Source organism: Streptomyces sp. NPDC046925 (assembly GCF_040644915.1).
Taxonomy (GTDB): Bacteria; Actinomycetota; Actinomycetes; order Streptomycetales; family Streptomycetaceae; genus Streptomyces.
The window spans coordinates 1-56849 of sequence record NZ_JBEYWZ010000023.1; the positions used below are offsets into that span (position 1 = coordinate 1).

The 56849-nt window shown below is 70.5% G+C and carries 50 protein-coding genes and 1 tRNA gene (1 of these 51 running past the window's edge); 24 read left to right on the forward strand and 27 right to left on the reverse strand.

Features of this window, described 5'->3' with window-relative positions; translation table 11 throughout:
* Positions 1-110: 110 nt before the first annotated feature.
* Genes ABZ906_RS44720 through ABZ906_RS44730 form a run of 3 tightly spaced genes read right to left on the reverse strand, consistent with a single transcriptional unit; the run spans position 111 to position 3057 of the window.
* Positions 111-1295 (reverse strand): dipeptidase, encoded by a 1185-nt coding sequence (locus ABZ906_RS44720; protein ID WP_361392983.1) that lies wholly within the window; start codon positions 1293-1295, stop codon positions 111-113.
* 5 nt (positions 1296-1300) lie between these two features.
* Entirely contained in the window at positions 1301-1834 is a 534-nt protein-coding gene (purE, locus tag ABZ906_RS44725; protein WP_361199272.1) for a 5-(carboxyamino)imidazole ribonucleotide mutase, read from the reverse strand.
* Complete coding sequence (locus tag ABZ906_RS44730; protein ID WP_361199383.1) at positions 1831-3057, reverse strand: 5-(carboxyamino)imidazole ribonucleotide synthase; 1227 nt, start codon at positions 3055-3057, stop codon at positions 1831-1833. Before ABZ906_RS44730 ends, purE begins: the two co-directional genes overlap by 4 nt.
* Before the next feature lie 129 nt (positions 3058-3186).
* Here ABZ906_RS44730 and ABZ906_RS44735 point away from each other — a divergent pair, with 129 nt between their 5' ends.
* The gene (locus ABZ906_RS44735; protein WP_361392985.1) at positions 3187-3717 is read left to right on the forward strand and encodes a GtrA family protein; all 531 of its coding nucleotides are present in this window, start codon (positions 3187-3189) and stop codon (positions 3715-3717) included.
* 13 nt (positions 3718-3730) lie between these two features.
* On the opposite strand, the gene ABZ906_RS44740 is transcribed toward ABZ906_RS44735, so the two are convergent.
* Positions 3731-5005 (reverse strand): ATP-binding protein, encoded by a 1275-nt coding sequence (locus ABZ906_RS44740; protein ID WP_361199265.1) that lies wholly within the window; start codon positions 5003-5005, stop codon positions 3731-3733.
* Positions 5006-5217: 212 nt separating this feature from the next.
* On the reverse strand, positions 5218-5895 hold the full coding sequence (locus tag ABZ906_RS44745) for a response regulator transcription factor (RefSeq protein WP_190083462.1): 678 nt from the start codon (positions 5893-5895) through the stop codon (positions 5218-5220).
* 476 nt (positions 5896-6371) lie between these two features.
* Here ABZ906_RS44745 and ABZ906_RS44750 point away from each other — a divergent pair, with 476 nt between their 5' ends.
* Complete coding sequence (locus ABZ906_RS44750; RefSeq protein WP_361392987.1) at positions 6372-7868, forward strand: oligopeptide:H+ symporter; 1497 nt, start codon at positions 6372-6374, stop codon at positions 7866-7868.
* A gap of 178 nt (positions 7869-8046) precedes the next feature.
* Positions 8047-8946 (forward strand): alpha/beta hydrolase, encoded by a 900-nt coding sequence (locus tag ABZ906_RS44755; RefSeq protein WP_361392989.1) that lies wholly within the window; start codon positions 8047-8049, stop codon positions 8944-8946.
* A 123-nt stretch (positions 8947-9069) separates the two neighbouring features.
* On the opposite strand, the gene ABZ906_RS44760 is transcribed toward ABZ906_RS44755, so the two are convergent.
* From ABZ906_RS44760 to ABZ906_RS44785, 6 genes are all read right to left on the reverse strand, one after another.
* On the reverse strand, positions 9070-10452 hold the full coding sequence (locus ABZ906_RS44760) for a hypothetical protein (RefSeq protein WP_361393040.1): 1383 nt from the start codon (positions 10450-10452) through the stop codon (positions 9070-9072).
* Positions 10452-11642: a hypothetical protein gene (locus ABZ906_RS44765; RefSeq protein ID WP_361392991.1), complete on the reverse strand. Its 1191-nt coding sequence runs from the start codon at positions 11640-11642 to the stop codon at positions 10452-10454. The genes ABZ906_RS44760 and ABZ906_RS44765 overlap by 1 nt, the downstream gene beginning before the upstream one ends.
* Positions 11639-12607 (reverse strand): hypothetical protein, encoded by a 969-nt coding sequence (locus ABZ906_RS44770; RefSeq protein WP_361392993.1) that lies wholly within the window; start codon positions 12605-12607, stop codon positions 11639-11641. The genes ABZ906_RS44765 and ABZ906_RS44770 overlap by 4 nt, the downstream gene beginning before the upstream one ends.
* A gap of 214 nt (positions 12608-12821) precedes the next feature.
* Complete coding sequence (locus ABZ906_RS44775) at positions 12822-13547, reverse strand: LPXTG cell wall anchor domain-containing protein (protein WP_361199250.1); 726 nt, start codon at positions 13545-13547, stop codon at positions 12822-12824.
* A 214-nt stretch (positions 13548-13761) separates the two neighbouring features.
* Entirely contained in the window at positions 13762-14334 is a 573-nt protein-coding gene (locus tag ABZ906_RS44780; protein WP_361199247.1) for an ATP-binding protein, read from the reverse strand.
* Between the two features lie 289 nt (positions 14335-14623).
* A complete protein-coding gene (locus ABZ906_RS44785) occupies positions 14624-14992 on the reverse strand; it encodes an STAS domain-containing protein (RefSeq protein ID WP_361199244.1) in 369 nt (122 codons plus the stop codon).
* 238 nt (positions 14993-15230) lie between these two features.
* On the opposite strand from ABZ906_RS44785, the gene ABZ906_RS44790 reads away from it, so the two are divergent.
* Positions 15231-16202: an RNA polymerase sigma factor SigF gene (locus ABZ906_RS44790; protein WP_361199241.1), complete on the forward strand. Its 972-nt coding sequence runs from the start codon at positions 15231-15233 to the stop codon at positions 16200-16202.
* A 123-nt stretch (positions 16203-16325) separates the two neighbouring features.
* Here the strand turns inward: ABZ906_RS44790 and ABZ906_RS44795 are convergent, their stop codons facing one another.
* The 5 genes from ABZ906_RS44795 to hutU all read right to left on the reverse strand — a co-directional run bounded on the left by ABZ906_RS44795 (position 16326) and on the right by hutU (position 22817).
* Complete coding sequence (locus ABZ906_RS44795) at positions 16326-17045, reverse strand: aspartate/glutamate racemase family protein (protein WP_361392995.1); 720 nt, start codon at positions 17043-17045, stop codon at positions 16326-16328.
* 138 nt (positions 17046-17183) lie between these two features.
* Positions 17184-18359, reverse strand: coding sequence for an imidazolonepropionase (gene hutI / locus ABZ906_RS44800; protein WP_361392997.1), 1176 nt, complete (start codon positions 18357-18359; stop codon positions 17184-17186).
* A gap of 215 nt (positions 18360-18574) precedes the next feature.
* A complete protein-coding gene (locus tag ABZ906_RS44805) occupies positions 18575-19948 on the reverse strand; it encodes a formimidoylglutamate deiminase (protein WP_361392999.1) in 1374 nt (457 codons plus the stop codon).
* Positions 19939-21135 (reverse strand): allantoate amidohydrolase, encoded by a 1197-nt coding sequence (locus ABZ906_RS44810; RefSeq protein WP_361393042.1) that lies wholly within the window; start codon positions 21133-21135, stop codon positions 19939-19941. The genes ABZ906_RS44805 and ABZ906_RS44810 overlap by 10 nt, the downstream gene beginning before the upstream one ends.
* Positions 21136-21152: 17 nt before the next feature.
* A complete protein-coding gene (hutU, locus tag ABZ906_RS44815) occupies positions 21153-22817 on the reverse strand; it encodes a urocanate hydratase (protein ID WP_361393001.1) in 1665 nt (554 codons plus the stop codon).
* Between the two features lie 146 nt (positions 22818-22963).
* Between hutU and ABZ906_RS44820 the strand changes: the two genes are divergently transcribed.
* The 6 genes from ABZ906_RS44820 to ABZ906_RS44845 all read left to right on the forward strand — a co-directional run bounded on the left by ABZ906_RS44820 (position 22964) and on the right by ABZ906_RS44845 (position 28220).
* Complete coding sequence (locus ABZ906_RS44820) at positions 22964-24397, forward strand: diaminopimelate decarboxylase (RefSeq protein ID WP_361393003.1); 1434 nt, start codon at positions 22964-22966, stop codon at positions 24395-24397.
* A gap of 111 nt (positions 24398-24508) precedes the next feature.
* Positions 24509-25876, forward strand: a complete 1368-nt coding sequence (locus tag ABZ906_RS44825; RefSeq protein ID WP_361393005.1) for an APC family permease — start codon at positions 24509-24511, stop codon at positions 25874-25876.
* 223 nt (positions 25877-26099) lie between these two features.
* A complete protein-coding gene (locus tag ABZ906_RS44830) occupies positions 26100-26516 on the forward strand; it encodes a hypothetical protein (protein WP_361393007.1) in 417 nt (138 codons plus the stop codon).
* A gap of 5 nt (positions 26517-26521) precedes the next feature.
* A complete protein-coding gene (locus ABZ906_RS44835; protein WP_361393009.1) occupies positions 26522-27295 on the forward strand; it encodes a transcriptional regulator in 774 nt (257 codons plus the stop codon).
* An 82-nt stretch (positions 27296-27377) separates the two neighbouring features.
* Complete coding sequence (locus tag ABZ906_RS44840; RefSeq protein WP_361199211.1) at positions 27378-27770, forward strand: roadblock/LC7 domain-containing protein; 393 nt, start codon at positions 27378-27380, stop codon at positions 27768-27770.
* A 75-nt stretch (positions 27771-27845) separates the two neighbouring features.
* On the forward strand, positions 27846-28220 hold the full coding sequence (locus ABZ906_RS44845; RefSeq protein WP_361199208.1) for a hypothetical protein: 375 nt from the start codon (positions 27846-27848) through the stop codon (positions 28218-28220).
* A gap of 95 nt (positions 28221-28315) precedes the next feature.
* Here ABZ906_RS44845 and ABZ906_RS44850 read toward each other — a convergent pair whose 3' ends face one another.
* On the reverse strand, positions 28316-29149 hold the full coding sequence (locus ABZ906_RS44850) for a MurR/RpiR family transcriptional regulator (protein WP_361199205.1): 834 nt from the start codon (positions 29147-29149) through the stop codon (positions 28316-28318).
* Entirely contained in the window at positions 29146-30705 is a 1560-nt protein-coding gene (locus tag ABZ906_RS44855; protein WP_361393011.1) for an aromatic amino acid ammonia-lyase, read from the reverse strand. The genes ABZ906_RS44850 and ABZ906_RS44855 overlap by 4 nt, the downstream gene beginning before the upstream one ends.
* 151 nt (positions 30706-30856) lie before the next feature.
* On the opposite strand from ABZ906_RS44855, the gene ABZ906_RS44860 reads away from it, so the two are divergent.
* The 7 genes from ABZ906_RS44860 (at position 30857) to ABZ906_RS44890 (ending at position 37079) form a co-directional block, all read left to right on the forward strand.
* The gene (locus ABZ906_RS44860; RefSeq protein WP_361393013.1) at positions 30857-31963 is read left to right on the forward strand and encodes an ATP-binding cassette domain-containing protein; all 1107 of its coding nucleotides are present in this window, start codon (positions 30857-30859) and stop codon (positions 31961-31963) included.
* Positions 31960-32607, forward strand: a complete 648-nt coding sequence (locus ABZ906_RS44865; RefSeq protein WP_361199197.1) for an ABC transporter permease — start codon at positions 31960-31962, stop codon at positions 32605-32607. The genes ABZ906_RS44860 and ABZ906_RS44865 overlap by 4 nt, the downstream gene beginning before the upstream one ends.
* Position 32608: 1 nt before the next feature.
* Positions 32609-33280 carry an ABC transporter permease gene (locus tag ABZ906_RS44870; RefSeq protein ID WP_361199194.1) on the forward strand — a complete coding sequence of 224 codons (672 nt, stop codon included), beginning with the start codon at positions 32609-32611 and terminating at the stop codon, positions 33278-33280.
* 21 nt (positions 33281-33301) lie between these two features.
* Entirely contained in the window at positions 33302-34237 is a 936-nt protein-coding gene (locus ABZ906_RS44875) for an ABC transporter substrate-binding protein (RefSeq protein ID WP_361393044.1), read from the forward strand.
* Positions 34238-34278: 41 nt separating this feature from the next.
* Positions 34279-35703: a cytosine permease gene (locus tag ABZ906_RS44880; RefSeq protein ID WP_361393015.1), complete on the forward strand. Its 1425-nt coding sequence runs from the start codon at positions 34279-34281 to the stop codon at positions 35701-35703.
* 56 nt (positions 35704-35759) lie between these two features.
* Positions 35760-36182: a hypothetical protein gene (locus tag ABZ906_RS44885; protein ID WP_361199188.1), complete on the forward strand. Its 423-nt coding sequence runs from the start codon at positions 35760-35762 to the stop codon at positions 36180-36182.
* A gap of 111 nt (positions 36183-36293) precedes the next feature.
* Positions 36294-37079 (forward strand): phosphodiesterase, encoded by a 786-nt coding sequence (locus ABZ906_RS44890; protein ID WP_361199185.1) that lies wholly within the window; start codon positions 36294-36296, stop codon positions 37077-37079.
* A 340-nt stretch (positions 37080-37419) separates the two neighbouring features.
* Here ABZ906_RS44890 and ABZ906_RS44895 read toward each other — a convergent pair whose 3' ends face one another.
* Positions 37420-38811, reverse strand: coding sequence for a cystathionine beta-synthase (locus ABZ906_RS44895; protein ID WP_361199182.1), 1392 nt, complete (start codon positions 38809-38811; stop codon positions 37420-37422).
* A 155-nt stretch (positions 38812-38966) separates the two neighbouring features.
* On the opposite strand from ABZ906_RS44895, the gene ABZ906_RS44900 reads away from it, so the two are divergent.
* The 3 genes from ABZ906_RS44900 (at position 38967) to ABZ906_RS44910 (ending at position 42440) form a co-directional block, all read left to right on the forward strand.
* A complete protein-coding gene (locus tag ABZ906_RS44900) occupies positions 38967-39986 on the forward strand; it encodes an SGNH/GDSL hydrolase family protein (protein ID WP_361199179.1) in 1020 nt (339 codons plus the stop codon).
* A 159-nt stretch (positions 39987-40145) separates the two neighbouring features.
* On the forward strand, positions 40146-41366 hold the full coding sequence (locus ABZ906_RS44905) for an acetyl-CoA C-acetyltransferase (protein ID WP_361199176.1): 1221 nt from the start codon (positions 40146-40148) through the stop codon (positions 41364-41366).
* 255 nt (positions 41367-41621) lie between these two features.
* A complete protein-coding gene (locus tag ABZ906_RS44910) occupies positions 41622-42440 on the forward strand; it encodes a hypothetical protein (protein ID WP_361199173.1) in 819 nt (272 codons plus the stop codon).
* Between the two features lie 54 nt (positions 42441-42494).
* Here the strand turns inward: ABZ906_RS44910 and ABZ906_RS44915 are convergent, their stop codons facing one another.
* The gene (locus ABZ906_RS44915; RefSeq protein ID WP_249589487.1) at positions 42495-42806 is read right to left on the reverse strand and encodes a hypothetical protein; all 312 of its coding nucleotides are present in this window, start codon (positions 42804-42806) and stop codon (positions 42495-42497) included.
* A gap of 102 nt (positions 42807-42908) precedes the next feature.
* On the opposite strand from ABZ906_RS44915, the gene ABZ906_RS44920 reads away from it, so the two are divergent.
* Positions 42909-43139 (forward strand): DUF4287 domain-containing protein, encoded by a 231-nt coding sequence (locus ABZ906_RS44920; RefSeq protein WP_160505450.1) that lies wholly within the window; start codon positions 42909-42911, stop codon positions 43137-43139.
* Positions 43140-43257: 118 nt separating this feature from the next.
* On the opposite strand, the gene ABZ906_RS44925 is transcribed toward ABZ906_RS44920, so the two are convergent.
* The 3 genes from ABZ906_RS44925 to ABZ906_RS44935 all read right to left on the reverse strand — a co-directional run bounded on the left by ABZ906_RS44925 (position 43258) and on the right by ABZ906_RS44935 (position 46901).
* Positions 43258-44175: a Bax inhibitor-1/YccA family protein gene (locus tag ABZ906_RS44925; protein WP_361199167.1), complete on the reverse strand. Its 918-nt coding sequence runs from the start codon at positions 44173-44175 to the stop codon at positions 43258-43260.
* A gap of 66 nt (positions 44176-44241) precedes the next feature.
* On the reverse strand, positions 44242-45654 hold the full coding sequence (locus ABZ906_RS44930) for an aromatic acid/H+ symport family MFS transporter (protein ID WP_361393017.1): 1413 nt from the start codon (positions 45652-45654) through the stop codon (positions 44242-44244).
* A gap of 68 nt (positions 45655-45722) precedes the next feature.
* The gene (locus tag ABZ906_RS44935; protein ID WP_361393019.1) at positions 45723-46901 is read right to left on the reverse strand and encodes a 4-hydroxybenzoate 3-monooxygenase; all 1179 of its coding nucleotides are present in this window, start codon (positions 46899-46901) and stop codon (positions 45723-45725) included.
* 131 nt (positions 46902-47032) lie between these two features.
* Between ABZ906_RS44935 and ABZ906_RS44940 the strand changes: the two genes are divergently transcribed.
* The gene (locus tag ABZ906_RS44940; protein WP_361393021.1) at positions 47033-48682 is read left to right on the forward strand and encodes an IclR family transcriptional regulator C-terminal domain-containing protein; all 1650 of its coding nucleotides are present in this window, start codon (positions 47033-47035) and stop codon (positions 48680-48682) included.
* Positions 48683-48711: 29 nt separating this feature from the next.
* On the opposite strand, the gene ABZ906_RS44945 is transcribed toward ABZ906_RS44940, so the two are convergent.
* Positions 48712-48794 (reverse strand) — tRNA-Leu (locus ABZ906_RS44945).
* Between the two features lie 387 nt (positions 48795-49181).
* Between ABZ906_RS44945 and ABZ906_RS44950 the strand changes: the two genes are divergently transcribed.
* Together ABZ906_RS44950 and ABZ906_RS44955 are read left to right on the forward strand one after the other, a co-directional pair.
* Positions 49182-49952 carry an ABC transporter ATP-binding protein gene (locus ABZ906_RS44950; protein WP_361199155.1) on the forward strand — a complete coding sequence of 257 codons (771 nt, stop codon included), beginning with the start codon at positions 49182-49184 and terminating at the stop codon, positions 49950-49952.
* Positions 49953-50074: 122 nt separating this feature from the next.
* Entirely contained in the window at positions 50075-52609 is a 2535-nt protein-coding gene (locus tag ABZ906_RS44955) for an FtsX-like permease family protein (protein ID WP_361393023.1), read from the forward strand.
* Between the two features lie 71 nt (positions 52610-52680).
* Here ABZ906_RS44955 and ABZ906_RS44960 read toward each other — a convergent pair whose 3' ends face one another.
* From ABZ906_RS44960 to ABZ906_RS44970, 3 genes are all read right to left on the reverse strand, one after another.
* Entirely contained in the window at positions 52681-53988 is a 1308-nt protein-coding gene (locus ABZ906_RS44960; protein WP_361199149.1) for a cyclopropane-fatty-acyl-phospholipid synthase family protein, read from the reverse strand.
* A gap of 202 nt (positions 53989-54190) precedes the next feature.
* On the reverse strand, positions 54191-55594 hold the full coding sequence (locus tag ABZ906_RS44965) for an NAD(P)/FAD-dependent oxidoreductase (RefSeq protein ID WP_361199146.1): 1404 nt from the start codon (positions 55592-55594) through the stop codon (positions 54191-54193).
* A gap of 398 nt (positions 55595-55992) precedes the next feature.
* Positions 55993-56849 carry the 3' portion of a Ppx/GppA phosphatase family protein gene (locus ABZ906_RS44970; RefSeq protein WP_361393025.1) on the reverse strand. It continues 70 nt past the right edge of the window, so only the last 857 of its 927 coding nucleotides appear in the window; its start codon lies beyond the right edge, outside the window; the stop codon is at positions 55993-55995.

Below are 56849 nucleotides of genomic sequence, written 5' to 3' on the forward strand. Positions count from 1 at the left end.
ATCCCGAGGTGGATGCGCTGGTCGTCGCCGACGCGGACGTCGGGGGCGCAGCCGGTCGGCTGCGCCCCGCCCTGCTTCCCGCTTCCGCTTCCCGTACGGCTTGCTCGCCCTCAGCCGTCCAACTGCTGGAGCGTCGCGTTCGACGGGCCGCGACGGGACTGCTCGTCGCGTGCCACGTCCTCGGCCGCGCCGAGCACGCGGACCGCGTTGTGCCACGTCAGCTTGGCCAGGTCCGCCTTCGACCAGCCGCGGGTCAGGAGCTCCGCGATCAGGTTCGGGTAGCCGGAGACGTCGTCGAGGCCGTCCGGCGTGAACGCCGTGCCGTCGTAGTCGCCGCCGATGCCGATGTGGTCGACGCCCGCGACCTCGCGCATGTGGTCGAGGTGGTCGGCGACCGTCGCGGCGGTGGCGACGGGGCGCGGCGTCGACTCCTCGAAGGCCGCGTGCACCTTCATCGCGTCCGGCGTCGTGTCCAGGTGGTGGAAGCCGTGCGCGCGCATGTTCTCGTCGGCCGCCGCCGTCCAGTCGACCGCCGCCTGGAGGACGAACTTCGGCACGAAGGTGGCCATCGCGACGCCGCCGTTCGCGGGCAGCCGCTCCAGGACGTCGTCCGGGATGTTGCGCGGGTGGTCGCAGACCGCGAGCGACGAGGAGTGCGAGAAGATCACCGGGGCCACGGAGGTGTCCAGGGCCGCCCGCATCGTCGTCGCCGCCACGTGCGAGAGGTCCACGAGCATGCCGCTGCGGTTCATCTCCCGTACGACCTCACGGCCGAAAGCGGAGAGGCCGCCGACGCCCGGTTCGTCCGTCGCCGAGTCCGCCCAGGCGATGTTGTCGTTGTGCGTCAGCGTCATGTAGCGGACGCCGAGCGCGTGCAACGCCCGCAGGGTCGCGAGGGAGTTGTTGATGGAGTGGCCGCCCTCGGCGCCCATCAGGGACGCGATACGGCCCTCGCCCCGCGCCGTCTCCATGTCCGCGGCCGTCAGCGCGCGCCGCAGGTCCGCGGGGTAGCGGGTGAGCAACTGGTCGACGCAGTCGATCTGTTCGAGGGTCGCGCTGACCGCCGCGTCGCCCGTCAGGTCGGTGCGGACGTACACCGACCAGAACTGCGCGCCGACTCCGCCCGCCCGCAGGCGCGCGATGTCCGTGTGGAGGCTGCCCGTCTGGTCGGTCGCGATGTCGAGGCGGTCGATGTCGTAACCGGCCTTCTCGCGCAGCGCCCAGGGCAGGTCGTTGTGCCCGTCGACCACGGGGAATTCGGCGAGCAGAGCGCGGGCCTCGTCCAGCGACGTCATCGCGCTCACTTCCCCGAGCCGAAGCCGAAGCCGGACCCCGCGCCCTCGACCTTGGTGCGCAGGCGCTTGCCCTTCTCCGTGGCCTGTTCGTTCAGCTCCTGCTGGAACTCCCGCATGCGGCCGAGGATTTCGGGGTCGTGCGCGGCGAGGATGCGCGCCGCGAGGAGGCCCGCGTTGCGCGCGCCGCCCACCGAGACCGTCGCCACCGGGACACCCGCGGGCATCTGCACGATGGACAGGAGCGAGTCCATGCCGTCGAGGTACTTCAGCGGTACGGGCACGCCGATGACCGGCAGCGGCGTCACCGACGCGAGCATGCCCGGCAGGTGCGCGGCGCCGCCCGCCCCGGCGATGATCGCCTTGAGACCGCGGTCGGCCGCTTCCTCGCCGTACGCGACCATCTCGCGCGGCATGCGGTGCGCCGAGACGACGTCGACCTCGTAGGGGATCTCGAACTCGTCGAGGGCCTTGGCGGCGGCCTCCATGACCGGCCAGTCCGAGTCCGAGCCCATCACAATGCCAACTACAGGTGCGGTCATTCGGTGATCGTTCCTCTGAGATAGCCGGCCGCGTGACGCGCGCGCTCCAGCACGTCGTCCAGGTCGTCGCCGTAGGTGTTGACGTGGCCGACCTTGCGTCCCGGCTTCACGTCCTTGCCGTACATGTGGATCTTCAACTGCGGGTCGCGCGCCATGCAGTGCAGGTACGCCTGGTACATGTCCGGGTAGTCGCCGCCCAGGACATTGGCCATGACCGTCCACTTCGCCCGCGGGCGCGGGTCGCCGAGGGGGAGGTCGAGCACCGCGCGCACGTGGTTCGCGAACTGGGACGTGATCGCCCCGTCCTGCGTCCAGTGGCCCGAGTTGTGCGGGCGCATCGCCAGTTCGTTGACCAGGATGCGGCCGTCGTGCGTCTCGAAGAGCTCGACCGCGAGGTGGCCGACGACGCCGAGCTCCTTGGCGATACGGAGCGCCAGCTCCTGCGCGGCGCCCGCGAGGTCCTCGGAGAGGCCGGGGGCGGGCGCGATCACCGTGTCGCAGACGCCGTCGACCTGCTGCGACTCGACGACGGGGTAGGCCACGGCCTGGCCGTGCGGCGAGCGCACGACGTTCGCCGCGAGCTCCCGTACGAAGTCGACCTTCTCCTCGGCCAGGACCGGGACACCGGCCCGGAAGGGATCTTCGGCGTCCTCGACGGAACGGACGAACCACACCCCCTTTCCGTCATAGCCGCCACGCACCGTCTTGAGGATCACGGGGAAGCCGTCGCCTTCGGCCGCGAAGGCCGCCACGTCCGCCGGATCGCGCACGATCCGGTGGCGCGGGCACGGCACGCCGATCTCCGTGAGCTTCTCGCGCATGACGCCCTTGTCCTGGGCGTGCACCAGCGCGTCGGGCCCGGGGCGCACGGGGATGCCGTCCGCCTCCAGGGCCCGTAGATGCTCGGTGGGTACGTGTTCGTGATCAAAAGTGATCACGTCGCAGCCCCTCGCGAACTCGCGCAGCGTGTCGAGGTCGCGATAGTCGCCGATGACGACATCGCCGACGACCTGCGCCGCGGAGTCCTGAGGGGTGTCACTGAGGAGCTTGAATTTCAGGCCGAGGGGGATACCCGCCTCGTGGGTCATGCGGGCGAGCTGACCGCCGCCGACCATGCCGACTACCGGGAACGTCACACCCCCAGGGTATCGGCCTGTATCAGCCACGTCGGAACGGCCGGATTCGTGCACCGGACGGGCTCTCCCGTCACAGAGCCGCCACAGTGTGGAAGCGTCCACGCGCAACGGGCCGGGGTCGCTGGTTAGCATGGCTGGGTTGACGCGACCGAATCACCATTTACGTCGACGAGAAGAAGACCTAACGAATCGACGACGGGGGTTGGGGCGACCACCATGACGGAACGTGGCGCACTACGGGTGCGACTGGAGCAGCTCGCGCGCGAAGTGGCCAAGTTCGGGGCCGTGGGAGCCCTGGGCACGCTGGTGAATTTCGGCGTCTCCAACCTGCTGTGGCACATGACGAGCCTCCAGGCCGTGCGCGCGAACGTGATCGCCACGGTCGTCGCCATCGCCTTCAATTACGTGGGCTTCCGCTACTTCACGTACAGGGACCGCGACAAGAGCTCCCGCACCAAGGAGCTCTCGCTGTTCCTGATGTTCAGCGCGGTCGGTCTGGTGATCGAGAACGGCGTCCTGTACGCCGCGATCTACGGCTTCGACTGGGACAGCCCGCTCCAGCGCAACATCTTCAAGTTCGTGGGCATCGGCATCGCCACCTGCTTCCGCTTCTGGTCCTACCGCACCTGGGTCTTCAAGACGCTGCCCGCCCGTGACGCCGTCGCCCGTGCGGAATCGTTCCTGGACGACGGGGGCGCGGCCGTACCGGCCGAGGAGAAGCGGCCCGCGGCGCGCGGCACGCGCTGAGCCTTCCGGCGGCCTAGCGCAGCGTCCGCTCGGGCTCCTGCGCCCGCTTCGGCGGCGTACGCGACAGGAACAGGCCGAACACCGGCGGCTTCGTCTGGAGCATCTCCAGGCGGCCGCCGTCGGCCTCGGCCAGATCCCGGGCGACCGCCAGGCCGATTCCCGTCGAGTTGCGGCCGCTGATGGTGCGCTCGAAGATCCGCGCGCCGAGATCGGCGGGGACGCCGGGGCCGTCGTCCGTGACCTCCACGACCGTCTGGTTGCCCGTGACGCGGGTGCGCAGGGCCACGGTGCCGCCGCCGTGCATCAGGGAGTTCTCGATGAGCGCCGCGAGGACCTGCGCGACGGCGCCGGGCGTGCCCACGGCCCGCAGATGCCGCTTGCCCGAGCTGACGATGGCGCGGCCCGCGCTGCGGTAGGCCGGGCGCCACTCCTCCAGCTGCTGCTTGATGACCTCGTCCAGGTCGAAGGAGACGGCGGAGCCGGTGCGCGGGTCGCGCGAGTTCGTGAGCAGCCGCTGTACGACGTCGGTGAGGCGCTCGACCTGCGCGAGCGCGATCGTGGCCTCCTCCTTCACCGTGTCCAGGTCATCGGTGACGGTGATCTCCTCCAGGCGCATGGAGAGGGCCGTCAGGGGCGTACGAAGCTGGTGCGAGGCATCCGCGGCCAGGCGGCGCTCGGCGGTCAGCATCCGGGCGATCCGCTCGGCGCTGCCGTCGAGGACGTCCGCGACCCGGTCGAGCTCCGGCACCCCGTACCGCTTGTGGCGTGGCCTGGGGTCGCCCGAGCCGAGGCGTTCGGCGGTCTCCGCGAGGTCGGTGAGCGGCGAGGCGAGACGGTTGGCCTGGCGTACGGCGAGGAGTACGGCGGCGACGATCGCGAGCAGGGCCACCGCGGCGATGATCAGCAGGGTGCGGCCGACCTCCTGGGTGACGGCCGTGCGCGGCTCCTCGACGGTGACCTTCTCTCCCTCCTCGCCGTTGGCCGTGTCGTGGATGACGTCGCCGGTGGGGCGTTCGCCGATCTCGATGGGTGCGCGGCCGGGGATCTCGATGAGGGCGTAGCGGTCGGTGTCGACCGCGGCGACGTCCCGCAGGATCTCGGCGTTGATCCGCTCGTCGCTGATGAGCCTGCTGTCCACGATGCTGGCCAGGCGGAGCGCCTCGCTCGTCACCCGGTCCTGGGCGCTGCTGCTGATGGTCCTCGTCTCCACGATGACGAGGCTCACCCCGAACACCGCGATCACGACGAGGACTACGGCGAGGGTGCTGCTGATCAGTCGGCGACGCATTCCCCCAGTGTCCCGTAAGTGACCGCCCCTTCAGGGGCGCGGGGAACTGCGCGAGCAACCACAGCGTGTCCGCACCCGCCGGCAGGCCGCCGGAAGGGCAGACGCGTCTGCGGGGTCCGGGCCTCAGGCCTCTGCGGGCCGTCGACGGCTGGTCGCGCAGTTCCCCGCGCCCCTGACGGGGCACCTGCCCGGCGCCCAGGGGCGAGGAGAGGTCAGCTCTTCTCGAAGCGGAAGCCGACGCCCCGGACCGTGGCGATGTAGCGGGGGTTCGCCGCGTCGTCGCCCAGCTTCTTGCGGAGCCAGGAGATGTGCATGTCCAGGGTCTTGGTGGACGACCACCACGTCGTGTCCCAGACCTCCCGCATCAGCTGGTCACGGGTGACCACCCGGCCCGCGTCCCGGACCAGGACCCGCAGCAGGTCGAACTCCTTGGCCGTGAGCTGGAGCTCCTCCTCGCCCATCCAGGCACGGTGCGACTCGACGTCGATCCGCACGCCGTGGGTGGCCGGCGCCTGCTGCGGCTCGGCGGCACCGCGCCGCAGCAGGGCCCGGACCCGGGCGAGCAGCTCGGCGAGGCGGAAGGGCTTGGTGACATAGTCGTCGGCGCCCGCGTCCAGGCCGACGACGGTGTCCACCTCGTCGGCGCGGGCGGTCAGGATGAGGATCGGCGCCGTGTGCCCCTCGGCACGCAGGCGACGGGCGACCTCCAGGCCGTCCATTCCGGGCAGCCCAAGGTCGAGTACGACAAGGTCGACGCTGCCCTGCAGCCCGGCGTCGAGGGCGGTCGGGCCGTCCTCACGCACTTCGACCTCATACCCCTCCCTGCGCAGGGCACGGGCCAGCGGCTCCGAGATGGACGCGTCGTCCTCGGCGAGCAGTACACGGGTCATGGAGTGATGGTAGTCCGCGCCGGACGACCATCGTGGGGTGATCGCCGGGTGGCGGTCGACGCCTGCGGCACTGGGGTGCGATCCTGTGGATCACCTTCAAATGTGGGCGACGGTTCCACCGTAACCTGTGATCCATCTCTCAAGTCCTTCCATATGCCACCTTCACATGGCGTATGGTGACCCAACGCCTGATGCACTATCCAAGGACCTATGGCCCGCTGTGCGGCCTTAGGTCTCTTTTATGTGCGGGCCGGCTTTCTGCCGGCCTTTGAAGGAATGACCTGTGGTCGGGCCCTGCGCGTGCGGATGCGCCAGGGCGTGGATCCCGGAGTCGCCGTCCAGCGCCCTCCTCGAAACGGAGCGCGAACTCCCCCCGGGCGTGGGGGTGTGCGGACGATACGACCCCGGTGCCGACCGCCCCCCACCGGGCGCGCACACGCTCTTGCCGCGCGTCCCGAACTCATGAGGATCGACCCATGGCGTCCAGCCTGACGAAGGACTCCGCCGGTACCCCTGGCTCTGAGAAGACCTTCTTCGGCCACCCCCGCGGACTGGCCACACTGTTCATGACCGAGATGTGGGAGCGCTACAGCTTCTACGGCATGAAAGCACTGCTCCCGCTGTACTTGATCGCCCCCGGCGGCATGAACATGAGTGCCACGACGGCGACGGCGATCTACTCCGTCTACATGTCGATGGTCTACCTGCTCGCCATGCCCGGCGGCTGGGTCGCGGACCGCTTCTGGGGACCGCGCAAGACGGTCGCCATCGGCGCCGGCGTGGTCATCCTCGGCCACATCACGCTCGCGCTCCCGAGCTCGGCCTCGTTCTTCGCGGGCCTCGCGCTCGTGGCGCTCGGCTCCGGCCTCCTGAAGGCCAACATCTCCACGATGGTCGGCCACCTCTACGACGGCCCGGAGGACCCGCGCCGTGACGGTGGCTTCACGCTGTTCTACATCGGCATCAACGTGGGCGCCTTCCTCGCCCCGCTGACGATCGGCACCGTGGGCGAGAACGTCAACTGGCACTTCGGCTTCGCGCTCGCCGCGATCGGCATGGCGCTCGGCCTCGCCCAGTTCATGCTCGGCTCGCGCCACCTGAGCGGCGAGAGCAGCGTCGTCTCGAAGCCCGCGACGCAGCAGGAGCGCAAGGCCGCCCTGCGCACCGGTCTGATCTGGCTGATCGTGGCCGCCGCGCTCTACACGTTCCTCGCCGTGACCGGGAACTTCGCCGACTGGGCGCTGATGCCGCTCACCATCGCCGGCCTGATCATCCCGATCACCGTCCTGGTCCGCATGAAGCGCGACAAGGAGCTCACGAAGCTGGAGCAGTCCAAGCTGTCGGGCTACGTCTGGTTCTTCATGGCCGCCGCCGTCTTCTGGATGATCTACGACCAGAACGGCTCGACCCTGTCGATCTTCGGCGAGCACTCGACGACGAACAACCTGCTCGGGTTCGACTTCCCGACCTCCTGGTACCAGTCGCTGAACCCGATCTTCATCATGGCGCTCGCCCCCGTGGTCGCCTCCGCGTGGCTGTGGCTGAACAAGCGGGGCAAGGAGCCGAGCACGGCGGTCAAGTTCGCCTCCGGCCTCACGCTGATCGGCATCTCCTTCGCCGTCTTCCTGATCCCGCTGATCGACACCGCCAACAACGGCGGCAAGGTCAGCCCGATGTGGCTCGTCTCGATCTACTTCATCCAGACCGTCGGCGAGCTCTGCCTCTCCCCGGTCGGCCTCTCGGTCACCACGAAGATGGCCCCGGCGAAGTACACCGCCCAGATGATGGGTGTCTGGTTCCTCGCGGTCACCGCGGGCGACTCCGTCACCGGCCTGCTGACCTCGCCGCAGCTCGGCATCGACCTGAACAACTCGGGTGCGGTCGCCGTCGAGGCGGTCATCGCGGTCATCGCGGGCTTCGGCATCTGGCTGAACCGCAAGAAGGTCAAGGAACTCATGGGTTCCGTGAACTGACGTCGACGATGCGCCCCGCGGGGTGACCGACGACGGCGAGGGCCGCCGCACCATCGGGTGCGGCGGCCCTCGCGTGCGTTCGCCCACTCGCGCGAACAAGGGATCGTTCGCTAACCCGTGGCGGTGACGCGATACGTTTCTGCGGCGGTGCCGGTGCCGGGCGGTGAAGCATCTGGCCATGCGTCGTACGTTGCCGGTCATCGCCCTCTGCGTGGCGTTGCTCTCGTCCAGTGCCGCCGTGGAGGCCGCACCCGAGGCGCCTCTGGCCGAGGCCGCCGCACCCGGGTCTCCGCCTGCCCGGGCTGCCGCCGCCCCCGGGCCGCCCGCGGTCGCGACTTTCTCGTACGGGAGGCACGCCCGCCAGAACATCACCGTGTACGGCGACCGGTCCGGGCATCCCGCCCTGATGATCCTGCACGGCGGCTCCTGGCTGCGGGACACGGACTGGAGCGGGTGGGCGCGGTGGTTCGCGGCGCGCGGCTTCACCGTCTACGACACCGACTACCGGCTTGCGTCCGACGCCGCCTGGCCCGCGCAGCGCGACGACGTGCTCGCCGCCCTGCGGTGGGTGAAGCGGCGGGGCGGCGGCACACCCGTGGTGCTCGGGTCCTCCGCGGGCGGGCATCTCGCCGTCAGTGCCGGGACCTACGGCGCCGGGCGCAAGCGGGTGCGGGCCGTGGTGGCGCTCTCCCCCGTGGCCTCGCCCTACCGGGCCTGGACGGACGGCGGGATGACCGCCGCGTCCTCCGCCCAGCGGGGGCTGCGGGAGGCCGCCGAGCGCCTTGCGGGGTGCTCGCCGGCCACGGACGGGCGGCGGTGCCTGGCCCGCTGGGAGGATCTCGCCGCCAAGTCGCACGCCTCGGGCAGGGACGACGCCCCGATGCTGCTCACGCACTCGGCGGCGGACTTCGTGCCGGTGGCCCACTCGACCGACCTCGCGCACGCCGAGTCGGGGGCGGGCCTGAGGGACGTGACGGTACGCATCGAGCCGGGCTCGGCGCACGGGGGTGTGCTCCTGAAGAATCCGGCTCTCGCCAAGGCCGTGCTGACCTGGCTCCGCAAGAGAAGCGCCCCGTAAGGGGCGCGGGGAACTGCGCGACCGGCCACGACGGGCCCGCAGTCGCGTCCGCGGGCAGCCGTTCTACGGCGGGTGCGGGTCTTGTCCAGTTGCTCGCGCAGCCCCCGCGCCCCTTCGGGCGCCTTAGCGGAGGCCCCTCCTTCGTGCGGGGAGGAACGTGAAGACCGCGCCGCCCAGCAGAATCACGGTCCCGGCGACAAGCCCGAGCGCACGCAACGCCCCGTTGTCGTCCGCGCCGGTCTCGGCGAGGTCGCCACCACCCGCCCCGCCGGCCGACGCGGGGCCACCCGCGGAGCCGCTGCTACCGGCGTCGGAACCGCCCGCGCCGCCGGGAACCGCCGCCGTGTCGATCTCCAGGGACACCTCGGACTTGGACGGGGTGCAGGTCGTCGTCGTACCGAGGGCCTTGACCGTGAGGACGCCCGGCGAGAGCGTCGACTTGCCGTCGGCGCCCGGCTTGTACGTGCCGGTCAGGTCGGGGATGGTCATCGGGTCGCCGGACTTGATGGGCTCCTTGTTGGTGGGGCCCTCGACGTGCACCGTGCCCTTGTCCGCGCCGCCCAGCTTGACCTCCATGGACGGCTTCACCGAGTCCGCGGGGATGTCGGCGGGGCTGTCCATGACGGACTTCTTGAACTCGACGGTCAGGCCGTAGTTCCCGCCGTCCTTCTTGGCGTTGATCTGGACGGGCGACGTGGCGTCCTTGTCGCCGATGGGCGTCTTGCACTTGTAGGGGGTCTGGACTTCCTTGCCGGTGAGGTCGGTCTTGCCGCCGTCGTCCCCGCCCGTGGAGCCGCCGCCGGTGCTGCCCGCGGTGTCGCCACCACTGCTGCCGGCCGTGTCACCGCCACCGGTGCTGCCTGACGTACTGCCGGAGGTAGTGCCGGAAGTGCTGCCGGAAGTGCTGCCGGAAGTGCTGCCCGAGGTACTGCCCGATGACGTGCCGCCCGAACTGCCGCTGCCCTCCGTCACCTTGATGGTCGCGCCCGCCTTGACCTCCTCCTTCGGCGTGCACTTGGTGTCGGTCGACATCGGCTTGCTGACGTTGATGTTGTACGCGCCGGGGGTGAGCGTGACATCGCCCGCCTTGGTCAGCTTCAGCTTGCCCTTCATGTCGGAGAGGACCATGGGGCTGTTCTTCTTGATCGGCGGATTGACCCGCTCGCCCGCCATCGCCAGGTCACCGGTCTGCCCGCCGCCCAGCTTGATCGTGCCGGTCGGCTTCACCGTGTCCTTGTCCAGGTCGAGGACGTCCGGGTTCTTGGACGCGGCCTCGGTGGTCTTCCATACGACCTCGACCTCGTCGCCCACCTTCGCGGTGGCGGGCGCGGTGATCTCCGCCTTCGTGGTGCCCTGCACCGGTGGCAGACCCGAGATCGACGGCGGTATGCACTCGGTCTTGTACGCCGTCTCTGCCGCCTGCGCGGGACTCGCGCCCAGCAGGATGCCCGCCCCGCCGAGCAACAGCGAGACCGAGGCCGCGCCCGCTCTCCGTCGTGTGCTGATCACGTGTTTCCTTTCGTCGTCGGGCTGTTGTCTGACGGTGCGGAGAGCTGTCCGGCGGGGTCGGTCCCGGCGCCGGGGTCTGTGTCAGGGGTGAACCACGGGAGGGTGGCCCCGTTCGTGGCCGCGTTCGCCGCCGCGCCCTTGCCGGACCTGCCGGACTCGCGGGGCGGTTTCGTACGCGGCGTACGGGCCGCCTCGTCCGCCGCGACCGCCCCCTGGGGCAGCCGCAACTTCGGCAGTCGGTCGGTGAGTTCGGCGATCCTGCCGGTACGGTGGCGGCCCGCAGGGCGGGAGCTGCGGCGCCGGCGGGGACGGAGCCGGTCCACGACCGCCATGCCGATGCGGAAGACGGCGGCGGGCACGACGACGCAGAGCAGGATCCAGAAGACGGTGACGCCCCAGGGGCGGCCGACGCCCCAGGGCTGCTCGGCGAGGACCTTGCCGCCGAACTTCAGCGACACGAGGTAGTTGCCGTGCGCTCCGGCGGAGAGCTCGACCGGCAGTTTGATCTGGGCCTTCTTGCCGGGGGCGATGGTGCCGCGCCACTGCTGCTCCTCCCACTGCGGGGCGAACACGCCGTGGGAGGTGCCCACTTGGAAGACCGGGTTCTTGACGGGGGCCGAGCCGACGTTGCCGACGGTGAAGGTGAAGTTGCGGGACGGCGGGGCGCCGAACCAGGTCAGTACGCCGCTGGAGCCTTCGAGCTCCGTGTCGGTGAGCACGGAGAGCTTTCCGCCGCCCTGCTGCGCGGGCAGCGGCGCCACGGGGTGGCCCGCGACCTTGAAAGCGGCGTCCGCCTGCGCCTTCTCGCCCGTGACGGTGGCCACGTGCACCACGCAGGGGCAGGGCTTGGGGGGTTCGGCCACCGGGAGCTTCTTGCTGAAGGTGCCCTTGCCGTCCGTGGTGACGGCGCGGCCGCTGTCGTTGGCGCAGGAGTTCGTGCCGCCGGGTACGCCCTTGGCGGGGGTGGCCTGGCCGCAGATCAGGATCATCAGGAGGGCTTTCGACCGCCAGCCCTCGCCCTTGACCGTGATGTCGCCGCCCTTGCCCGCCTGGGCCTTGGAGAGGGTGACCTCCGGCTTCTCCGCGGCGACGGCCTGGCCCGCGGCCGCCGGGAGCAGCAGGAACGCGAGTGCCGCCAGCGCGGCGACCACGGACGTGCACCTCTTGCCGCTTGGGTAGCCGTTCACAGTTGCTCGCCCCTTCCCGTGCCCGCTCCGGCCAACTCCAGCTCCGTACCGCCCTGTTCGGGCTCGCCCGGCGGCGGTTCCCCGGATTCCCCGCGTCTGCGCGCGAACCACACGCCCGCCGCCACCAGGCCGAGCACCCCGGCGCCCGCCCCCGCGACCGCTCCCCACGGCACGAAGCGGGCCGACGCCGTGGCCTCGGCCCTGGCCCCGCCCGACGCCGTGACCGTGAGGGTGACCTCTACGGAGTCGAGCGCGGGGGCGTCGGCCCACGGTTCCGTCAGGGTGACCCTGCGGCCGGGCAGGAGCTCCACCGCAAGCGCGCGGGGGCCCCGGTCGAGCAGCGGGCCGAAGACGCCCTCCGCGTGGAACTCGATCCGGGGGCTCAGGACGGTGTTGCCGCGGTTGACGACGTCGTACGTGATGCGCCCGCGCTCGGCCTTGACGTGCTCGACCGTCAGCGCGGACAGCGTCGGGCCGCTCACCCGCAGATGCACGCGGACAGCGGCGTCACGGCCGCCCTCCCGCGCGACGATCGCACCGGGGTGGTCGCCCGGCACCGCGCCCTCGGGGACGCTCACGCTGAACGGCACCTCGGCGCGGGTGCGCGGCGGCACCTTCACCTCGCGTTCGGCGAACGTGATCCAGGAGCCGGTGTCGTTCGGCTTGTCCCGCTCCAGGGAGAACGCCCCGCCCCGCGTGTTGTCCGCGTCGGCGCCGCTCAGCTCCACCGTGCGCGGCTTCGGGCCCGGGTTGGTGACCGTCACGGTGTCCTCCAGGACGGAGCCCGCGGTGCCCTCCACGTAGAAGTAGGGCCGGCCGTCCTTCGCGGGCCGTGTCCCTCCTCCCGCGGAGGGCGCGACGGACCACGCCCCGGAGTCGTCGGCGTACGCGGGAGCCGCCTGAGCCGCGCCCATCACCAGTAAGGCCACGGTCAGAGCGCGGACAACGGACAGCAGCGACGGCATGGGCGGCTCCTGGATCTTCGTACGCGTCGTACGTGATGTGCGCGCTCTCCTAGGGGGCTTCTGACGGATCTCCGCGGCGTCGCGACGCCCGGCACGCACTCTCGCCGTACCGGCCGAAAGCCCGAGTACGCCCAGTACGAGGGCTTCCGGCCGGCACGCCGAGAGCACGCACCGGACGCCGCTCCTTCCTCCACGGAGATCCGTCAGAAGCCCCCTAGCGCGATCGGGCCGCCTGGTTCCTGCGGGTCAGCCAGAGCGCGCCCGCCGCGCCCGCGAGCAGCACCGTGCCGCCGAGGGTGCCAAGCGCGATCGCGGAGTCCGCGGGGCCGGTCTGCGGGAGCTCTTCGCCGCCGGAGGGGGCGCTCCCGGAGCCGCCGGAGCCGCTGTCGTCGCTCCCGCCGCCCGAGCCGCCGCCGGTGCCTCCGCCGCCCGAGCCCTTCACGTCGAGCGAGAGCGAGGGCTTGGGGCTGTTGGACGGCGTGCACGTCGTCGTCGTGCCGAGCGCCTTGATGGTCAGGACACCCGCGGTGAAGGTGACCTTGCCACTCTTCTTCGGCGTGTACGTGCCCGACAGGTCACTGATCTTGATCGGGGTGTTGGCGGGGATCGCCTTGTCGTTGGGCGCACCGGAGACCGGCACGGTGCCGCTCTCCGCGCCGCCCAGCTTGATGAGCGCGCTCGGTTTCATCGCGCCCTTGCCCAGTTCCACGGGGCTGGAGGAGACGCCCTTCTGGAAGGACATGGTGAGCTTGTAGCCGCTGCCGCTCTTGACGCTCTTTATGTCGATCGGCGAGACGGCGCCCTTGTTCCCGATGGGCGTCTTGCACTGGTAGTTGACGTCCTGGACCTCGGCCTGCGCGGCGGGGGCGGCCATCAGCACCGCCGAGCCGGCCAAGGCCGTGGCGAGCGCGAGCACAGCCGTTCGTTTCTGGTACGACACCTCGAGTTCCCCTCATGCCGGTCGTGGCGTGCCGCGGTGCGGATTTACTGACGGCACATCAGATTGGGCGCTCAAGGTACGCCCGAGGCCTTGTCGAGGGAAGACAAAGAACGCGCCGGATCTCATGGATCCGGCGCGCGTACGAACCGTGGGTAACCCCAAGGGAGGCAAGGGGGAACTGGCAGGGCTGCCCCGAGGGGAGGAACTGAGCGGCCTATACGGGAGCGCTCAGCTCCGCCCACACCGTCTTGCCGGTGGCGCCCGGCGTACGGACGACCCCCCAGTCCAGGCAGAGCCGCTGGACGATGAACATTCCGTGCCCGCCGGGCCGGCCGACGCGGTGCGGGGTCCTGGGCGCGGGCTGTCCCGCGCCGCGGTCGGACACCTCTATCCGCAGCACCTTGTTGTCCGAGGAGAGCCAGAGCTCGTCGGGGCCCTCGGCGTGCAGGCAGGCGTTGGTCACGAGCTCGGACACGACCAGGAGGACGTCCTCCGCCGCCGCACGCTGATCGGCGCTCGCCGCGGGCAGCCAGCCCCAGGCCTGCAGCGCCTGGCGCGCGAAGTCCCGGGCGAGCGGCACGATGCCGCTCGCGCCGCTCAGGCTCAGCCTGCGGACCTGGCGCCCCTGAAGACCCGTGGCCGCCACGGCGACCTGATCCGCCACGGCGACCTGGTCCGCCGCAGCGACCTGGTCCGCAGCGACGACCTGGTCCGCGGGAGCGTCCGCGACAACGGTCTCGGACTCCGGACCGCGATCGCCCGGCGAGCAAGGCCGGGTGGTGCTCATCAGCGCTTCACCTCACCGACAAGAGGACTCTGGACAAGAAACTGGACAAGTAGCGGGGCTCCAAGAGAGATCATCGGCTGCTCGGCCGTTCCTGCTGTTGATTTGGGAACGATTGGTTGACGACGGATCGCCGCCGGATCTTTCGAGGGATCCAGGGTGTCTCCTGCCCGGCCGAACCGTGAGAACACCCACTTATTCGACGGAACCCGTGTGACGCTGGTAACGCGGTGATCACGTAGAGACAACTGGCGCGTAACTCTTGGGTACGCTCCGTCAGCGGGCCGCCCGATCAGTCGGCGAGCGCCGCTGCGAGCGTCTCGTGGACAGTGAAGACCGCATCGGCTCCAGTGATCTCGAAGACTCGGGCCACCACCGGTTGCATCGCGGCCAGATGCACTCCGCCCCCCGCGGCCTCGGCCTTGAGCCGGGCCCCCAGGAGGACATTGAGTCCGGTGGAGTCCATGAATTCCAGACGCGCACAGTCGACCACGAGGCGCGAGAAGCCGTCGTCGAGGCAGGTCTCGAGTGGTTCACGCAACAAATCGGCGGTGTGGTGATCCAACTCACCCGCCGGAGTCACGACGACGCTCGGGCCCTCGGCCCGGACTTCGACCAGAAGCCGGCCACCCTGCGCGCTACCGACTGTCCCGCGGTCCATTCCGTCACTCACTTCCGACCGTCGTGGCTGTTGATGACGCCCCCGAATATTACGCCTTCCGTACGGCCTCGGGTACCCGAACAAGCCCCTGAATTCGGACATTTCACCGCACACCGCACTTGCGACCGGACTACGGAACCGGGTAGGGGTAGAAGAGACAGTAATCAACACGGACGGCTTCGGAGGCGCCGCACACCGCAGTGCACGTATTGGCATCGGCAGCCATATGCCGAGAACGATGGAGGACACCATGTCACCCCGGCTCGACGAATCGCGCACTGACCGAGCGACGTCGACACTCCCGCCGAACCGTATAGAGACCGAGATCCCGGGTCCCCGCACGGAAGCCACGCCGGAAGAATTCCCGGCCCTGACGGCCGTATCGGAGACGGAAGCCCCCGAGGGGCTCACCGATCTGCCCGAGATCCCGCCGTACGACGAAGTGGGGCCGCTGGATGCGAGGGCTCTGTCCAAGACCCTCTTCGAACGCCTTGAGACGCTCGAGGAAGGCACGCACGAGTACGCCTATGTGCGCAACACTCTCGTCGAACTCAATCTCGCCCTGGTCAAGTTCGCCGCCTCCCGGTTCCGCTCCCGCAGCGAGCCCATGGAGGACATCATCCAGGTCGGCACCATCGGCCTGATCAAGGCGATCGACCGCTTCGAGCTCAGCCGAGGCGTCGAGTTCCCGACCTTCGCGATGCCGACCATCGTCGGTGAGATCAAGCGCTTCTTCCGCGACACGAGTTGGTCGGTGCGCGTCCCGCGCCGCCTTCAGGAACTCCGTCTGGACCTCGCCAAGGCGGGCGACGAACTCGCCCAGCAATTCGATCGCGCGCCCACGGTGGGCGAGCTCGCCGAGCGCCTGGGCATCTCCAAGGACGAGGTCGTAGAGGGCATGGCGGCGTCCAACGCCTATACGGCGAGCTCGCTGGACGCCCAGCCCGAGGAAGACGACTCCGAGGGCGCGCTCGCGGACCGCATCGGCTACGAGGACCACGGACTCGAAGGCATCGAGTACGTCGAGTCGTTGAAGCCGCTGATCGCCGAACTCCCGGCACGCGACCGGAAGATCCTCTCGCTCCGCTTCGTCGCCAACATGACGCAGTCGGAGATAGGCGATGAGCTCGGCATCTCGCAGATGCATGTCTCGCGACTGCTGTCGCGCACTCTGGTCAAGCTCCGCAAGGGATTGACCGTCGACGAGTGAGGGTTCGCGCCGCTCGGCGTTTTCGCGGGCGACAAGGCCGTCGCCGCTTCGCGGCGGATCGCTCCCACCCACCCGTTTGCCCTGCGTCCAGGGGTAGGCGGGTGGGTTGCTGTTGTTCAGGTGTCAAGGTGCGGCTGCGGCCTCATGACGTCCGTCCCCCAGCGCCGCCGCTACCGCCGCCTCCGCGTGCAGGCGGGTCGTCGGGAAGACCGGCACGGGGCTGTGCTCCTGCCCGATCAGCAGCTCGATCTCGGTGCACCCCAGGATGACGCCCTCAGCTCCTTCCCGTACAAGATCCTCGATGACGTTCTGGTACCCGACCCTGGACGCCTCATGCACCACCCCGAGGCACAACTCCTCGTAGATCACCCGGTGCACGAGCGCGCGGCCATCGGCGTCCGGCACGAGCACGTCGAGCCCGTGCGAGGCCAGCCTCTCCCGGTAGAAGTCCTGCTCCATGGTGAAGGCGGTGCCGAGCAGCCCCACGCGCCGTACGCCGCTTCGCAGCACCGCGGCGGCGGTCGCGTCCGCCAGGTGCAGGAGAGGCACGGAGAGAGCCGCCTGGACCTGCTCGGCGACCTTGTGCATGGTGTTGGTGCAGATCAGCACGAGATCCGCCCCGGCCGCCTCCACCCCCTTGGCGGCCCCGGCGAGCACGTCCCCCGCGGCCTCCCACTCCCCCGCGACCTGAAGCCGCTCGATCTCCGCGAAGTCGACGGAGTACAACACGCACCGGGCGGAGTGCAGCCCCCCGAGCCGCTCCCGCACCAGCTCATTGAGCAGCCGGTAGTACTCCGCACTGGACTCCCAACTCATGCCTCCGACGAGGCCGATGGTCTTCATGGGGCCAGGATCGCACCCACGGAACGCCCCGCTCCCGGTCCCGTGTTGCCCGCATTGCCCGCATTGCCCGTATTGCAAGAAAGTCCCGCTCGGTATCGGGCATATCGCCCATCCGGCGGGACTTTCGTGCAATTGGCGTCAGCCAGCCACCCGCGCACCCCGGCGCCAGACCTCGCTCACCAGCGGGACGCCGGGGCGGTAGGCCAGGTGGACGTGGCTCGGGGCGTCCAGGAGGGCCAGGTCCGCGCGGGCGCCCTCGCGGATCACGCCGATGTCCGTGCGGCGCAGGGCCGCCGCGCCGCCCGCCGTTGCCGACCAGATCGCCTCGTCCGGGGTCATGCCCATGTCCCGTACGGCCAGGGCGATGCAGAAGGGGACGGAGGACGTGAAGGATGAGCCCGGGTTGCAGTCCGTGGAGAGGGCGACCGTTGCGCCCGCGTCCAGGAGGCGGCGGGCGTCGGGCCACTCGGCGCGGGTGGAGAACTCGGCGCCGGGGAGCAGCGTCGCCACCGTGTTGCCGTTCGCGAGGGCGTCCACGTCCGCGTCCGTGAGGTGGGTGCAGTGGTCCGCCGACGCCGCGTCCAGCTCTACGGCCAGCTGGACTCCGGGGCCGTACGAGAGCTGGTTCGCGTGGATGCGGGGGTGCAGGCCCTTCGCCTTGCCCGCCGTCAGGATCGCGCGGGCCTGGTCGCCGTCGAACGCGCCCTTCTCGCAGAAGACGTCGACCCAGCGGGCGTGCGGGGCGCAGGCGTCCAGCATCTCGCCCGTGACCAGGTCTACGTACGCCGCAGGGTCCTCGGCGTAGTCCGGGGAGACGATGTGGGCGCCGAGGAACGTCACCTCGTCGGTGTGCCGTGCCGCGATGCGGAGGGCGCGGGCCTCGTCCTGCGTGTTGAGGCCGTAGCCCGACTTCGTCTCGAAGGTGGTCGTGCCCTGGCGCAGGGCCTCGGCGAGGTAGTGGGTGAGGTTCGCTTCGAGCTCGGCGTCCGTGGCCGCGCGGGTCGCCGCCACCGTCGTGCGGATGCCTCCTGCGGAGTACGCGCGGCCCGACATGCGGGCGTTGAACTCCTGGGTGCGGTCGCCCGCGAAGACCAGGTGGGAGTGGGAGTCGACGAAGCCGGGGATGGCGGCGCGGCCTGCGGCGTCGTGGGTTTCGTCCGCCGCGGGGGCCTTTGCGGCGGGGCCTACCCAGGCGATGGTGTCGCCGTCGAGGACGACCGCTGCGTTCGTGAGGAGGCCGAGGGGGCTTCCGTCGCCCTTAGAGGGGTCGTTCGTTACGAGGCTGGCGATGTTGGTGATGAGGGTGGTGGGCATGGGGCTCTCCGTGGGGGCTGGCGAGGGGAGCGGGCGGATTCCTTTTCCCCAACCCCGCCCCTTCCCGGCTGTATCTGATTGCGGCTGCGCCGCGGGTCGCTGGCGCGTGGGCTGGATGCCGGGCGATCGGGTGGGTGGGTGGGTGGGGAGGTTCCGGCGCGAAGCGGCGGATCGGGGTGAGGGGGCCGAGGTGGAGTCCCGGCCCCCGGCGAGGGTCAATCTCTCAGTACCGCCACCGCCTCCGCCAGCGCTCCCGCCACGTCCGGGATCAAGGCGTGCTCCCCGTCCCGTACGACATGGCGGCCGGCCACCACCGTGTGGCGGACGTCCGCCGACGTGGCCGCGAAGACCGCCGTCTCGGCGGCAAGGCGCGGGACCGGGCCCGCCGTGCGGACCGAGTCGAGCGCGATCGTCGCGAAGTCGGCGAGGGAGCCCGTTTCGATCGACCCCGCGTCCGCCCAGCCCAGCGCCGCGTGCCCGTCGGCGGAAGCCGCCCGCAGCAGCGCCGCCGCCGTCCAGTGGCCCCGCGTGTGCGAGCGCAGGCGTTCGTTCAGCTCCATCGCCCTCGCCTCTTCGAGGATGTCGATGACGGCGTGGCTGTCGCTGCCCAGGGAGAGCGGGCTGCCCGCGCGCTGGAGGCTCACCGCGGGGCCGATGCCGTCCGCCAGGTCCCGTTCCGTCGTGGGGCACATGCACGTGCCCGTCGTCGTGCGGCCGAGCAGCGCGATGTCCTCGTCCGTGAGGTGCGTGTTGTGCACGCCCGTCGTGCGGGGGCCCAGTACCCCGTGGTCCGCCAGAAGGCGGGTCGGAGTGCGGCCGTGCACCGCCGCGCACGCCTCGTTCTCCGCCGTCTGCTCGGAGAGGTGCACGTGCAGGGGCGCCTGGCGGGCCGACGCCCACTCCGCCACCGTGCCCAACTGGCGTGCCGGTACGGCCCGTACGGAGTGGATCGCCGCGCCGATGCGGGCGTGCTCGCGGTCCTTGAGCGCCGAGGCCCGCTCCGCCCACGCCTCCGTCGTGCCGTCGGAGAAACGGAGCTGGTGGCGGTTCGGGGGCTTGCCGCGCGACTCCGACAGCAGGCCCGACGCCACGTACGCCGTGTCCAGGAGCGTGATGCGGATGCCCGCCTCCGCCGCCGCCTCGATCAGCGCCTCGCCCATCGCGTTGGGGTCGGCGTAGGGCGTGCCTCCCGGTGCGTGGTGCACGTAGTGGAATTCGCCCACCGCCGTGATGCCCGCGAGGGCCATCTCCGCGTACACCGCGCGGGCGAGCGCGTGGTACGTCTCCGGCGTCAGGCGGTCCGCCACCGAGTACATGACCTCGCGCCACGTCCAGAACGTCCCCGAGCCCACCTGGACCGTGCCGCGCAGGGCCCGGTGGAAGGCGTGCGAGTGGGCGTTGGCCAGGCCGGGGAGGGTGAGGCCGCGCAGCACCGTCGCGCCGGGCGGGGGTGTCTCCACCCCCTTGCGGACGGCCGTGATGCGGTCGCCCGTCACCTCCACCGCCACGCCCGGCTCGACGTTCGTGTCGAGCCAGGCATGTTCGAGCCAGTACGTGGCCGCCTTCGCCGTATCCGTCGTCACCTGCACGCCAGCCCTTCCAGTACGTCGGCCAGTGCGGTCACCCCTGCGACGCAGTCGTCCTCGGCGGCGAACTCCGCCGGGGAGTGCGAGATGCCCGTGGGGTTCCGTACGAACAGCATGGCGGTGGGGATCGATCCGGACAAAATACCCGCGTCGTGTCCGGCGCCCGTGCCGAGGACGGGGGTCGGCCGTTCCCCGCCCAGGAGCCTGCCGAGCTCGTCCCGCAGGGCGTGCTCGAACTCGACCACCGGCGTGAAGGACTCCCGTACGACGTCGAGGTCGATGCCGTGCCGGTCCGCGTACTCGCGGGCGGCCTTCTCGATGCCCGTCACGACCGTGTCGAGGGACTCCTGGTCCGCGGCGCGTGAGTCCAGCCAGCCGCGCACCAGGGACGGGATCGCGTTGACGCCGTTCGGTTCGACCGCGATCTTGCCGAAGGTCGCGACCGCTCCGGCCAGTTCTGCCTCTCTGCGGGCCGCGAGGACCGTCTCCGCGTACGACAGCATCGGGTCGCGGCGGTCCACCAGGCGGGTGGTGCCCGCGTGGTTGGCCTCGCCCCGGAAGTCGAAGCGCCAGCGGCCGTGCGGCCAGATGGCGGAGGCGATGCCGACGGGGTCGCCGGTGAGGTCCAGGGCGCGGCCCTGCTCGACGTGCAGCTCCACGAACGCGCCGATGCGGGCGAGGCGTTCGGGGTCGGGGCCGATGGTGGAGGGGTCGTAGCCCGCCGCCTCCATCGCCTGCGGGAGCGTCACGCCGGACGCGTCCGTCAGCTCGTACGCCTTCTCGCGTGTGAGCTGGCCCGCCGTGAGGCGCGAGCCCACGCAGGCCAGGCCGAAGCGGGCGCCCTCCTCGTCGCCGAAGTTGGTGATCGCGAGGGGGCGGGTGAACGCGACCTTGCGGGAGCGGAGTTCGTCGAGCGCCGCGAAGGACGAGACGACCCCTAGCGGGCCGTCGAAGGCGCCGCCGTCCGGGACGGAGTCCAGGTGCGAGCCCGTGACCACCGCGTCGCCGCGGGACGGGTCGCCGAGCCAGGCCCACTGGTTGCCGTTGCGGTCCACCTCGTAGTCCAGGCCGCGCGCCTCGGCCTGCGCCTGGAACCACAGTCGGCACTCGGCGTCGGCGCCGGTCCAGGCGTAACGGCGGTAGCCGCCGGAGGCGTCGCTGCGGCCGATGGGCCGCAGCGAGCGCCACATGGCGTGGAACGTGTCGCTCACGCGGTGCCTTCCTCGCGCATCGGGATCCGTACGCCCTTCTCGTCCGCCACCGACTCCGCGATGTCGTAGCCCGCGTCCACGTGCCGGATGACGCCCATGCCGGGGTCGTTGGTGAGGACGCGGCGGATCTTCTCGCCGGCCAGCTTCGTGCCGTCGGCCACCGAGACCTGGCCCGCGTGGATCGAGCGGCCCATGCCGACGCCGCCGCCGTGGTGGAGGGAGACCCAGGAGGCGCCCGACGCCACGTTGACCATGGCGTTCAGGAGCGGCCAGTCGGCGATCGCGTCGGAGCCGTCGAGCATGGCCTCCGTCTCGCGGTAGGGGGAGGCGACGGAACCGCAGTCCAGGTGGTCGCGGCCGATCGCGAGGGGGGCGGCGAGGGTGCCGTCGGCGACCATGTCGTTGAACATGTCGCCCGCCTTGTCGCGCTCGCCCTGTCCGAGCCAGCAAATGCGCGCGGGCAGGCCCTGGAAGTGGACCCGCTCCCCCGCCATCTTGATCCAGCGGTGCAGCGACTCGTTCTCCGGGAAGAGGTCCAGGAGCGCCTTGTCCGTCTTGTGGATGTCGGAGGCCTCGCCGGAGAGCGCCGCCCAGCGGAACGGGCCCTTGCCCTCGCAGAAGAGCGGGCGGATGTAGGCGGGGACGAAGCCGGGGAACGCGAAGGCGCGCTCATAGCCCGCGAGTTGGGCCTCGCCGCGGATCGAGTTGCCGTAGTCAAAGACCTCGGCGCCCGCGTCCATGAAGCCGACCATGGCCTCGACGTGCTTGGCCATCGACTCGCGCGCGCGGGTGGTGAAGCCCGCCGGGTCCTTCGCGGCGAGCGTCTGCATGTCGTCGAAGTCGACGCCGACGGGGAGGTACGCGAGCGGGTCGTGGGCCGAGGTCTGGTCGGTCACGATGTCGATGGGGGCGCCCTCGGCGAGCATGCGGGGAAGCAGGTCCGCCGCGTTGCCGAGCAGGCCGATGGAGAGGGGCTTGCGCTGGTCGCGGGCGTCGGTCGCCAGCTGGAGCGCGTGCTCCAGGGAGTCGGCCTTCACGTCCAGGTAGCGGTGCTCGATGCGGCGCTCGATGGCGCGCGGGTCGACGTCGATACAGATCGCGACGCCGTCGTTCATCGTCACCGCGAGGGGCTGGGCGCCGCCCATGCCGCCGAGACCGGCGGTGAGGGTGATCGTCCCGGCGAGCGTGCCGTCGAACTTCTTGGCGGCGACGGCGGCGAACGTCTCGTACGTGCCCTGGAGGATGCCCTGCGTGCCGATGTAGATCCACGAACCGGCGGTCATCTGGCCGTACATCGTGAGGCCGAGGGCCTCAAGGCGCCGGAACTCCTCCCAGTTCGCCCAGTCGCCGACCAGGTTGGAGTTGGCGATGAGGACGCGCGGGGCCCACTCGTGGGTCTGCATGACGCCGACCGGGCGGCCGGACTGGACGAGCATCGTCTCGTCCTGCTTGAGGGTCTTGAGCGTACGGACCATGGCGTCGAAGGAGCGCCAGTCGCGGGCCGCCTTGCCGGTGCCGCCGTAGACGACGAGCTTGTCGGGGTGCTCGGCGACCTCGGGGTCGAGGTTGTTCTGCAGCATGCGCAGGGCGGCTTCCTGCTGCCATCCCAGGGCGCTCAGTTCACTGCCGCGCGGTGCCCGTACGGGGCGGGGTCCTGACATGGCGATGCCTCCTCGCGTGAAGCTCTGTCGTCGAGCCGGTGCTGCGCTGATGTGACCTTGTTATTCACATCCTGCGATGTTGAATAGAGCTAGTCAATACGTTCACGGGGCAGCGATACCACGTGACGGATGATTGGCTGGAACACATGAGCGATCAGGACACGGAGACCGCACGCACATCCGAGGCGGACGGAAGAGACGGAGGGGCCGCAGAGGGGTCGGCGGATGCCGCCGTCCGCCGTGACCAGGCCGTCCGCGCCGCCGTCGAGCAGGGCCTCGTGGACCCCGCTTCCCCGATCATCGGGCTCCTGGACGTCACCGGCATCCGCAGGTCCGCCGCATCGCTGCGCGCCGCCTTCGAAGCGGTCACGCCGCCCGGCACGCCCGTCCTGCACGCCTTCGCCGTGAAGGCCTCGCCCCTGGTCCCGGTCCTGCGGCTGCTCCGCGACGCCGGCATCGGCGCCGAGGTGGCGAGCCCCGGCGAGCTGGCCCTGGCGCGGGCCGCCGGTGTGGCGCCCGGCCACACGGTCCTCGACTCGCCCGCGAAGACCCCGGCCGAGCTGCGCGAGGCCCTTGCCCTGGGCATCGCGGTGAACGCGGACAATCCGCAGGAGCTCGCCCGCATCGACGCCATGACCCGCTCGGCGCCCACCCGCTCCCCCGTCGGCCTGCGCGTGAACCCGCAGATCGGCGGCGGCTCCATCGGCGCCCTCTCGACCGCGACGGCGACCTCCAAGTTCGGGGTCGCGCTGCTCGACGAGGGCGCCCGCGAATGGGTCGTCCAGGCCTACCTCGACCGCCCCTGGCTGACCCGGCTGCACGCCCACTCCGGGTCGCAGGGCATGCCGCTCGAAATGATGGTGCGGGGTGTGGCGGCGACGTACGAACTGGCCGAGGAGATCAACGCACGGGTCGGGCGGCAGCAGATCGACACCATCGACATCGGCGGCGGGCTGCCCGTCAACTTCGGCTCGGACGAGGTGACTCCGACGCACGCGCAGTACGCGCGCCGCCTGAAGTCGCGCGTGCCCGGTCTGCTCGACGGGCGGTACGGCCTGGTCACCGAGTTCGGCCGCTCGCTGCTCGCCAAGCACGGCACGATCCTGGCCCGCGTCGAGTACGCCAAGACGGCGGGCACCCGGCCCATCGCGGTCACGCACGCGGGCGTCCAGGTGGCGGCACGCACGGTGTACGCGCCCGCGTCCTGGCCGCTGCGGATCGCCGCGTTCGACGCGAAGGGGCGCCCCAAGAGCGGGCCGAACGTCGGCCAGGACATCGCGGGCCCGGCCTGCTTCGCGGGCGACCTGCTCGCCGAGAACCGCCCGCTTCCGCTGCTGGAACAGGGCGACTACGCGGCGGTGCTCGACACGGGCGCCTACTACTTCGCGCACCACTACTCGTACAACAGCCTCGCAAGGCCGGGGATCTACGGCTTCTCGGCGGGGGCGGGAGCAGAGGCGGGCACGGAGGCGGGAGCGGCCGATGCGGTCACCTTCGCCACCGTGCGGGAGCCGCAGACCCTGGAGGAGATCGTCGCCGAGTCGGGGGGCGCGCGGCGGGACGCACTGCGCGATCTCTGAAAGCCTCCGGGGCGCCCCCCGAAGTTCCTCTGACGTTCCTCAACTCCCGCATGCCACGGGTGTTCCGGGGCAGACCCTCCCTCCAGGCACACCCTCGGGGGAGATGATCCTGTGACGACGTCCAAAGCCACCACCGACGCCCGACAGCCCGCCGAAGAACCCGCGCTGAACCGCGCGATCGGCCCCAAGCTCCTGATCCTCTTCGTGATCGGCGACATCCTCGGCACCGGGATCTACGCCACCACCGGCAAGGTCGCGGGAAAGGTCGGCGGCGCGCTGTGGCTGCCGTTCGCGATCGGCTTCCTCGTGGCGCTCCTGACGGCGGCCTCGTACGTCGAGCTGGTCGGCAAGTATCCGAAGGCCGCGGGCGCCGCCCTCTACACGCAGAAGGCCTTCAAGGTCCCGTTCTTCACCTTCATCATCGCCTTCATGGTGATGTGCTCGGGCCTGTCGTCGGCGAGCGCCGCCGCCCGCGCCTTCAGCGGCGACTATCTCGGAGAGCTGACGAACGACGCGCTGCCGCCGACGCTGGTCGCGATCCTCTTCATCCTCGCGCTTGCGGCACTGAACCTGCGGGGCGTCTCGGAGTCGGTGAAGACGAACGTGGTCCTCACCCTCGTCGAGCTGTCGGGCCTGGCCATCATCCTGGCGATCGGGGCGTACGCGGTCCTGAGCGGGGACGGTGAGGCGTCCCGTCTGACGGAGTTCGAGGCGGGGGGCGGCACGGCCTATGCCCTGATGACGGGCGTCCTGGGCGCGACCGCGCTCGGCTTCTTCGCGTTCGTCGGCTTCGAGGACTCGGTGAACATGGCCGAGGAGACGAAGGACCCGACGCGCACGTTCCCGCGGGCGATCTTCATCGGTGTCGCGGTGACGGGCACGATCTATGTCCTGGTGGCGCTCGTGTCGTCGCTGCTCGTCGACTACAAGGTGCTCGAAGGGTCGAGCGGCCCGCTCCTGGAGGTCGTGAAGGCGGGCGGCATCGACTTCCCGCACAAACTCTTCGCCCTGATCGCCCTGTTCGCGGTCACCAACTCGGCGCTGATCAACATCATGATGGCCTCCCGGCTCTGTTACGGCATGGCCAACGAACGCATCCTGCCGCGCGCGATGGGCCGGGTCCTCTCCCGCCGCCGCACACCGGTGGTCGGCATCGTCTTCGTCTCGCTGCTCGCGATCGGCCTGGTGTCCACCGGCGAGATCGAGGGGCTCGGCGACACGACCGCGTTCCTGCTCCTGTGCGTGTTCGGGGTGGTCAACGTGGCGGTCCTGGTGCTGCGCCGTGACCCCGTGGAGCACAAGCACTTCCGGGCGCCCACGATCCTGCCGGTGCTCGGCGCCATCACCGCCCTCGTCCTCGCGAGCCCCCTCGCGGACCGCCCGGCGGAGGTCTACATCCGGGCCGGGGTGCTGATCGCCGTCGGCATCGGACTCTGGGCCGTGAACAAGGTGGTCCTGAAGGCGCGCGGCGAGGAGTGACGCGGGGACGAAGCGGTCGCTAGGTCGCTACTTTCGGTCAGGCTCGGGCCTGGCCCGGCCTCTCCTCGCTCCGATCCCGTCGAGGTCGGGCATGTTCCCCTGGAAAGTGCCGATTCCCGTGGAAACTCCACGTCTTCCGCCTACCTTCCTCACACCGGGCAGCGCTCAGCTCCCGGTCGGGTGGTAGGGGCCACCCGGTTCAACCCTGGGGAAGGGGAGCCGCGTGCCCGGAATCGACGAGTGTCTGCTCGAAGCCATGACACTGCCCGGTGCGCGCGGAGCAGCGATCGTCGACTGGACCAGTGGGCTCGCCCTCGGTTCGGTCGGCGATCCCCCGGGCGGCGACCACGAGGCGACCGCGGCGGAAACCGCCGAGGTGGCGCGGTCGGCGGCCGAGTACCAGGCGTTCGCGCCCAAAGACGACCCGCTGGAACCCGCGCGCGGCGGCACGGACCGCAAGGAACTCCCCGTGGAGGACCTCATGGTCACCACGCGGACCGGATTCCATCTGATCCGCTTCGTCGAGACGACCTTCGACAGCAGCGTCTTCCTCTACCTGTGGCTGGACCGGCACACCGGCAATCTGGCCATGGCACGCCTACGACTACGGGACCTCTCCGAACGTCTGGTCCTGGTGTGAACACCATGCGCATCACCGCATCCGCCATCTCACCCATGCTGATGCGCCTGGCCGCCGAGGAGGCGACCGGCGCCCTCCTGCGCGACCAGGGCACCCTGTACCTCGTCGACGGCCGCATCGTGCACGCGGAGAGCCCCGCGGCGCCGGGCATAGACGTCCTGCTCACGGCGGGCGGCGCGCTGCCCCGGCAGGGCTGGCAGGAGGCACTCTCCCTCGCCGGGACCCGGCACGAGGTGGGCCGGCACCTGGTCGACAGCGGCCGAATAACCGCGGGCGAGCTGGAGATGTGCCATATCGGGGCGCTGTTCGACGCCGCGTTCTTCGTCCTCGGCCCGGCGAGCGGCCCCACCCGGTTCCGTTACGGCGTCGCGCACTGGCTCGGCCGGGTGCGCCCGGTGGCGGCCGAGACCGTGGAGCGCGAGACCCGGCGGCGCCGGGCCCTCCTGGACAGCGTCTGGCCCTGCCCGGAGCTCGACACGTCCCCCGTCGTGCCGCGCCAGCCCGCGCCCGGCCAGAAACTCACCGGACGCCAGGACGCGCTGCTGCGCCTCGCCGACGGTGTCCGCACGCCGACGGCCATCGCCTGGGCCCTCGGCCGCCCCACGTTCCACACCCTGATCGAGGTCAGGCGGCTCGCCGCGGCCGGGCTCGTGGAACCCCCGCGAACGGAGGACCCGGCCGCCCTGCCGATACTCCCCGTCCCCTTCCCCGAGGACCAGCCCGAGCCGGACATCGCCCTGCTGCGCCGGGTCCGTGACGCACTGGAGGCGAGCCTGTGAATCTCCGTACGCGTCAGCGGACTTGGTCCCGATGCCCATGAAGTTCTTCGCGCCCTGGAGGCGCGCCGGGAGGAGAGAGCTGATGGCTGCCGAAGCCGACGTACTCGTGGAACTGAAACGGCTGCGGACCAGGATTCCTCAGCTCAGGGGCGCCCTGACGGCAAGCGTCGACGGGCTCCTGCTCGCGCAGGACGCCACGGACGTCGAGGCGGAGGGCGTCTGCGCCCTCACCGCGGCGGCGCTCGGGGTCGCCCTGCGGCTGTCCGACGCCACGCATCAGGGCGGCTTCCGCGAACTCCTCATCCGCGGCGAGGACGGCTACGTGGCTACGTACACCGCCGGTTCCTCCGCCGTACTCACCCTGCTCGCCGAGCCCCGCGTCAACGTGGGCCGGCTCCATCTGGAGGGCCGCCGATCCAGTGCGGTCATCGGGGAGCTGGTCGACGCCGCCGTCGAACGAGCGGAGGAAATCTGAACCATGTCCCCCACCACACCCTCATCGTCCTCGTCACCGCGGACACCCAGCAGACGGAAAGGAAGTGCGAAAATCATGGCCAACACTGAGACATCGCTCAAGGAAGTCACCACCTCGATCGAGGGAGTGATCGGCGCCGCCCTCGTCGACTACACGAGCGGCATGGCCCTGGGCACCATCGGCGGCGGAAAGGATCTGGACCTGTCCGTCGCCGCGGCCGGCAACACCGACGTGGTGCGCGCCAAGCTGCGCACGATGGAGATGCTCAACCTCAAGGACGACATCGAGGACATCCTGATCTCGCTCAGCAGCCAGTACCACCTGATCCGGCTGATCAAGGGGCGCAACAACAACGGGCTCTTCCTCTACGTGGCCCTCGACAAGGACCGGGCCAATCTGGCCATGGCCCGGCATCAGCTCAAACGGATCGAGGCCAATCTCGACGTCTGAGCACACGGAGACGTCTGAGCACACGGAGCGGGGCGGGCCGGGCCTTCGGGTCCGGCCCGCCCTGCGTCCGCGCTACTCCACGAAGAGCCCCCGCACTACTCCACGAAAAGCCCCCGCGCCGCCGCCCCCGCGTCGAACTCCTCCAACCGCGCCTGCGCGTCCGGGAGTCCGTCGCACATGGCCTCCAGGAGGACACGGCCGAGCAGCATCGGCGCGCACGCCGTGTCGAAGGCGAGCCCTGTGCCGACCGCCGCCGGGAGGAGGAGGTCGGAGTGTGCCGCCACGGGGGCGAACGCCGAGTCGGCCACCGTGACCACGGAGAGCCCCGCCGCCTGCGCGTAGGCGAGCGCGTCCACCACCTCCCGCGGATGCCGCGGCAGCGCGAAGCACAGCAGCGCCGAGGCCCCCGCCCGTACCGCCCCGTCGATCCGGTCGGCCAGCATCGTGCCGCCCTCGTCGAGGAGGCGTACGTCGGGGTGGACCTTGGCCGCGAAGTACGAGAAGCCGTACGCCTGGGACGCGGCGGCCCGCAGCCCGAGGACGGGGAGGGGGCGGGAGGAGGCCAGGAGCCGCCCCGCGCGCTCCACCGGCGCCGGGTCGGCGAGGACCTCCGCCAGATGCCGGAGGTTCGCGATCTCCGCCTCCACCGCCTGCTGGTATTCGTTGAGGGAGGCCTCCCCCGCCGCCTCGGCGGGCGCGAGTTCCCGCAGGTGTTTGCGCAGCGCCGGATACCCGTCGAAGCCGAGCGCCACGGCGAACCGCGTCACCGAGGGCTGGCTCACCCCGGCGAGTTCCGCCAGTTCGACGCTGGAGAGGAAGGGGACGTCCGCCGCCCGCCGCACCATGCAGTGCGCGATGCGCCGCTGGGTGGGCGTGAGCCGGTGCCCCTCGAAGAGCACTTGCAGCCGCGCCGCAGGACTGTCACTCATGCCGTTCCCCTCACAACACCCGAGCCCTCGTGGGCCGTTCCGTTCCCGGACCCGAGATCAAGACACAGCTCCGTGAACCGGTCGAGCAGCCCGGCCGCCACCGTCACATCATCCGTCAACGGCCGGTCGGCAAGGTCCGGGGCGAGCACCGAGTCCGCCAGATCGAAGGCCCGCCCGACGGGAAGATCCGGGTCAAGGCGCATGTCCCGCTGCCGCAACGCCCTTATCGCGGCGACCAGTTCACAGCCGACCACCAGGCGGTAGGCGTCGCACGCCCGGAGTGTCTGCCGCGCCGCGAGGGAGGCGAAGCTGGCCTGCTCCTCCACGCCGCGCGAGAGCACCGCGTGGCCGAGCGAGGCCGGCGCGGAGAAGGCCCGCAGATCACCGAGTGCCGCCCCGGCCGCGTACTCCAGGATCATCACGCCCGACGACGCCGCCTCACCGTCGGCGAGGAAGGGGCGCAGGCGCGTGAAGCCCGGTTCGTTCAGGGTCGAGAGGCGGGACGTCGACAGGCGCGCCGCCTGGGTCACCGCGAGCCTGAAGTGGTCGAGCGAGAGGGCGAGTTGGGCCAGGTAGAAGCCGCCGTGGTGGTAGGCGGCCATGTCGTCCGCCGAGATCAGCGGGTTCTCGGCCGCCGCGTTGATCTCGACCGTCAGGACGTCTTCGAGGGCGTCCGCCGCGTCGTGCGCGGGTCCGTGGATCTGCGGCACGCAGCGCAGGCCGTACGGGTCCTGGATGCGGCCGAGCGGCGGTGTGGGGCGGTCGGCCGCGCCGAGGATCTGCCGCATGCGTTCGGCGACGGCGTACGAACCCGCGTGGCGCCGCGCCTCGTGCACGGGCAGCGCGTACGCCTCGTACGAGCCGTCGACCGCCATCAGGGTCAGCGCCGCCACCAGCTGGGTGGCCGCGACGAGGCCGCGCAGTTCGTGCAGGGCGAGCGCGGACTGGCCGAGGGTGAGGGCGTTGCTGCTGATCAGGGCGAGGGCGTCGTTGTTGTCGAGGGGCTGGGGTTCGGGGGCGAGTCCGGCGCCCTGCCAGGGGTGCTCGCCCGCGAGGGCGAGGCCCATCTGCGCGAGCGCGGCGATGTCGCCGGTGCCGACCGAGCCGAATTCGTTGACCTTCGGGTACGCGCCCGTCGTCAGGGCGTCGCAGAGCGCCGTGACGACGGTGGGGCGCAGGCCCGCGCCGCCCGCGAGCAGCTGGTTGGCGCGGACCGCGAGCATCGCGCGCACCTGCCTGGCCGGGAGCTCGTCGCCGATCGCTCCGGCGTGGCTGCGCAGCAGGCGCAGGCCGTGGTCGGCGGCCGCCTCGGTCGGTACGGACTCGTTCCGGTTGGCGCCGACGCCGGTGGAGCGGCCGTAGACGCGGCCCCAGGAGGCGATCTCGCGGGCGGCGTTCCAGGAGCTCTCCACGCGCTTCATGCCGTCCGTGCCGGGAACGGGCCTGGCGGTGGATTCGGCCATACGTACGACATCTGCGACCATCAGTCCGCGTCCGTCCAGGACGACGACCGAGCCACTGTCGCCGGTCGCCCTGTCCGCGATATGAGACGACATCACTCGAATTTCCTCCTCAAACGGACGCTTCGTCTTGCCCTGCGACTACTTGTCACCCGCGATTTACGCCTGGGCACCGACTAACTATTGACAATCTATTCAGTCACCAAGAACTCTGCATGACGATATACAGCCGGGCAAGGGACTCCTCATGATCCAATTCGATACGGTCCACAAGCGCTTCCCGAACGGCACAACCGCGGTCCACGACCTGACCCTTGAGATGCCGGAGGGAGGCGTGACCGTCCTCGTCGGATCTTCCGGTTGCGGCAAGACGACGACGCTCCGCATGATCAACCGGATGGTCGACCCGACCTCCGGGACGATCAGGGTGGGCGGCAAGGACGTCCTGGAGCAGGACGCCGCCGACCTGCGCCGCTCCATCGGTTACGTGATCCAGCAGTCCGGGCTCTTCCCGCACCGCACGGTCCTGGACAACATCGCGACCGTGCCGCTGCTGCTCGGCTGGGGCCGCAAGAAGGCGCGGGCGCGGGCGGCGGAGCTCCTGGAGACGGTCGGCCTCGCCGCCGACGCCGGGAAGCGCTACCCGCACCAGCTCTCGGGCGGCCAGCAGCAGCGGGTCGGCGTGGCGCGTGCGCTCGCCGCCGACCCGCCGGTGCTCTTGATGGACGAGCCGTTCGGCGCGGTCGACCCCGTGGTCCGCACCCAGCTCCAGGACGAACTCCTGCGCCTCCAGCGGGAGCTGAACAAGACCATCGCCTTCGTCACGCACGACATCGACGAGGCGGTACGGCTCGGCGACCGCATAGCCGTCTTCCGCACCGGCGGCCACCTCGTCCAGTGCGCGAGCCCCGCGGAGCTCCTGGCCCGCCCGGCGGACGACTTCGTCGCGGACTTCCTGGGCGCCGAGCGCGGCCTGAAGCTGCTCTCCCTGACGACCCTGGCCGAGGTCCCCAAGGCCCCGGCCCCGGAGGGCGGCGCGTGGACGCTGCGGCTCGACTCCGCGGGCGCGCCGGTCGCGTGGCGGCACGTGGACGGGACAGCCCCGGACGTCCCCGTACGCCCCCTGCGCGACACGGACTCACTCCTGTCGGCGCTCAACGAGTCCATAGCCGCCCCCAGCGGCCTGGTCGCCCGCGTCGACGCGGAGGGCATCCTGACCGGCGTCACGTCCCGCGACGACATCCACGAGCACGCGGGGCAGGTACACACCGACGCGAGCGCCGCTGAGCCGAGCACCGTGGACGCGGGCGCCGTGGACGCGGGCTCCGTGGACACCAGCAAGGCCGACGTATGACCGTCGACTGGTCGTGGATATCCGACCACACCGACGACCTCACCTCCCTCACCGTCTCCCACCTCCAGGCCGCCCTCACCGCCGTACTGCTCGGCCTGCTCATCTCGCTCCCCCTGGCCGTCGTCGCCCACCGCGTGCGCCCCCTGCGCGGGCTGCTCCTCGGCCTGTCGAACGTCCTGTTCACCATCCCGTCCATCGCGATCTTCGTGCTGCTCCTGCCGGTCAGCGGACTCACCCGCACCACCACCGTCATCGGCCTGACGATCTACACCCTCGTCGTGCTCCTGCGGAACACCGTCGAGGGCCTGGACTCCGTCCCGGCGAAGACCAAGGAAGCCGCGAAGGCCATGGGCACCCGCCCCCTGCGCACCCTCCTCACCGTCGAACTCCCCCTCGCGCTCCCCGTGATCATGGCGGGCGTACGGATCGCGACGGTCATGGCGATCTCCTTGGTCTCCGTGGCGACGTACATCGGCGACGGCGGGCTCGGCCAGCTCTTCACCGACGGGTTCCAGCGCAACTTCCCCACACCCGTCATCGTCGGCGTCGTCCTGACCCTGCTCCTCGCGCTCGTCGCGGACGCGCTGCTCGTCACCCTCCAGTACGTCCTGACGCCCTGGACCCGCCGCAAGAGGAGCGCGTGACATGTACGAACTCTTCAAGAACCTCGGCGCCTGGCTCGTCAGCGGCGAGCAGTGGGCCGGTTCCGACGGCATCGGACACCGCCTCCTCGAACACCTCCAGTACTCGCTGCTCGCGACGCTCATCGCCGCCGCGATCGCGCTGCCGCTCGGCCTGCTCATCGGGCACACCGGGCGCGGCGCCTTCGTCGCGATCAACCTCTCCAGCTTCGGGCGCGCCCTGCCCACGGTCGGGCTCGTCGTCCTCGTCTTCCTGGCCAGCGGCCTGTCGATGTGGCCCGTCTACATCGCGCTCGTCGCCCTCGCCGTGCCGTCCATCGTGACCAACACGTACGCGGGCATGACCGCCGTCGACCCCGAGGTGCGGGACGCGGCGCGCGGCCAGGGCATGCGCTGGCACCAGGTCCTCTTCCAGGTCGAACTGCCGCTCGCCATGCCGCTGATCATGACCGGGCTCCGGCTCGCGCTCATCCAGGTCGTCGCCACCGCCACCATCGCCGCGTACGTCTCCTTCGGCGGACTCGGCCGGTACGTCTTCGACGGGCTCGCCCAGCGCGACCTCGTGCAGGTGCTCGGCGGTGCCGTCCTCGTGGCGGTCGTCGCCGTCGTCCTCGATCTCGCGCTCTCCGCACTCCAGCGCGCCCTCTTCCGTCACCGCCCCGCCAAGTCGGCCTAGGAGCAATCCACGATGGCTTCCATCAACCGCAGGACCGCACTCGGCGGGCTCTTCGCCGCCGCATCCGTCCCCGCGCTCGCCGCCTGCAGCGGCGGCATCACGTCCCTCAACGGCGACGGCTCGGGCGGCTCGGGCGGTGGCTCCAGCAAGAACGGCGTCACCATCGGCACCGCCAACTTCACCGAGAACCAGGTGCTCGGCTACCTCTACGCCGCCGCCCTCGAAGCCGAGGGCGTGAAGACCGAGGTCCGCCCCAACCTCGGCACCCGCGAGATCCTCATCCCCGCCCTCAAGGGCGGCGACATCGACCTCCTGCCCGAGTACCAGGGCGCCCTCCTGCACTACCTCGACGCCAAGTCGAAGGCCACCGAGGAGGGCGAGATGCAAAACGCCCTCGCCATGGTCCTGCCGCGCGGCCTGCAGATCCTCCCCTACGGAAAGGCCGAGGACTCCGACGCCTTCGCCGTCACCCGGGAGACCGCCGACAAGTACGGCCTGAAGTCCCTCGCGGACCTCGCCAAGCACAACGGCAAGCTCGTCATCGGCGCCGCGCCCGAGGTCAAGAAGCGCACGGTGGGCTCAGTGGGCCTCAAGGACGTCTACGGCGTGGAGTTCAAGGAGTTCAAGTCCCTCGACTCCTCGGGCCCGCTGGTCAAGGGCGCCCTGAAGAAGGGCGACGTCGACGTGGCGAACCTCTTCACCACCGACACCGACATCGTCGCCGAGAAGTGGGTCGTGCTCACCGACCCCAAGAACCTCGTCCCCGGCCAGCACATCGTGCCGCTCATCGCCGACCGCAAGGCCGACTCGACGGTGCGCAAGGCGCTCGCCCGCCTGGGCAACGCCCTGACCACCAAGGACCTCACCGAGCTCAACCGCCTGGTGGACAAGGACAAGAAGGACCCCGAGGACGTCGCGAACGACTGGGCGGCGGAGCACGGGATCAGCAAGAAGTAGGCCATTCAGCAGGCACCAGGCAGCAGGGAGTTCACCGGATCATGGCAGACACTCTCGTGGAGCGGCGCTCCATCGACGTCGTCCCCGACGACGAACGGCACGGCACCGCGTTCAGCCAGTTCACGCTCTGGCTCGGCGCCAACCTCCAGATCACCGCGGTCGTCACCGGCGCGCTCGCCGTCGTCTTCGGCGGCGACGTGGTCTGGTCGGTGACCGGCCTGCTGCTCGGCAATCTGCTCGGCGGCGCGGTGATGGCCCTGCACTCGGCGCAGGGCCCCAAGCTCGGCCTGCCGCAGATGATCCAGTCCCGCGCCCAGTTCGGGGTGCGCGGCGCCGTCGTACCGCTGCTGCTCGTCATCCTCATGTACGTGGGCTTCTTCGCGTCCGGCAGCGTCCTCGCCGGACAGGCCACGGCCCGGCTCACGCACACGAACGACACCACCGGCATCATCGTCTTCGCCGTGATCACCGCGGTGGTGGCGGCGGTCGGCTACCGCGTGATCCACGTCCTGGGCCGGGTGGCGAGCGTGATCTGCGCGCTCGCCTTCATCTACCTGGGCATCCGGCTCCTGGACCGCGTGGACCTCTCGGCGCTCCTGGACGACGCGCACTTCGACCTGCCGATGTTCCTGCTCGCCGTCTCCCTCTCGGCGTCCTGGCAGCTCGCCTTCGGTCCGTACGTCGCGGACTACTCGCGCTATCTGCCGCGTACGACGTCGGGGCGTGCCACCTTCTGGTGGACCCTGTCCGGCTCCGCGCTCGGCTCGCAGTGGTCGATGACGTTCGGCGTGCTCGTGGCGGCGAGCGCGGGCGGGGCGTTCCTCGACAACCAGGTCGGGTACGTGGTCGGCCTGGGCGGGACGGGCCTGATCGCCTCGTTCCTGTACTTCGTGATCGCGCTCGGCAAGCTGACCATCAACGTGCTCAACACCTACGGCGGCTTCATGTCGATGGTGACGAGCATCAGCGGTTTCCGGGGCCAGAAGACGCTCTCGCCGCGCGGCAGGTCCGCGTACATCGCCCTGATCATGGTGGCGGGCACGGTGGTTGCGCTGCTCGGCAAGGACAGCTTCCTGACGTCGTTCAAGGACTTCCTGCTGTTCCTGCTGACGTTCTTCACTCCGTGGTCGGCGATCAACCTGGTCGACTACTACCTGATCTCCAAGGAGCGCTACGACATCCCGGCGCTCTCGGACCCCGACGGCCGCTACGGCGCCTATCGCTGGGACGCCCTCACGGTCTACGGAGTGGGCCTGCTCGCCCAGCTGCCCTTCCTCGTCACGCACTTCTACACGGGCCCGCTGGTGGAGCCGCTGGGCGGCGCGGACATCTCGTGGATCGTGGGCCTGGTGGTCCCGGCGGTCCTGTACTGGCTGCTCGCCCGCCGCGACACCTCGCACATCCCCGCGCCGGACCAGGAGCCGGCGGCCGGGGCTGATGCCGGGGCTGGTGCCGGCGCCCGCTGAGAAAGGGGGGATAGCCCCACTGTCAGGCGGGCACCGGCTGCGTACCTTAAACAGCTATGGAAGCCCGAGACGCCGAACTCAAGAAGGAACTCGACGCCACTCTGCACGCCCGCAGAGAGCTGGGCGAAGAGTATGAGTCAGCGCTGGTCGACTCCTTCCTCGGGAAGGTCGAGCAGCGCCTGGACGGCACCATCGACCGTCGGATGCGCCGGCACATGGCCGAGCAGCAGATGGTCGTCGCCCGGGGATCGCGCGCGCCCGACAATCCCGTGGACTCCTGGGGCGAGCGCTTCGGGTTCGGCATCATCTCGCTGATCCTTGCGGTGCCGCTCTCCGCGATCGGCGTGGTCAACGCGGACCTGCCCGGCCTCTTCGTCACCTGGGGCGGCATCGTCGGCGTGAACGCGGTGCATTCGCTGCGCGGCCTGAACTTCGGCCGCGGCAAGGACCGGGCCCGCAAGTCGGAGTGGGACGACTGAGCCCACGGCTGCGGCTCTGGCTGCGGCTGCGGCTCCGGCTCCGGCTCCGGGGGATTCCGCTCTGAGCTGGACCGGTGGCGCGGGCCCCGCCCGGCGGCGGACCGTGCCGTCATGACCACTTCCGTCGCGCACCTCAGTGACCCGCACCTGACCACCGGCCCGCTGGCAGCCGAACCGGCGGCCACCCTGCGCCGCGCGCTCACCCGCGTCCTCGCCCTGGAGCCCCGGCCCGCCTGCGTCGTGATCACCGGCGACCTGACGGACCACGGCCGCCCCGAGGAGTACGAGCAGCTCCGCGAACTCATCACGGGCTTCCCGCTGCCGCTGCACCTGACGACGGGCAACCACGACGACCCGGCGGCTCTGGCCAAGGCGTTCGGCGGCACCGAGCACCTCGGCGGCACCCACTCCACGCACTACGCCGTCGAGTACGAGGACCTGACGCTGCTCGCCCTGGACTCGAAGGTCCCCGGCGCCCCGCACGGCCACCTGGGCGAAGAGCAACTCGGCTGGCTGGACGCCCGCCTGACGGACCGCCCGGAGATCCCCGCCCTGGTCTGCCTGCACCATCCTCCGGCGGACATCGGCATCCCGTTCCTGGACGGCATGCGCCTGACGGACGGCGAGGCCCTGGCGCGGGTTCTGGCCCGCCACCCCCGGGTGGTCCGGGTCCTCGCGGGCCACGTCCACCGCCCGATCACCGGCGCCTACGCGGGCACCACCCTCGCGACCGCCCCGTCGACGTACCTCCAGAGCTCGTTGACGATGAACGCGGAGGGCACCATGGGCTACGCCCCCGACCCGACGGCCTTCCAGCTCCACCTGCGCACACCCACCGGCTGGGTCACCCACACGGTCCCGGTGAGCCATGCGGCGGCGCTGGTCCGGGGGTACTGAGGGTCTTTTACGGTCTTCCCCGCGGCCCGGGGGCCGAGCCCGTATACGAAGTTCGTGCGCGGGGACCGCCGCACCCCCGGGTAACCAGGGGGCGGGACGACGGCGGTCCCCGCGGGGGACGCGGGCCGGGTCAGGACCGGGCCCGCGTCCGGGCGTTCAGAGGTCCGGGAGCCGCTCCGGAGTTCCTGTACGCCGACAACGACCAATGTGCCCGAGCCGTGTTAAGCGTGTGCTGCGCGGACGTGTCGCGCTCGTACCACTTCCGCGAAGTTCGCCCCACGGACCGCCAGAAACCACCACGGCTCACGGCACACCCTCGCGCCTACTGGCCCTGCTGGCCCTACTGGCCCTGCTGCTCGGCCAGGAAGGCAAGCAGGTCCTGGCGGCTCACCACGCCGGTCGGCTTGCCCTCGACCAGGACGATCGCCGCGTCGGCCCCGCCGAGGACCGACATCAGGTCGGCGACGGGCTCACCGGAGCCGACCTGCGGCAGCGGGTCCGACATGTGCTTCTCCAGCGGGTCGGAGAGCGAGGCGCGCTGCGTGAACAGGGCGTCCAGGAGTTCGCGTTCGACGACGGAGCCGATGACCTCGGCCGCCATCACGTCCGGGTGGCCCGCGCCCGGCTTGACGATCGGCATCTGCGAGACGCCGTACTCACGCAGTACGTCGATGGCCTCGCCGACCGTCTCCTCCGGGTGCATGTGGACGAGCGAGGGCAGTCGGCCGCCGACCTTGCGGCTCAGTACGTCGCCCACGCGAGGCTGGTCGCCCGCCTGCTCCAGGAAGCCGTAGTCGTTCATCCACTCGTCGCTGAAGATCTTGCTCATGTAGCCGCGCCCGGAGTCGGGCAGGAGCACGACCACCACATCGTCCGGACCGAGCCGCTCCGCGACCCGCAGCGCCGCCACGACCGCCATGCCGCAGGAACCGCCGACGAGCAGCCCCTCCTCCTTGGCGAGGCGCCGCGTCATCTGGAAGGAGTCCTTGTCGGACACCGCGATGATCTCGTCCGTGACGTTGCGGTCGTACGCCGTCGGCCAGAAGTCCTCGCCGACGCCCTCGACGAGGTAGGGCCGCCCGGAGCCGCCCGAGTACACGGAGCCCTCGGGGTCGGCGCCGACGACCTTGACCTGCCCCTTCGAGATCTCCTTCAGGTAGCCGCCCGTCCCGGAGATGGTGCCGCCGGTCCCGATGCCCGCCACGAAATGGGTGATCTTGCCTTCCGTCTGCTCCCACAGCTCGGGGCCGGTGGAGTGGTAGTGCGAAAGGGGGTTGTTCGGGTTGCTGTACTGGTCGGGCTTCCAGGCGCCGGGGGTCTCGCGCACCAGGCGGTCCGAGACGTTGTAGTACGAGTCCGGGTGCTCGGGATCGACGGCCGTGGGGCAGACCACCACGTCGGCGCCGTAGGCGCGCAGCACGTTGATCTTGTCAAGAGACACCTTGTCGGGGCACACGAAAATGCACTTGTAGCCCTTCTGCTGGGCCACGATGGCGAGCCCGACCCCGGTGTTGCCGGACGTGGGTTCGACGATCGTGCCGCCGGGCTTGAGTTCACCGCTCTGCTCGGCGGCCTCGATCATGCGCAGCGCGATGCGGTCCTTCACGGAGCCGCCGGGGTTGAAGTACTCGACCTTGGCCAGGACGGTCGCCTGAATGCCCGTGGTCACGTTGTTGAGCCTCACCAGCGGGGTGTTGCCGACGAGGCTGATCATCGAGTCGTGGAATTGCACCGTTGTCTCCGGGCTGCGATGTAGTGCGACGAATGGGTGTCGTCAGCGTAAGGGTCCCGTTCAGTCGTTCACCTCCGCATGCGATTGGCCGACCGTCCTAACGGGGCAATTAGTTGATGTATGGCGGATTGGCTACGAGGAGGTGGCTGCGGGGCATGTCGAGGGCGAGGGTGGCGAGGCGGATCGCGGCAGGCGCGGCGTACGGCGGCGGAGGCATCGGGCTGCTCGGGGCGGCGGCCGTGGGCGTGGTACTCGCCGAGGTGCAGCTGGCGAAGCGGACAGTCGGGAACAGCGGGGAGCATCCGGCGCCGCCGCGGGCGGACGGACGCTACGGCTGGGGGTACGCGGACAGCGCGGAGCCCCTGCGGTTCGCGATGCTCGGCGACTCGACCGCCGCGGGTCAGGGGGTCTACCGGGCCCGGCAGACTCCGGCGTCGCTGCTCGCGGCGGGGCTCGCCGCCGTGGCGGAGCGGCCGGTGGAGCTGCGGAACGTGGCGTTGCCGGGGGCCCAGTCGGACGACCTCGACCGGCAGACGACGCTGATCCTGTCCGAATCCCCGTCCTGGGTGCCCGACGTCTGCGTCGTGATGATCGGCGCGAACGACGTGACGCACCGGATGCCCGCGACGCGTTCCGTACGGCATCTGTCGGCGGCGGTGCGCAGGCTGCGTACGGCCGGGGCGGAAGTGGTGGTCGGGACCTGTCCCGACCTGGGGACGGTGGAGAACGTCTACCAGCCGCTGCGGTGGATGGCGCGCAGGGTGTCGCGGCAGCTGGCCGCCGCGCAGACGATCGGCGTGGTCGAACAGGGCGGACGGACGGTGTCGCTCGGGGACCTCCTCGGCCCCGAGTTCCTCGCGAACCCGCGGGAGCTGTTCGGCCCCGACAACTACCACCCCTCCGCGGAGGGGTACGCCACCGCGGCGATGGCGGTGCTGCCGACGCTGTGCGCCGCGCTGGGCCTGTGGCCGGAGGAGGAGCGCCCCGATGTCTCCCGGCGCGAGGGCTTCCTGCCGGTGGCCCGTGCGGCGGCGCAGGCGGCGTCGGAGGGCGGCACAGAGGTGGCCGCGGCCATGCCCACGGGCCCCCGCGGCCCCTGGGCCCTCCTGAAACGCCGCCGCCGCCGACGCATCCACCACACCGCAGACGCGGACCCGTCCCCCTTGCCGGGGTAACCCTGCCGGGGGGCACCCAGCGTCCGAGGCGCCCCCCGCCAGCCTGAGCAAGCGCTTAGAAAAATGCGGTCCGCGTCACAGTCCCCGGCCGGTGACCCGGGGCGATACGTGCAGGTAACTTCCCAAGGAGTCCTGCCCCCTCGTCACAGGAGTGCCGTGATGCCCGAAGCCGTGATCGTTTCCGCTGCCCGTACGCCGATCGGCCGCGCCGGTAAGGGCTCTCTGAAGGATCTGCGGCCGGACGACCTGACCGCCACGATCATCGAGGCCGCCCTCGCCAAGGTCCCCGAGCTCGACCCGAAGCTCATCGACGACCTGATGCTCGGCTGTGGTCTGCCCGGTGGCGAGCAGGGGCACAACCTCGGTCGCATCGTCGCCGTACAGATGGGCATGGACCACCTGCCGGGCTGCACCGTCACCCGGTACTGCTCCTCGTCCCTGCAGACCTCCCGCATGGCCCTGCACGCCATCAAGGCCGGCGAGGGCGACGTCTTCATCTCCGCCGGCGTGGAGACGGTCTCCCGCTTCGGCAAGGGGTCCAGCGACGGCCTCCCCGACACCCACAACCCCCTCTTCGCCGACGCCGAGGCCCGCACCGAGGCCGTCAGCAAGACCGAGGGCTCGAACTGGCACGACCCGCGCGAGGACGGCCTGATCCCCGACGCGTACATCTCCATGGGGCAGACCGCCGAGAACCTGGCCCGCGCCAAGGGCGTCACCCGCCGCGACATGGACGAGTTCGGCGTCCGCTCGCAGAACCTCGCCGAGGAAGCCATCAAGAACGGCTTCTGGGCGCGCGAGATCACCCCGGTGACGACCCCCGACGGCACCGTCGTCAGCAAGGACGACGGCCCCCGCGCCGGCGTCACCCTCGAAGGCGTCGAGGGCCTCAAGCCCGTCTTCCGCCCCGACGGCCTGGTCACCGCGGGCAACTGCTGCCCGCTCAACGACGGCGCCGCCGCCCTGGTGATCATGAGCGACACCAAGGCCCGCGAGCTCGGCCTGACCCCGCTGGCCCGCATCGTCTCCACCGGCGTCACCGGCCTCTCCCCCGAGATCATGGGCCTCGGCCCGGTCGAGGCCTCGAAGCAGGCCCTGTCCCGCGCCGGCCTCACCGTCGACGACATCGACCTCTTCGAGATCAACGAGGCCTTCGCCGCCCAGGTGATCCCCTCCTACCGCGACCTGAACATCCCGATCGACAAGCTGAACGTCAACGGCGGCGCCATCGCGGTCGGCCACCCCTTCGGCATGACCGGCGCCCGCATCACCGGCACGCTCATCAACAGCCTCCAGTTCCACGACAAGCAGTTCGGCCTGGAGACGATGTGCGTCGGCGGCGGCCAGGGCATGGCCATGGTCATCGAGCGCCTCAGCTGAACGCCCCCACCGCCCCTCCGGGACCCGGAAACCCCTCACGTCTCCATTGATTCGTGACTCAATCTCCCCCAGGATGTGACCTATCTCCTGGGGGAGATGCATATGCCCAGGTCAGAGCGCATCTGTGGATAAACTCCGGGCCGAAAGACCTGTCCAATTCGTGACGTAATGCACTGACAGGTGGATCGTGCAGCCTTCAAGCTGATGTAGGAAGTCGGGGGTCGACTTGAAACCGGGAGTACGTCAGTGAGCGCCATGCCTATTGCCTTGCTGCTCTCCACGGCCGCTGCCACGGCCGTGGGCGCCGCCGCCCTGCACGCCGTACACGGCCTGCGAAAGCAGCTCGCAGAGATCACCGCCCTGCGCGCCGAGCTGGCCCAGAGCCGCTCGGAGAACGCGAACGCCGCCGTACCCGCTGCCCGCACGGCCGCGGACGCCGACGAGATACGCACGGCCGTCGCCGAAGCCCTCGCCGAGGAACGCGAGCGCGAGCTCGCCGAGGCGCGTGCCTTCTGGGCCGCCCAGGAAGCCCGTGACGCCTCGGACGCGCCCTCCCTGCTCAGCGGCCTGCCGGGCCTCTCCGACATGGCCGACGAGCTGTTCCTGCCCCGCCAGGCGGACCTCGCCGGCCTGGAGGCGGACAGCCTGGAGCCGGTCATCGAGCCGTACGCGGAGCCGGCCGACGAGTTCGCGAGCGACTCCCCGGAGCTGGCCGCGGCCCGCCGCCGCCACCCCTCGCACCCGGACTTCGTCCCGGTCCAGTCGCCCGTCAACGGCGACCACGAGCGCACCGTCGCCTGCCTGGAAGAACTGGCCGGCGCCCGCACCGCGCTCGCCGACGTCCGCCCCGGACCGCTCGGCACCCTGGACGTCTACGTCTTCACCGACGGCACCACGCTGTGCATGACGCCCGGCCACCGCGAGACCGCGGAGCTGCTCGCCGACGCACTGCGCGACGGTCACGCCCCGGTCCTGCTCGGCGGTTCCGGAGTCTCCGGTGCCTACGCCCTGACCTTCGAGTGCGGCACCGAGAACGTCTACATCCTGGCCGACCGCGTCATCGCCTCGGTCTGACCGCACGCGACCCCGGCGCCCGCCGGGGTCGGACCACACCCCCGTACCACCCGGTCACACTCCGGCGCGTTTCTGCGCCTTCTCCACGAGCGTCAGTGCTTCCGCGAGCTGACCGGAATCCTCCAGGACAAGGGCCAAATCCCGCCCCGCGACCGTGATTTGATCGGCCGCCGCGAACATCCCGGCGTCCGGCATCTCCCGCGGCTCCGCGTCCGGTACCTCGATCCGCTGTGCCCACGCCGCCAGTTCCCTGGCCAGAGCGAGCGCCTCAGTCGCCGCTCCCCGCTGCAGGCGACTCTGCGGGGCGGCCCGCAAGCGGTCGGCGAATTGGTCCACTGCGGCCGTCAAAGGCGTCGTATCAAGCACCCGGCGACCTTATGCGCCCGGACGGGACTGTTGCCAACGCCCCAACGCTCAGGCACGGTGTCGTGAAGGACGGAACACATCGCGACGCGTCCGGAGGCGCCGATGTCCCAAGTCTTCTCCGAGGAGACCCACCGCAATCTGATCGCCCGCATCCCCCACTGCACCGGTCGTGAAATCTCCGACTGGCTGCGTGCCGTAGACGAAGGGCCTTCGCTCTTCCGCTTCGAGGAGAAGGTCAGCTGGCTCCGTGCGGAGCACAATCTGGCCTACGGGCACGCCAAGGCAATCATTCACGAGTACGACTTGCGGCGGGCCGCGCGCAAGCTGCTCTGACTCCCCTGTCCCCTGACTCTCATCACGCGCACGGCGAATCACTCATACGCGAAGGGCCCCGCGGAACATGCGTTCCGCGGGGCCCTTCGGTGATTCGGCCTCAGGTGATTCAGCCGCGTCAGTCGTTGCCCTGAAGGATGGCGATCAGACGCAGGAACTCGAGGTAGATCCAGACGAGCGTCATCGTCAGACCGAAGGCCGCGAGCCAGGCCTCTTCCTTCGGGGCGCCGTACGCGATGCCGTCCTCGACCTGCTTGAAGTCCAGGGCCAGGAAGCACGCGCCGAGCAGGATGCCCACGATGCCGAAGACGATGCCGAGGCCGCCGCTGCGGAAGCCGAGGCCGTCACCGCCGCCGAAGACCATGAACAGCAGGTTCACGGCGGTAAGGAGCAGGAAGCCCATCGCCGCGGCCATCACGAAGCCGTAGAAGCGACGGTTGACGCGAATCCAGCCCGCCTTGTAGGCGATCAGGACACCGGCGAAGACGGCCATCGTGCCGAGCACGGCCTGCATGGCCGCGCCGTCCGCGATGCGGTTGTCGACGACGCTGGAGACGACGCCGAGGAAGACACCTTCCAGGGCGGCGTACGTCAGGATCAGCGCGGGCGATGCCTTGCGCTTGAAGGCCTGCACCAGGCCGAGCACCATCGCGACGAGGCCTGCGCCGATCGCGATGCCGTACGACTTGCCGATGTTGGCGTCGTCCACCGGCAGCAGCGCCCAGGCGAGGGCGGCCGTCACCAGGAGCGTGCCGAGTGTGGTGGCCGTACGCATGACGACGTCGTCCATCGTCATGCGGCCTGCGGTGGTTACGGGGGCCTGGGGCGCCCCGTACTGAAGGTCCTGCTGGGCGTACGGGTTCGTCGCGTACGGGTTGGCGGGGGCCTGCTGGCCCGCGGTCGCGTACGGATTGCCCTGCTGGGTCTGCGTCCCGCCCGCGGGTCCCCCGGCCTGCGGCTGCTGCTGGCCGAAGCCCGCGTAGCCGTTGTCGCGGCTGAACCCCCGTCGCGAGAAGACCGGGTTACTGCTCCTCATCTCACTCCTCCATGGCCACCGTGTGTGGCTTTGGCTCAAGAGTAATGCGTAGGCAAAAGGAAGACCCTAGTGCTTGGGGAGGATCTTTCCCTCCTTGTGACCAAGAACGCTCGGCCCGGTGCTCTCTGTTCCCGGTGAGGGCGCGGATGCTCCCTCGTCCGCGGGGGTGCGGCGGCTGCGCCGGACGAGTGGCACCAGCGAGATCGCGACGGCGCCGAGCACGGCGGCCACGGCGAACGTGGTGAATCCGAGGGACGCGTTTCCGCCGGAGACGACGGCGCCTCCCAGCCACGGGCCGACGACGGCGCCGGTGCGCCCGATGCCGGTGATCCAGCCGAGGCCGGTGGCGCGCTGGGCGGGCGTGTAGACCGAGGGGGCGGAGGCGTAGACCATGACCTGCGCCGAGAAGAGCCAGATGCCGGTGACGAAGACGACTCCGTACGCGACACCGAGCGGCAGCTCGGCCTTGAGCAGGAAGGTTCCGCAGGCGGTGAGCAGGAACCAGATCGCGGAGATCCGTACGCCGCCGAACTTGTCGGCGGCCCGGCCCGCGACCAGCATGCCGACGATGCCGCCCGCGTTGATCACCATGAGGAAGGTCACGGAGGAGGAGAGGGAGTAGCCGGAGGCGCGCATCAGCTCGGGGAGCCAGGTGGAGACCCCGTAGACGAGGAGGAGCCCGGCGAAGGACGCGATCCACAGGAGCGGGGTCGCCAGGCGCTGACCGGGGGTGAAGAGCGAGGCGACGGCGGCGAACCGTCCCTTGGCACCGGCCTCGGGGGCTTCGGCGCGCGTCGGGGACGGCAGGCAGTAGCGGGCGGCGACGGCTTCGGCCTCGCTCACCTTGCCCTTGGCGAGCAGCACGCCCGGCGATTCGGGCAGCCACTTCACCACGAGCGGGATGGCGACGACGGCGGGGATCACGCCCGCCCAGAAGACGACGCGCCAGCCGTGGTCGGGCCCGAGGCCGAGCCCGAGGCCCGTGGCCGCCATGCCGCCCGCGTGGTACGAGGTCATCATCAGGCCGGTGGCGAGCGCGGCCCTGCGCGGCGGCGCGAACTCGGCGACGATCGCGAGGCTGATCGGCATCAGACCGCCGAGCCCGAGCCCGGCGATGAAGCGGCCGCCGCCGAAGACGGCGGCGGTCGGCGCGAGGGCGCAGACCGCGGAGCCCAGGGAGAACAGCGCGACGCTGCCCGTCACCATCGGCTTGCGGCCGAGCCAGTCGGTGAGCGTGCCGCAGCCGAGGGCGCCGATCAGCATGCCGAAGGTGGTCCAGGAGCCGATGGTGCCCGCGGTCGACGGGGTGAAGCCGAAGCCCTTGTCGTCGATGAGGTGCGGCATCACGGCGCCGTAGATGTTGACGTCCATGCCGTCGAAGAAGACGACGAGCCAGCACAGGGCTATGACGGGGGCGACGGATCTGAAGGTCCGTTCGGGTGCGGCGCCTCGGGGAGCGGCGCCTTCGGGAGCGGTCACGGGATTCTCACTTCTTTGTGGGACCGGGCGGGGACGGGGGTGCGAGCGGGGGTTCGTGCGAGGGGAGTTCAGTCGAGCGGGAATCCGGTGTAGCTCTCGGCCAGGTCGGTCTCGGCCGAGCGTGCGGTGGTGATGCGGTCAAGGCGGGCGAGCTGGATGCGGTCGTCGAAGCCGGTGGCTTCGGGTGAGCGGTGCAGCATCGTGGTCATCGCGTACGAGAAGCGCTCGGCCTGCCACACGCGGCGCAGGCAGGTCTCCGAGTACGCCTCCAGGCGGGCGTCGGAGCCCGTCTCGCGGAGTTCGACGAGGGCGCGGGCGAAGGTGACGACGTCGCCGACGGCGAGGTTGAGGCCCTTGGCGCCGGTGGGCGGGACGATGTGGGCGGCGTCCCCGGCGAGGAAGACGCGTCCGTGCCGCATGGGCTCGTGGACGTGGCTGCGCATGGGGGTGACGGACTTGGCGGTTATGGGTCCGCGCTTCAGCGTCCAGGCGGGGTCGTCGGTCTCCAGGCGGCGGTCGAGCTCGTCCCAGATCTCCTCGTCGCCCCAGTCGGCGGCGTCGGTGTCCGCCGGGACCTGGAGGTACGCGCGCGTGACGGTGGGCGAGCGCATCGAAAGCAGCGCGAAACCGCGGTCGTGGCGGGCGTAGACCAGCTCGTCGTGCGAGGGCGGTACGTCGGCGAGGATGCCGAGCCAGCCGAAGGGGTACGTCCGCTCGAAGACCCGCGAGACATCGGCGGGCACGGCCTTGCGGGCCACGCCCCAGGAGCCGTCGCAGCCCACCACGTAGTCGCATTCGAGGACGTCCTCGCGGCCCTGGTGACGGAAGCGGACGCGGGGGTTCTCGGTCTCGGCGCCCTCCACGGCGAGCGCCTCGGCCTCGAAGAGCAGCGGGCCGCCCGCGGCGACCTGGAGGGCTATGAGGTCCTTGCAGACCTCGGTCTGGGCGTAGACCATCACGGACCTGCCGCCGGTCAGGGCGGGGAAGTCGACGCGGTGCCTGCGGCGGTCGAAGCGCAGCTCGATGCCGTCGTGCGGGATGCCCTCGCGGTCCATGCGCGCGGCGACGCCCGCCTCGCGCAGGACGTCGACGGTGCCCTGCTCCAGGATTCCGGCGCGCTGGCGCTGCTCCACATAGGCGCGGTCCCTGGTCTCCAGGACGACGGAATCGATGCCGGCGTTGTGCAGGAGGCGGGCGAGCAGCAGCCCCGCCGGTCCCGCTCCGATGATTCCGACGGTGGTACGCATCGGCCGCCCTCTCCCCTTGTTCGCCTGGTGAACTTTCGTTCATAATGTGTTGCACGGGAGTCTCCGACCGGACCCATCGGCTGTCAACGGTTCCGGAGCACCCGATTTCCACCCGTGCGAGGAGCAGCGCCATGCCGGAAGAGTCCGTACGCCCCCTGGAGCGCGGTCTCGCGGTCCTGCGCGCCCTCGCGGCCGCCGATCAGGTCAGAGCGGGCGACCTGGTGCGCGCGACCGGCCTGGCCCGCTCGACGGTGGACCGGGTCGTGGCGACCCTGGCCCGCATCGGCTACGTCCGCGAGCACGGCCAGGAACTGCGCCTCACGCCCCGCCTGATGGAGCTCGGCAACGCCTACCTCGCGGCGAGCGGCCTGAGCGGCGAGGTCGCGGCGCGCACCGCCCGGCTCGCGGACGAGCTGGACGAGTCGGTGTCCCTCGCGGTGCCGGACGGGGACGGCGTCCGCTTCGTCACGCAGGCCGCGCGGCGCCGCGCGATGTCGGTGGCCTTCCGCATCGGCGATCTGCTGCCCGCCGAGCGGTGCGCGCCGGGGGCGCTGTTCGCCGCCGAGTGGGACGAGGCCGCGTGGGCGGCGTGGCGGGGCCGGGTCGCCGCCGACCCCGGGGGCGAGGCCTTTCCCGCGCTGCCGCCGGGGCCCGCCGCCCCGCCGCCGGATCTCGCGGACCGCGTGGAGCGCTCGCGGGCGACGGGATGGGCCCTCGACGACCAGCTGATCGAACCGGGGCTCATCGCGACGGCGGTCCCGGTGCGCGACGCCGCGGGCCGCGTCCGGTACGCCCTGTCCGCGGTGAGCCACACCAGCAGGCACACGGCACAGGGCCTCGCGGAGCTCGTGCTGCCGCGACTGCGGGCGGAGGCCGCGCACCTGGAAGCCCTGCCCACGGCTCAACTACCGCACTATCAGACCGATGTGACGGCACCTCATGCCGACGGGGAAACCCTCCCGTACGAGCAGCCGGGTGACGCCAAGGCCGAGCTCGGACCCGGCTACCTCCAGTCGCTCGCCCGCGGCCTCGCCGTCCTGCGCGCCCTCGGCGGGGCCCGCGGCGACGGCCTCCCGCTCACCGCGATCGCCGAGGCCACCGGCCTGCCGCGGGCCACCGCACGCCGCTGCCTGCACACCCTGGTCCTGGAGGGGTACGCGGCGCACGACGGCCGCCTCTACCGCCCGCTCCCCCGCATCCTGGAGCTCGGCCACGCCCGTCTCTCCGGCCTCGGCTTCGCCGACATCGCCGAGCCGCATCTGCGCCAACTGACCGCCCGTGTCCACCAGTCGGCCTCGGTGACGGTGCTCGACGGCACGGACATCCTGTACGTGGCACGGGCGGCGACCACCCGTGTCATGAGCGTCTACATCACGCTCGGCACCCGCTTCCCCGCATACCCCACCGCCATGGGCCGGGTCCTGCTCGCGGGACTGCCGGAACAGGACCGCGCACGCCTCCTGAAGGCGGCACCGCCCCGCGCGCTCACCCGGCACACCGTCACCGACCCGGCGACCCTCGAACACCTCCTCGACCGGGCCGCCACCGACGGGTACGCCACCGCGGACGAGGAACTGGAGGAGGGCCTGCGCTCGGTCGCCGTACCCCTGAAGGACGCGCGAGGACGCGTGATCGCCGCCCTGAACGTGGCACAGCACGCGGGCACCGCGCCCCTGGAGGAGACCGTCGGGGCGCTGCTTCCCGCACTGCGCGGCACGGCGGCGGCGATCGAGGCGGATCTGCACACGGCGGCCCGCTTCAACGGCGTACCGATGCCGTAGCGGAAGTACCCTCGATGTCGCAGTGGAGGTGCCCGGAGCCGGACTTGAACCGGCACGCCCGCTAGGGGCAGCGAGGTTTAAGCTCGCCGTGTCTGCATTCCACCATCCGGGCAGGCAATGGGCTCCGCATCAGGTGATTCGACCCTATCGGGAGGCGTCCCCCGAACAGCGGAACAACAGCCCGATGTTGTCTTATTTTATTGACGTCTGAGGGTGCATCAGCCACCGGCCCGGCCCATCGGCACATGCCGCAGGCCCTTCCGCCGCTGTGCGGCCTCCGGTACGGAATGACGGAATTTAGCTGCCTCCGGGAACGTCGTCGGGTCACTGGCAGGTGGTACTCGTGTCAGGGGTCGAGGTCATCCCCAGGTATGACACACACGACTCGAGTCCGACTGGAGAGGGCCCCCGGAACCGGAACAGCGGCTGACTACACGGCGCTGATCCGCAAGGACGATGGAATACGTCCCCACTCGTCGTCCGACAGGAGCGCAGCCCCGTGACCACCACCCCCTTCGCCGCCCGCACCACCGCAGTGGCCGCGCGTGCCACGGATCTCTCCAAGGTGTACGGCCAGGGCGAGACCCAGGTGGTCGCCCTGGACCATGTCTCCGTCGACTTCGGGCAGGGCGAGTTCACCGCGATCATGGGCCCCTCGGGCTCCGGCAAGTCGACCCTGATGCACTGCGTCGCCGGGCTCGACAGCTTCAGCGGCGGTTCCGTACGGATCGGCGACACCGAGCTGTCCACCCTCAAGGACAAGCAGCTCACCAAGCTCCGCCGGGACAAGATCGGCTTCATCTTCCAGGCCTTCAACCTGCTGCCGACGCTGACGGCCCTGGAGAACATCACGCTGCCGATGGACATCGCGGGCCGCAAGCCGAACAAGCAGTGGCTGGAGCAGGTCATCTCCATGGTCGGCCTGGCCGGGCGGCTCTCCCACCGGCCCACCGAGCTCTCCGGCGGCCAGCAGCAGCGCGTCGCCGTGGCCCGCGCGCTCGCCTCGCAGCCCGACATCATCTTCGGCGACGAGCCGACCGGAAACCTGGACTCGCGCTCGGGCGCCGAGGTCCTGGGCTTCCTGCGGAACTCCGTGCGGGAGCTGGGGCAGACCGTCGTCATGGTCACGCACGACCCGGTGGCCGCGGCGTACGCGGACCGCGTGATCTTCCTGGCCGACGGGCGGATCGTCGACGAGATGCTGAACCCCACCGCCGAGGGCGTGCTCGACCGCATGAAGGACTTCGACGCCAAGGGCCGTACGAGCTAGGCGCTCCGCGCGTCGGCCGGATGTACCTGCGGGTACGTCGTGGCTTGTCGCGCAGTTCCCCGCGCCCCTTCGGGGCGCCCCCCCCCTGGCCCCCACCTCCTCTCTCCCAGGACTTGAACCCCATGTTCCGTACCGCCCTGCGCAACGTGCTCGCGCACAAGGCCAGGCTGCTCATGACCGTGCTCGCCGTCATGCTCGGCGTCGCCTTCGTCTCCGGCACCCTGGTCTTCACCGACACCTTCGGCAACGCCTACAAGAACAAGTCGGCCAAGAGCTTCGACCACGTCTCGGTCGCCATACAGCCCGAAGGCGGCTCCCCCTCCTTCTACGGGCCCAGCCAAGACGAGGAGGACGCCAAGAAGCCGCCGCGCCTGACCGACGCCCTCCTGAAGAAGTCGCAGAACCTGCCCGGCGCCGAATCGGCGATCGGCGGGGTCACGGGCTTCACGGCGGTCGCCGACAAGGACGGCAAGCTCGTCGGCGGGGAGTGGGGCACCAGCGGCGCCAACTACTACCCCGGCAAGGACGGCAAGGACCCCCGGTACGACTTCACCAAGGGCGCGGCCCCCAAGTCCGCCGGTGACATCGCCCTGGACTCCAAGACCGCCGAGCGCACCGGCTACAAGGTCGGCGACTCCCTGCGCTACTCCACCGACGGTCCGGTGAAGCAGGCGAAGATCAGCGGCATCTTCGACACCGAGGACGGCAGCGTCCTGGCGGGCGGCAGCCTGGTGGTGTTCGACAACGACACCGCGCGCACGGTCCTCGGCAAGAGCGAGTACGACGAGATCGACGTGAAGGCCGCCGCGGGCACCTCCGAGGCGGCGCTGAAGAGCTCGGTCGAGAAGATCCTGCCCAAGGACACGGACGCCGTCACCGGTGGTCAGCTCTCCGACGACCAGGACAAGATGATCGAGCAGCAGACCAGCTCGATGAGCCAGGTCCTGCTGATCTTCGCCGGTATCGCGCTGTTCGTCGGCATCTTCATCATCGCCAACACCTTCACCATGCTGGTCGCCCAGCGCACCAAGGAACTGGCCCTGATGCGCGCCGTCGGCGCCTCGCGCCGCCAGGTGACGCGCTCCGTGCTCATCGAGGCGTTCCTGGTGGGCCTGGTCGCCGCGGTGACCGGCTTCGCGCTCGGCATCGGCGTGGCCATGGGCCTGGAGTCCCTGATGAACGCCGGCGGCGCCTCGCTGCCCGACGGGCCGATCGTCATCGCTCCGACCACGATCGTCGTCGCCCTGGTCATCGGCGTCCTCGTGACCATGCTGGCCGCCTGGCTGCCGGGCCGCCGCGCCGCGAAGATCCCGCCGGTCGCCGCGATGAACAGCGTCCACTCGACGCCGACCACGCGCGGCCTCGTCGTCCGCAACACCATCGGCTCGATCATCGTCGCCCTCGGCACGATGCTGCTCTTCATGGACGACAACTACGTGATGGCCGCCGGTGCCGCCGTGATCCTGGTCGGCGTCATCGTCCTCACGCCGCTCCTGTCGCGCCCGTTCATCGCCGCGTCGGCCCCGCTCCTGAAGCCGTTCGGCGTCACGGGCAAGCTGTCCCGCCTCAACGCGGTGCGCAACCCCCGCCGCACGGCCTCCACCGCGTCGGCCCTGATGATCGGCCTGACCCTCATCACCGCGATGACGGTGATCGCGACCTCCATGAGCAGCGCCATCGACAAGATGGCCGCGGGCTCTCTGAAGGCCGACTACACCGTCTCCATGGCGAACTACCAGCCGCTGGCCCCCGAGGTCGCCCAGAAGCTCGCCAAGCTCCCTGACGTCGAGGCCAGCAGCCCGCTGCGCACGGCCTACGGCGAGGTCGACGGCTCGTACACCCAGGTGTCCGGCGTCGACGAGAAGGACTTCGGCAAGGTCGCGAGCCTCGAGTTCACCAGCGGCTCGCTCGCGGATCTCACGGGCAACTCCACGCTGGTCGACAAGAAGACCGCCGACAAGAAGGGCCTCAAGGCGGGCGACACCGTCCCGGTGAAGTTCGACGACGACAAGACGGCGAAGCTGAGGATCGCCGGTGTCTACCAGCAGAACGAGCTGATCAACGGCCTGTTCACGCCGCTCGCCGTCGTGAACCCGCACCTCTCAAAGATCACCGACGAGCAGGTCCTGGTGAAGATGAAGGGCGGCATGTCCGACCAGGCCGAGGACTCCATCGTCAAGGCCCTCGGCGACAACCCGGCGCTGAAGATCCAGGACAAGGACGCGATCAGCAACGAGTTCGGCGGCGCGATCAACATGATCCTGAACATGCTGTACGGGCTCCTCGCGATGGCCATCCTGATCGCGGTGCTCGGCGTCATCAACACCCTGGCCATGTCGGTCTTCGAGCGGAAGCACGAGATCGGCATGATGCGGGCCATCGGCCTCGACCGCGCGAAGGTCAAGCAGATGGTGCGCCTGGAGGCGGTCCTCATCTCCCTGTTCGGCGCGGTGCTCGGCATCGGTCTCGGCCTCTTCATGGGCTGGGCCGTGGGCAACAGCGTCGCCGACTCGGTGGCGACCTACACCATGGAGATCCCGGCGGGCCGCATCGCGATCTTCCTCGGGGTCGCGGCCCTTGTCGGTGTCCTCGCGGCGATGTGGCCGGCCCGCAGCGCGGCCAAGCTGAACCCGCTGATGGCGATCAAGGCCGAGTAGCACCTGACGGCAGGTGCACATGAGCGGGGCCCCGGACCTTCACCGTCCGGGGCCCCTTCACGTACGGACCACTACTGCTGCCAGGCGCGGGCCCGCAGCGGCATCCCGGAGGCGCCGGCCTCCGGGGTCTTCACCGCGAGGACCTGGTTGACGCCTATGCGGTTGCGCTCGAAGGCCAGCGCGGACGCCGCCATGTAGAGGCGCCAGATGCGGGCGCGGCCCGGCGAGGTGAGCCGCTGGCCCTCCTTCCAGCGGGCCTCCAGGTTGGCGACCCAGCGGCGCAGCGTGAGGGCGTAGTGCTCGCGGATCGCCTCCACGTCGCGCACCTCGAACCCGGCGCGCTCCAGGATGCCGACGGTGGACCCGAGGGGGGCCAGTTCGCCGCCCGGGAAGACATAGGCGTCGATGAAGTCGTCCACCGCGTACGCCGACTCATCGGCCTGCGGCCGCCGGGCGATCTGGTGGTTGAGGAGCCTGCCGCCGGGCTTGAGAAGGGCGTGCAGGTCGTGTGCGTACTCCAAGTACTGCTCGGCGCCGACGTGTTCGGCCATGCCGATGGAGGAGATGGCGTCGTACGGACCGTCGCGCACGTCGCGGTAGTCCTGGACGCGGATCTCGACCCGGTCGGTCAGGCCCTCCTCGGCGATGCGCTTCCTGGCGTACGCGGCCTGCTCGTGGGAGAGCGTGACGCCGACGACGGTGACGCCGTGCTCGCGCGCCGCGTGGATGGCCATGGAGCCCCAGCCGCAGCCGACGTCCAGGAGGCGCATGCCGGGCTTCAGGGCGAGCTTGCGGGCGATGAGCTCCAGCTTGTCGCGCTGGGCGTCTTCGAGGGTGGAGCCCGCCTCTTCACCGGCCTCCCAGTAGGCGCACGAGTAGACCATCGAGGGGCCGAGCACCAGCTCGTAGAAGTCGTTGCCCACGTCGTAGTGGTGGCTGATGGCCTGCTTGTCGCTGCCCTTGGTGTGCAGATGCAGTCGGCCGCGCCTGCGCATCTCCTCCTGCGGCGGGGGCGGCGGCAGGAAGGGCGCGGCGAGGCCGATCAGGGTGCGGGCGGCGGCGCGGAACCGCGGGTCGCGCAGGGACTCCCTGAGGCTCTTGGCGTCCTCGTCGCGCTCCCAGATGAACTCGGCGAGCAGGTCGAGCGCGGCGTACAGATCGCCCTCGACGTCCAGGTCCCCGGCCACCCAGGCGCGGGCCAGCCCCAGTTCGCCCGGCTTCCACATCAGGCGGCGCAGGGCGCGGCGATTGCGTATGACGAGGGTGGGGCCACCGGGCGGCCCTGCTTCGGAACCGTCCCAGGCGCGCAGACGTACGGGGAGCGGGGCTCCCAGCATTTGTTCGGCAAGGTGCTTCAGCCGCAGTGCGGCATCGGGCATGGTGCACACCTCCGTGACGGATATATCCCGGATAGGTTCGACACCACGTAAACACCAACCGCACGCTTGCGCAGTCCCGTTGTCGCGTCACGGATCGGCAAAATACATGTAGCCACCATGTATGCAGTCCGGAAAAACCCGAAGGGGCCGCCCGCACCACGGATGGCGGGCGGCCCCTTCGGGGCTGATCAGTGACCGGAGGTCAGGAGGCCTTGGCCTTCTCCTCGGACCCGGCGGCGACCGGCTCGGCCTTGGCCGCGGCGGGCTTCGGCGCGGGCTTGGCGGCCTCGTAGAACTCCTCGCGGGGAGTCTCCATGGCGCCGAGCGAGACGACCTCGCGCTTGAGGAAGACCGCGAGCGTCCAGTCCGCGAAGACCCGGATCTTGCGGTTGAACGTCGGCATCGCCATGCCGTGGTACGCGCGGTGCATGTACCAGGCCAGACGGCCCTTGAGCTTGATCTTCATCTTGCCCATGACGATCATCGCGACGCCCTTGTGCAGGCCGAGACCGGCGACCGCACCCTTGTTGGCGTGGCTGTACTCCTTCTGCGGGAAGCCCCGCATGCCGGAGATGACGTTGTCGCCGAGGACCTTGGCCTGACGCAGCGCGTGCTGGGCGTTCGGCGGGCACCAGGCGTTCTCGTTGCCTGCCTTGCGGCCGACCATGTCCGGCACCTGGGCGTTGTCGCCCGCGGCCCAGATGTAGTCGGTGCCCTGGACCTGGAGGGTCGTCTGGGTGTCCACGTGACCGCGGGGGCCGAGCGGCAGACCGAAGCGGGCGAGCGCCGGGTTCGGCTTGACGCCGGCGGTCCACACGATCGTGCTGGAGTCGACCTCCAGGCCGTTGTTGAGCACCACGTGGCCGTCCACGCAGGAGTCCATGCCGGTCTTGAGGTAGACCTCGACACCGCGGCCCTCGAGGTGCTCCTTGCCGTAAGCGCCGAGCTTCGGGCCGACCTCGGGGAGGATCTTGTCCGCGACGTCGACGAGCACGAAGCGCATGTCCTCGCGCTTCACGTTGTTGTAGTACTTGGCCGCGTCGCGGGCCATGTCCTCGACCTCACCGATGGTCTCCGCACCCGCGAAGCCACCGCCGACGAAGACGAAGGTCAGCGCCTTGCGGCGGACCTCCTCGTCCGTCGTGGAGTCAGCCTTGTCCAGCTGCTCGAGGACGTGGTTGCGCAGGCCGATGGCCTCCTCGATGCCCTTCATGCCGATGCCCTGCTCGGCGAGGCCGGGGATCGGGAAGGTGCGGGAGACCGCGCCCATCGCGATGACCAGGTAGTCGAAAGGCAGCTCGTACGCCTCGCCCACGAGGGGGGCGATCGTCGCGACCTTGCGGTCCTGATCGATGGTGGTGACGCGGCCGGTCAGAACTTCCGCCTTGGGCAGCACGCGTCGCAGCGGGACGACGACGTGCCGAGGCGAAATGCTGCCTGCGGCGGCTTCGGGGAGGAAGGGCTGGTAGGTCATGTACGACCGGGGGTCGACGACCGTGACGGTCGCCTCTCCGTAGCGCATCTTCTTGAGGATGCGCCGAGCTGCGTACAGGCCTACGTACCCACCGCCTACAACGAGGATCCTGGGACGCTCCGTGGTGCTCATGCCATCGAGTATCCACCTGCCCGAGGGGGGTCGCTCGTGCGCCCCTTCACAAGCATGGGTAGGCCCTCTGCTACACTTCGCCGCCCACGTGACACAGGCCATAGCGTCCCGGGGGAACCACGACACAACCCGAGACGTTGTGCACCCCTTGTGAGCTGCCGCTCTGGCCTCCGGGGCCCGGTGGACCACTCACCCGATTCACGCTCCGGACATACTCCCGAACCTTCACTGTCATGGGTCGCGAGGCCCTCAGGGGTCACATTCAGGGGCTCGGAGCCCCCGAATCTCGTCCAACCGAGCCGATTTCCTTGTGAAGAACTTCACGAAGTTTCCCGACAGGAAGTCGCCGGGGGGCCTTTCAGCCCCTCCGGCAGCCGCTCAGACGCTACATCACGCGCTCAGGCGATCGACCAGGCGATGCCGTCGAGGATGTCGTGCTCGCTGACGACGACCTCCCTGGCCCCGGTCCGGTCCATGATCGACAGGAGGACGAGCGCGCCCGACACGATGACGTCCACGCGGCCCGGATGCATGACGGGGATCGCGGCCCGCTCGTCGTGCGTGGCCCGGCTCAGCCGGTCGACGATCTCGCTGACCTGCTCGTACGAGACGCGGGAGTGGTGGATCGCCGCGGAGTCGTACGCGTCGAGGCCGAGGGCGATCGCGGCCACCGTGGTCACCGAGCCCGCGAGCCCGACCAGGGTGCGGGCCTCGCCGATCGGCACGGTCTGCTCGGCGAGGTCGAGCGCGGCCGTGATGTCCGCCCGCACGGCGTCGAGTTCGGCCGGCGCGGGCGGGTCGGTGCGGATGTGCCGCTCCGTCAGGCGCACACAGCCGACGTCTACGGAGCGGGCGGCGCGGACCCCGTCGTCGCCGACGACGAACTCCGTGGAGCCGCCGCCGATGTCCACGACGAGGTAGGGCTTGGCCAGGTGGTCGCTGCCCGTCAGCTCCTTCGTCGCGCCCGTGAAGGAGAACTCGGCCTCCTGGTCGCCGCTGATGACCTCCGGCTCGACGCCGAGGATGTCCAGGACCCCGCGGACGAAGTCGTCGCGGTTCTCCGCGTCGCGGGACGCGGAGGTCGCCACGAAGCGGAGGCGTTCGGCGCCGTGCTCCTTGATGATCCGCGCGTACTCGCGGCAGGCGGCGAAGGTCCGCTCCAGGGCCTCGGGGGCGAGGCGGCCCGTCTTGTCCACCCCCTGTCCCAGGCGGACGACGGTCATCCTGCGGTCCAGGTCGACCAGCTCACCGGTCC

Excerpts from the sequence above, each read along its gene's own strand:
- ABZ906_RS44720 (WP_361392983.1), bottom strand. The coding sequence starts at position 1,295 with ATGACGTCGCTGGACGAGGCCCGCGCTCTGCTCGCCGAATTCCCCGTG.
- purE (WP_361199272.1), bottom strand. The coding sequence starts at position 1,834 with ATGACCGCACCTGTAGTTGGCATTGTGATGGGCTCGGACTCGGACTGG.
- ABZ906_RS44735 (WP_361392985.1), top strand. The coding sequence starts at position 3,187 with ATGACGGAACGTGGCGCACTACGGGTGCGACTGGAGCAGCTCGCGCGC.
- ABZ906_RS44740 (WP_361199265.1), bottom strand. The coding sequence starts at position 5,005 with ATGCGTCGCCGACTGATCAGCAGCACCCTCGCCGTAGTCCTCGTCGTG.
- ABZ906_RS44745 (WP_190083462.1), bottom strand. The coding sequence starts at position 5,895 with ATGACCCGTGTACTGCTCGCCGAGGACGACGCGTCCATCTCGGAGCCG.
- ABZ906_RS44750 (WP_361392987.1), top strand. The coding sequence starts at position 6,372 with ATGGCGTCCAGCCTGACGAAGGACTCCGCCGGTACCCCTGGCTCTGAG.
- ABZ906_RS44755 (WP_361392989.1), top strand. The coding sequence starts at position 8,047 with ATGCGTCGTACGTTGCCGGTCATCGCCCTCTGCGTGGCGTTGCTCTCG.
- ABZ906_RS44770 (WP_361392993.1), bottom strand. The coding sequence starts at position 12,607 with ATGCCGTCGCTGCTGTCCGTTGTCCGCGCTCTGACCGTGGCCTTACTG.
- ABZ906_RS44780 (WP_361199247.1), bottom strand. The coding sequence starts at position 14,334 with ATGAGCACCACCCGGCCTTGCTCGCCGGGCGATCGCGGTCCGGAGTCC.
- ABZ906_RS44785 (WP_361199244.1), bottom strand. The coding sequence starts at position 14,992 with ATGGACCGCGGGACAGTCGGTAGCGCGCAGGGTGGCCGGCTTCTGGTC.
- ABZ906_RS44790 (WP_361199241.1), top strand. The coding sequence starts at position 15,231 with ATGGAGGACACCATGTCACCCCGGCTCGACGAATCGCGCACTGACCGA.
- ABZ906_RS44795 (WP_361392995.1), bottom strand. The coding sequence starts at position 17,045 with ATGAAGACCATCGGCCTCGTCGGAGGCATGAGTTGGGAGTCCAGTGCG.
- hutI (WP_361392997.1), bottom strand. The coding sequence starts at position 18,359 with ATGCCCACCACCCTCATCACCAACATCGCCAGCCTCGTAACGAACGAC.
- ABZ906_RS44810 (WP_361393042.1), bottom strand. The coding sequence starts at position 21,135 with ATGTGGCGCTCGCTGCGGCCCATCGGCCGCAGCGACGCCTCCGGCGGC.
- hutU (WP_361393001.1), bottom strand. The coding sequence starts at position 22,817 with ATGTCAGGACCCCGCCCCGTACGGGCACCGCGCGGCAGTGAACTGAGC.
- ABZ906_RS44820 (WP_361393003.1), top strand. The coding sequence starts at position 22,964 with ATGAGCGATCAGGACACGGAGACCGCACGCACATCCGAGGCGGACGGA.
- ABZ906_RS44835 (WP_361393009.1), top strand. The coding sequence starts at position 26,522 with ATGCGCATCACCGCATCCGCCATCTCACCCATGCTGATGCGCCTGGCC.
- ABZ906_RS44840 (WP_361199211.1), top strand. The coding sequence starts at position 27,378 with ATGGCTGCCGAAGCCGACGTACTCGTGGAACTGAAACGGCTGCGGACC.
- ABZ906_RS44845 (WP_361199208.1), top strand. The coding sequence starts at position 27,846 with ATGGCCAACACTGAGACATCGCTCAAGGAAGTCACCACCTCGATCGAG.
- ABZ906_RS44850 (WP_361199205.1), bottom strand. The coding sequence starts at position 29,149 with ATGAGTGACAGTCCTGCGGCGCGGCTGCAAGTGCTCTTCGAGGGGCAC.
- ABZ906_RS44855 (WP_361393011.1), bottom strand. The coding sequence starts at position 30,705 with ATGTCGTCTCATATCGCGGACAGGGCGACCGGCGACAGTGGCTCGGTC.
- ABZ906_RS44860 (WP_361393013.1), top strand. The coding sequence starts at position 30,857 with ATGATCCAATTCGATACGGTCCACAAGCGCTTCCCGAACGGCACAACC.
- ABZ906_RS44865 (WP_361199197.1), top strand. The coding sequence starts at position 31,960 with ATGACCGTCGACTGGTCGTGGATATCCGACCACACCGACGACCTCACC.
- ABZ906_RS44870 (WP_361199194.1), top strand. The coding sequence starts at position 32,609 with ATGTACGAACTCTTCAAGAACCTCGGCGCCTGGCTCGTCAGCGGCGAG.
- ABZ906_RS44880 (WP_361393015.1), top strand. The coding sequence starts at position 34,279 with ATGGCAGACACTCTCGTGGAGCGGCGCTCCATCGACGTCGTCCCCGAC.
- ABZ906_RS44885 (WP_361199188.1), top strand. The coding sequence starts at position 35,760 with ATGGAAGCCCGAGACGCCGAACTCAAGAAGGAACTCGACGCCACTCTG.
- ABZ906_RS44890 (WP_361199185.1), top strand. The coding sequence starts at position 36,294 with ATGACCACTTCCGTCGCGCACCTCAGTGACCCGCACCTGACCACCGGC.
- ABZ906_RS44900 (WP_361199179.1), top strand. The coding sequence starts at position 38,967 with ATGTCGAGGGCGAGGGTGGCGAGGCGGATCGCGGCAGGCGCGGCGTAC.
- ABZ906_RS44905 (WP_361199176.1), top strand. The coding sequence starts at position 40,146 with ATGCCCGAAGCCGTGATCGTTTCCGCTGCCCGTACGCCGATCGGCCGC.
- ABZ906_RS44910 (WP_361199173.1), top strand. The coding sequence starts at position 41,622 with ATGCCTATTGCCTTGCTGCTCTCCACGGCCGCTGCCACGGCCGTGGGC.
- ABZ906_RS44920 (WP_160505450.1), top strand. The coding sequence starts at position 42,909 with ATGTCCCAAGTCTTCTCCGAGGAGACCCACCGCAATCTGATCGCCCGC.
- ABZ906_RS44925 (WP_361199167.1), bottom strand. The coding sequence starts at position 44,175 with ATGAGGAGCAGTAACCCGGTCTTCTCGCGACGGGGGTTCAGCCGCGAC.
- ABZ906_RS44935 (WP_361393019.1), bottom strand. The coding sequence starts at position 46,901 with ATGCGTACCACCGTCGGAATCATCGGAGCGGGACCGGCGGGGCTGCTG.
- ABZ906_RS44940 (WP_361393021.1), top strand. The coding sequence starts at position 47,033 with ATGCCGGAAGAGTCCGTACGCCCCCTGGAGCGCGGTCTCGCGGTCCTG.
- ABZ906_RS44955 (WP_361393023.1), top strand. The coding sequence starts at position 50,075 with ATGTTCCGTACCGCCCTGCGCAACGTGCTCGCGCACAAGGCCAGGCTG.
- ABZ906_RS44960 (WP_361199149.1), bottom strand. The coding sequence starts at position 53,988 with ATGCCCGATGCCGCACTGCGGCTGAAGCACCTTGCCGAACAAATGCTG.
- ABZ906_RS44965 (WP_361199146.1), bottom strand. The coding sequence starts at position 55,594 with ATGAGCACCACGGAGCGTCCCAGGATCCTCGTTGTAGGCGGTGGGTAC.